At 43.6% G+C, this 57,671-nt stretch carries 46 protein-coding genes, 1 tRNA gene, 1 other RNA gene and 2 pseudogenes (2 of these 50 cut by a window edge); 40 read left to right on the top strand and 10 right to left on the bottom strand.

All coding sequences use genetic code 11. The features are described 5' to 3' along the window. Nucleotides 1-353: the 3' portion of a ribose-5-phosphate isomerase RpiA gene (gene rpiA / locus C5470_RS10125; RefSeq protein WP_036842825.1), read on the top strand. Its footprint begins 307 nt before the window's first position; only the last 353 of its 660 coding nucleotides appear in the window; its start codon lies off the left edge, out of view; it ends in the stop codon at nt 351-353. Nucleotides 354-630: 277 nt separating this feature from the next. After that, the gene (gene serA / locus C5470_RS10120) at nt 631-1,872 is read left to right on the top strand and encodes a phosphoglycerate dehydrogenase (RefSeq protein ID WP_036842827.1); all 1,242 of its coding nucleotides are present in this window, start codon (nt 631-633) and stop codon (nt 1,870-1,872) included. A 48-nt stretch (nt 1,873-1,920) separates the two neighbouring features. Here the strand turns inward: serA and C5470_RS10115 are convergent, their stop codons facing one another. The 3 genes from C5470_RS10115 to zapA form a co-directional block, all read right to left on the bottom strand. Then, on the bottom strand, nt 1,921-2,517 hold the full coding sequence (locus C5470_RS10115; RefSeq protein ID WP_036842830.1) for a 5-formyltetrahydrofolate cyclo-ligase: 597 nt from the start codon (nt 2,515-2,517) through the stop codon (nt 1,921-1,923). Nucleotides 2,518-2,556: 39 nt separating this feature from the next. After that, nucleotides 2,557-2,742: non-coding RNA, 6S RNA (gene ssrS / locus C5470_RS10110), on the bottom strand. Nucleotides 2,743-2,859: 117 nt separating this feature from the next. Beyond that, nucleotides 2,860-3,189, bottom strand: a complete 330-nt coding sequence (zapA, locus tag C5470_RS10105) for a cell division protein ZapA (RefSeq protein ID WP_021324001.1) — start codon at nt 3,187-3,189, stop codon at nt 2,860-2,862. A 183-nt stretch (nt 3,190-3,372) separates the two neighbouring features. On the opposite strand from zapA, the gene C5470_RS10100 reads away from it, so the two are divergent. From C5470_RS10100 to C5470_RS10060, 9 genes and pseudogenes are all read left to right on the top strand, one after another. Next, nucleotides 3,373-3,948 (top strand): YecA/YgfB family protein, encoded by a 576-nt coding sequence (locus C5470_RS10100; protein ID WP_166288401.1) that lies wholly within the window; start codon nt 3,373-3,375, stop codon nt 3,946-3,948. Nucleotides 3,949-3,996: 48 nt separating this feature from the next. Then, nucleotides 3,997-5,313 carry a Xaa-Pro aminopeptidase gene (pepP, locus tag C5470_RS10095; RefSeq protein ID WP_166288398.1) on the top strand — a complete coding sequence of 439 codons (1,317 nt, stop codon included), beginning with the start codon at nt 3,997-3,999 and terminating at the stop codon, nt 5,311-5,313. Between the two features lie 8 nt (nt 5,314-5,321). Further along, nucleotides 5,322-6,499: pseudogene (gene ubiH / locus C5470_RS10090) on the top strand (2-octaprenyl-6-methoxyphenyl hydroxylase). Between the two features lie 38 nt (nt 6,500-6,537). Beyond that, nucleotides 6,538-7,770, top strand: coding sequence for an FAD-dependent 2-octaprenylphenol hydroxylase (gene ubiI, locus C5470_RS10085; protein ID WP_166288395.1), 1,233 nt, complete (start codon nt 6,538-6,540; stop codon nt 7,768-7,770). A 358-nt stretch (nt 7,771-8,128) separates the two neighbouring features. Continuing rightward, on the top strand, nt 8,129-9,223 hold the full coding sequence (gcvT, locus tag C5470_RS10080) for a glycine cleavage system aminomethyltransferase GcvT (protein WP_036842841.1): 1,095 nt from the start codon (nt 8,129-8,131) through the stop codon (nt 9,221-9,223). A 107-nt stretch (nt 9,224-9,330) separates the two neighbouring features. Next, complete coding sequence (gcvH, locus tag C5470_RS10075; RefSeq protein ID WP_166288392.1) at nt 9,331-9,723, top strand: glycine cleavage system protein GcvH; 393 nt, start codon at nt 9,331-9,333, stop codon at nt 9,721-9,723. An 87-nt stretch (nt 9,724-9,810) separates the two neighbouring features. Next, a complete protein-coding gene (gene gcvP, locus C5470_RS10070) occupies nt 9,811-12,687 on the top strand; it encodes an aminomethyl-transferring glycine dehydrogenase (protein ID WP_166288389.1) in 2,877 nt (958 codons plus the stop codon). A 107-nt stretch (nt 12,688-12,794) separates the two neighbouring features. Continuing rightward, the gene (locus C5470_RS23620) at nt 12,795-12,914 is read left to right on the top strand and encodes a DUF637 domain-containing protein (protein ID WP_081738130.1); all 120 of its coding nucleotides are present in this window, start codon (nt 12,795-12,797) and stop codon (nt 12,912-12,914) included. Nucleotides 12,915-13,194: 280 nt separating this feature from the next. Beyond that, nucleotides 13,195-14,097 (top strand): Rpn family recombination-promoting nuclease/putative transposase, encoded by a 903-nt coding sequence (locus C5470_RS10060; protein ID WP_166288386.1) that lies wholly within the window; start codon nt 13,195-13,197, stop codon nt 14,095-14,097. A 1,931-nt stretch (nt 14,098-16,028) separates the two neighbouring features. Here the strand turns inward: C5470_RS10060 and C5470_RS10055 are convergent. Continuing rightward, complete coding sequence (locus C5470_RS10055; RefSeq protein ID WP_207626943.1) at nt 16,029-16,436, bottom strand: hypothetical protein; 408 nt, start codon at nt 16,434-16,436, stop codon at nt 16,029-16,031. Beyond that, the gene (locus C5470_RS10050; protein ID WP_166288383.1) at nt 16,414-17,100 is read right to left on the bottom strand and encodes a hypothetical protein; all 687 of its coding nucleotides are present in this window, start codon (nt 17,098-17,100) and stop codon (nt 16,414-16,416) included. Before C5470_RS10050 ends, C5470_RS10055 begins: the two co-directional genes overlap by 23 nt. A 966-nt stretch (nt 17,101-18,066) precedes the next feature. Between C5470_RS10050 and C5470_RS10045 the strand changes: the two genes are divergently transcribed. The 12 genes from C5470_RS10045 to C5470_RS09995 all read left to right on the top strand — a co-directional run bounded on the left by C5470_RS10045 (nt 18,067) and on the right by C5470_RS09995 (nt 37,149). Then, nucleotides 18,067-19,500, top strand: a complete 1,434-nt coding sequence (locus C5470_RS10045) for an NAD(P)/FAD-dependent oxidoreductase (protein ID WP_152962432.1) — start codon at nt 18,067-18,069, stop codon at nt 19,498-19,500. Next, nucleotides 19,497-20,348 carry a HemK/PrmC family methyltransferase gene (locus C5470_RS10040; RefSeq protein ID WP_036842852.1) on the top strand — a complete coding sequence of 284 codons (852 nt, stop codon included), beginning with the start codon at nt 19,497-19,499 and terminating at the stop codon, nt 20,346-20,348. The genes C5470_RS10045 and C5470_RS10040 overlap by 4 nt, the downstream gene beginning before the upstream one ends. Nucleotides 20,349-20,372: 24 nt before the next feature. Beyond that, nucleotides 20,373-21,647: an aminotransferase class I/II-fold pyridoxal phosphate-dependent enzyme gene (locus C5470_RS10035; RefSeq protein WP_166288380.1), complete on the top strand. Its 1,275-nt coding sequence runs from the start codon at nt 20,373-20,375 to the stop codon at nt 21,645-21,647. 58 nt (nt 21,648-21,705) lie between these two features. Continuing rightward, complete coding sequence (locus tag C5470_RS10030; RefSeq protein ID WP_242687895.1) at nt 21,706-22,047, top strand: chorismate mutase; 342 nt, start codon at nt 21,706-21,708, stop codon at nt 22,045-22,047. Beyond that, the gene (pabB, locus tag C5470_RS10025) at nt 22,028-24,097 is read left to right on the top strand and encodes an aminodeoxychorismate synthase component I (protein ID WP_166288374.1); all 2,070 of its coding nucleotides are present in this window, start codon (nt 22,028-22,030) and stop codon (nt 24,095-24,097) included. The genes C5470_RS10030 and pabB overlap by 20 nt, the downstream gene beginning before the upstream one ends. Continuing rightward, the gene (locus C5470_RS10020) at nt 24,094-24,966 is read left to right on the top strand and encodes a prephenate dehydrogenase dimerization domain-containing protein (protein WP_166288371.1); all 873 of its coding nucleotides are present in this window, start codon (nt 24,094-24,096) and stop codon (nt 24,964-24,966) included. Before pabB ends, C5470_RS10020 begins: the two co-directional genes overlap by 4 nt. Before the next feature lie 22 nt (nt 24,967-24,988). Beyond that, nucleotides 24,989-26,521 carry an MFS transporter gene (locus C5470_RS10015; protein WP_166288368.1) on the top strand — a complete coding sequence of 511 codons (1,533 nt, stop codon included), beginning with the start codon at nt 24,989-24,991 and terminating at the stop codon, nt 26,519-26,521. A gap of 824 nt (nt 26,522-27,345) precedes the next feature. Further along, nucleotides 27,346-27,624 carry a hypothetical protein gene (locus C5470_RS10010; RefSeq protein ID WP_166288365.1) on the top strand — a complete coding sequence of 93 codons (279 nt, stop codon included), beginning with the start codon at nt 27,346-27,348 and terminating at the stop codon, nt 27,622-27,624. A gap of 1,087 nt (nt 27,625-28,711) precedes the next feature. After that, the gene (locus C5470_RS10005) at nt 28,712-29,980 is read left to right on the top strand and encodes a hypothetical protein (RefSeq protein ID WP_166288362.1); all 1,269 of its coding nucleotides are present in this window, start codon (nt 28,712-28,714) and stop codon (nt 29,978-29,980) included. Nucleotides 29,981-30,394: 414 nt separating this feature from the next. Continuing rightward, on the top strand, nt 30,395-31,672 hold the full coding sequence (locus tag C5470_RS10000; RefSeq protein WP_036842884.1) for a hypothetical protein: 1,278 nt from the start codon (nt 30,395-30,397) through the stop codon (nt 31,670-31,672). Between the two features lie 36 nt (nt 31,673-31,708). Next, entirely contained in the window at nt 31,709-31,987 is a 279-nt protein-coding gene (locus tag C5470_RS22465) for a hypothetical protein (protein WP_036842887.1), read from the top strand. 32 nt (nt 31,988-32,019) lie between these two features. After that, nucleotides 32,020-37,149, top strand: coding sequence for a type I polyketide synthase (locus C5470_RS09995; protein WP_166288359.1), 5,130 nt, complete (start codon nt 32,020-32,022; stop codon nt 37,147-37,149). A gap of 142 nt (nt 37,150-37,291) precedes the next feature. Here the strand turns inward: C5470_RS09995 and C5470_RS09990 are convergent, their stop codons facing one another. Next, the gene (locus C5470_RS09990) at nt 37,292-37,897 is read right to left on the bottom strand and encodes an HD domain-containing protein (protein WP_036842892.1); all 606 of its coding nucleotides are present in this window, start codon (nt 37,895-37,897) and stop codon (nt 37,292-37,294) included. Nucleotides 37,898-37,911: 14 nt separating this feature from the next. After that, nucleotides 37,912-38,901, bottom strand: coding sequence for a tRNA-modifying protein YgfZ (gene ygfZ, locus C5470_RS09985; protein WP_036842895.1), 990 nt, complete (start codon nt 38,899-38,901; stop codon nt 37,912-37,914). Between the two features lie 176 nt (nt 38,902-39,077). Here ygfZ and sdhE point away from each other — a divergent pair, with 176 nt between their 5' ends. Then, on the top strand, nt 39,078-39,344 hold the full coding sequence (sdhE, locus tag C5470_RS09980) for an FAD assembly factor SdhE (RefSeq protein ID WP_036842897.1): 267 nt from the start codon (nt 39,078-39,080) through the stop codon (nt 39,342-39,344). Beyond that, entirely contained in the window at nt 39,325-39,732 is a 408-nt protein-coding gene (locus tag C5470_RS09975) for a protein YgfX (RefSeq protein ID WP_036842899.1), read from the top strand. The genes sdhE and C5470_RS09975 overlap by 20 nt, the downstream gene beginning before the upstream one ends. A 20-nt stretch (nt 39,733-39,752) precedes the next feature. Here C5470_RS09975 and fldB read toward each other — a convergent pair whose 3' ends face one another. Beyond that, nucleotides 39,753-40,271, bottom strand: a complete 519-nt coding sequence (gene fldB / locus C5470_RS09970; protein WP_036842902.1) for a flavodoxin FldB — start codon at nt 40,269-40,271, stop codon at nt 39,753-39,755. A 107-nt stretch (nt 40,272-40,378) separates the two neighbouring features. Here fldB and xerD point away from each other — a divergent pair, with 107 nt between their 5' ends. The 8 genes from xerD (at nt 40,379) to C5470_RS09930 (ending at nt 49,998) form a co-directional block, all read left to right on the top strand. Then, complete coding sequence (gene xerD / locus C5470_RS09965; RefSeq protein ID WP_051477091.1) at nt 40,379-41,290, top strand: site-specific tyrosine recombinase XerD; 912 nt, start codon at nt 40,379-40,381, stop codon at nt 41,288-41,290. A 23-nt stretch (nt 41,291-41,313) separates the two neighbouring features. Further along, entirely contained in the window at nt 41,314-42,015 is a 702-nt protein-coding gene (dsbC, locus tag C5470_RS09960) for a bifunctional protein-disulfide isomerase/oxidoreductase DsbC (RefSeq protein WP_036842905.1), read from the top strand. Nucleotides 42,016-42,020: 5 nt separating this feature from the next. Continuing rightward, complete coding sequence (recJ, locus tag C5470_RS09955) at nt 42,021-43,754, top strand: single-stranded-DNA-specific exonuclease RecJ (RefSeq protein WP_036842907.1); 1,734 nt, start codon at nt 42,021-42,023, stop codon at nt 43,752-43,754. A gap of 136 nt (nt 43,755-43,890) precedes the next feature. Further along, nucleotides 43,891-44,989, top strand: a protein-coding gene (gene prfB / locus C5470_RS09950) for a peptide chain release factor 2 (protein ID WP_110742751.1) whose coding sequence is annotated in 2 segments (ribosomal slippage) — nt 43,891-43,965 and nt 43,967-44,989 — 1,098 coding nt in all. Because the reading frame shifts where the segments join, the coding sequence is not laid out codon by codon here. Between the two features lie 9 nt (nt 44,990-44,998). Then, complete coding sequence (lysS, locus tag C5470_RS09945) at nt 44,999-46,513, top strand: lysine--tRNA ligase (RefSeq protein ID WP_166288356.1); 1,515 nt, start codon at nt 44,999-45,001, stop codon at nt 46,511-46,513. Between the two features lie 152 nt (nt 46,514-46,665). Then, nucleotides 46,666-46,739: transfer RNA gene (locus C5470_RS09940), tRNA-Gly, on the top strand. A 242-nt stretch (nt 46,740-46,981) separates the two neighbouring features. Continuing rightward, nucleotides 46,982-47,614, top strand: a complete 633-nt coding sequence (locus C5470_RS09935) for a CatB-related O-acetyltransferase (protein WP_166288353.1) — start codon at nt 46,982-46,984, stop codon at nt 47,612-47,614. Between the two features lie 710 nt (nt 47,615-48,324). Further along, complete coding sequence (locus C5470_RS09930) at nt 48,325-49,998, top strand: cyclic peptide export ABC transporter (protein WP_166288350.1); 1,674 nt, start codon at nt 48,325-48,327, stop codon at nt 49,996-49,998. Nucleotides 49,999-50,194: 196 nt separating this feature from the next. Here C5470_RS09930 and C5470_RS09925 read toward each other — a convergent pair whose 3' ends face one another. Continuing rightward, nucleotides 50,195-50,527, bottom strand: a complete 333-nt coding sequence (locus C5470_RS09925; protein WP_036842919.1) for an NUDIX domain-containing protein — start codon at nt 50,525-50,527, stop codon at nt 50,195-50,197. Here C5470_RS09925 and C5470_RS22775 point away from each other — a divergent pair. The 3 genes and pseudogenes from C5470_RS22775 to C5470_RS09915 all read left to right on the top strand — a co-directional run. Continuing rightward, nucleotides 50,501-50,584, top strand: a pseudogene (locus C5470_RS22775) (GNAT family N-acetyltransferase); the annotation flags it as partial. The gene C5470_RS09925 and the pseudogene C5470_RS22775 sit on opposite strands and share 27 nt — an antisense overlap. An 87-nt stretch (nt 50,585-50,671) precedes the next feature. Beyond that, nucleotides 50,672-50,932 (top strand): AbrB/MazE/SpoVT family DNA-binding domain-containing protein, encoded by a 261-nt coding sequence (locus C5470_RS09920; RefSeq protein ID WP_036842922.1) that lies wholly within the window; start codon nt 50,672-50,674, stop codon nt 50,930-50,932. Next, on the top strand, nt 50,926-51,279 hold the full coding sequence (locus tag C5470_RS09915; protein ID WP_036842924.1) for a type II toxin-antitoxin system ChpB family toxin: 354 nt from the start codon (nt 50,926-50,928) through the stop codon (nt 51,277-51,279). Before C5470_RS09920 ends, C5470_RS09915 begins: the two co-directional genes overlap by 7 nt. Nucleotides 51,280-51,568: 289 nt before the next feature. On the opposite strand, the gene prpR is transcribed toward C5470_RS09915, so the two are convergent. Beyond that, nucleotides 51,569-53,224: a propionate catabolism operon regulatory protein PrpR gene (gene prpR / locus C5470_RS09910; RefSeq protein ID WP_166288347.1), complete on the bottom strand. Its 1,656-nt coding sequence runs from the start codon at nt 53,222-53,224 to the stop codon at nt 51,569-51,571. A 300-nt stretch (nt 53,225-53,524) separates the two neighbouring features. On the opposite strand from prpR, the gene prpB reads away from it, so the two are divergent. The 4 genes from prpB to C5470_RS09890 form a co-directional block, all read left to right on the top strand. After that, on the top strand, nt 53,525-54,415 hold the full coding sequence (gene prpB, locus C5470_RS09905) for a methylisocitrate lyase (RefSeq protein ID WP_036842925.1): 891 nt from the start codon (nt 53,525-53,527) through the stop codon (nt 54,413-54,415). Nucleotides 54,416-54,466: 51 nt separating this feature from the next. Further along, nucleotides 54,467-55,633 carry a bifunctional 2-methylcitrate synthase/citrate synthase gene (prpC, locus tag C5470_RS09900; RefSeq protein WP_166288344.1) on the top strand — a complete coding sequence of 389 codons (1,167 nt, stop codon included), beginning with the start codon at nt 54,467-54,469 and terminating at the stop codon, nt 55,631-55,633. A 55-nt stretch (nt 55,634-55,688) separates the two neighbouring features. Next, the gene (locus tag C5470_RS09895) at nt 55,689-57,140 is read left to right on the top strand and encodes a bifunctional 2-methylcitrate dehydratase/aconitate hydratase (protein WP_166288341.1); all 1,452 of its coding nucleotides are present in this window, start codon (nt 55,689-55,691) and stop codon (nt 57,138-57,140) included. Nucleotides 57,141-57,210: 70 nt separating this feature from the next. Then, nucleotides 57,211-57,671 carry the 5' end (the start) of a propionate--CoA ligase gene (locus C5470_RS09890; protein WP_166288338.1) on the top strand. It continues 1,426 nt past the right edge of the window, so 461 of the gene's 1,887 nt are visible here — the first part of the coding sequence; its start codon is at nt 57,211-57,213; its stop codon lies beyond the right edge, outside the window.

Genomic DNA, 57,671 nt, shown 5'->3' with positions numbered 1-57,671 from the left:
AAAAAATTATTTCTGCAATAGCGAAGAAATTCATTTGTATTGTTGATTCTTCTAAGAACGTTGATGTATTGGGTAAATTCCCTTTACCGGTTGAAGTGATCCCAATGGCTCGTTCATATGTTGCCCGTGAATTGATTAAATTGGGCGGTTTACCAGAATATCGCCAGAATGTTGTGACTGATAACGGTAATGTGATCCTGGATGTGCATAATTTAGCAATTCTCGATCCTGTTGAGTTAGAGAATAAAATTAATCGTATTGCCGGTGTCGTCACTGTCGGTCTGTTTGCTAACCGTGGTGCGGATGTTGTATTGATGGGAACATTAGATGGTGTGAAAACCATCACTAAATAATATTGCTCACAGAGGGCGGAACCTTTCGCCCTTAAAAATTTTTTACTTTTAATAATAAGTGAAAATTTAGTGATATATCTCACTTATCTGATTATTAGATAATCTAAATTCTGACTTTATTCTTCTTCATATCATTTTATTCCGCACAATAATTATTTTATTAAGACTTATTTGGTAGGAATAGCAATCGTTTGTATTGCTGTGTCTGTTTTTTTTGTTATGTTGAGAGAATGAATCTTAAATGTAATGAAAATTGACGTAACAATAGGCAGGGTAAATGGTTAAGGTATCTCTGGAAAAAGACAAGATTAAATTTTTGCTATTAGAAGGTGTACATCAGAGCACGGTGGAAAACCTGCGGGGAGCAGGCTATAGCAATATTGAATATCATAAAGGGGCGTTAGATTCTCAGGCGTTAAAAGAGGCAATTCGTGATGCCCATTTTGTTGGCATCCGTTCTCACACACAATTGACAGAAGATATTTTCCAGGCAGCAGAAAAATTGGTTGCTGTGGGGTGTTTCTGTATCGGTACCAATCAGGTTGATCTGAAAGCCGCTGCCAAACGGGGTATCCCCGTCTTTAATGCGCCATTTTCTAATACTCGCTCTGTTGCTGAGATGGTACTTGGTGAGTTGTTGTTACTACTGCGCCGTATTCCTTTAGCGAATGCTAAAGCGCATCGTGGCGTATGGGATAAACAGGCTAAGGGCTGTTATGAAGTGCGCGGTAAAAAACTGGGTATTATCGGTTATGGTCATATTGGTACTCAGCTGGGTATTTTGGCTGAAAATATTGGTATGGATGTTTACTTCTACGATATTGAGAACAAACTGCCATTAGGTAATGCTCATCAGATTCGTCATTTATCAGAATTACTGAATATGAGTGATGTGGTCAGTTTACACGTACCAGAAACGCCATCAACGAAGAATATGATGGGGACGCAGGAACTGGCATTGATGAAACCGGGTTCTATCCTAATTAATGCTTCACGCGGAACGGTGGTGGATATTCCGGCATTGTGTGAAGCACTGGAAAGTGAACACTTGTCCGGTGCGGCTGTGGATGTATTCCCGGTTGAACCCGCGACCAATAATGATCCGTTTGAGTCGCCTTTGCTTAAATTTGATAACGTATTGCTGACTCCGCATATCGGTGGTTCTACACAGGAAGCGCAGGAAAACATTGGTTATGAAGTGGCAGGAAAGTTAGCGAAGTATTCTGATAATGGTTCTACCTTATCAGCAGTCAACTTCCCGGAAGTTTCTCTTCCTGCTCATGCTGATGATACCAATCGGTTTTTACATATTCACGAAAATCGTCCAGGTATATTGAATAGTATTAACCAAGTGTTTGCTGCACAGGATATTAATATCGCTGCTCAGTACCTGCGTACCAGCGGGGATATGGGATATGTGGTGATTGATATTGTGACTGAGAACCCAGCTCAGGCTGAAATGGTATTTCAGGAACTGAAAGCTTTGCCGGGTACTATCCGTTCTCGCCTGCTGTACTGATTATTTTGCTACGCCGTAAATGGGCGCATTATGTAAGGTGCCCATTTTTTACTGCCATTGCCAGATTTTTTCGGGAGTGATGATTTCTGGTAATGGGATATCCCACTCGGCTGAAGGTAATGTATCGACTAATTGGCAGTTATGAGCCAGGCCAATCGGATAGAAATTTTTTTGTTGCCATTGGCTCAATGTACGATCGTAAAAGCCACCTCCCATTCCAAGTCGCTGTCCTGTGCGGTCGAAAGCAACCAGCGGGATCATCATGATATCCAGCTCAGATAAGGGTAAGAGCTGCTGAACATCCAGTGGTGGCTCTTCTATATTGAAACGATTTCTAACAAGCAACGTATTTGGTTGATAGTTTAAAAACAGCAGATGGTGGCGACTGAAAGGGTGCAATACAGGTAAATAGATCTGTTTGTTTTGTTGCCAGAGTTGGTTGATTAGTGGTCGGGTATCAAGTTCACCATCAAATGAAAGAAATAGTGCAATTTTATTGGCTTGGTGAATTCTGGGGTGGTTGACAACTTTTTCTGCGGCTTGGTTTGCAAAAAGGGCTTGTTGCTCAGGGGTTAGCTCACGGCGTTGCTGGCGTATTTTCTTTCTGATGTTTTGCCTGAGTGATAACAGGGGAGCTGATGGCATGGAACCTGACCTGTTAATGCGAGCAATGATTAAAATTGAGGGTTCTCCAAGATGCCGTTACAGGTAGTAACCCTTGAACCCTAGGTTCAAGGTGAACGCAGCGTCGCATCCTTAAGGCTTCTCGGACGGACCGAGCATGCACACCGGCTGCGGAGCACTACATTCTATCATGTATGAAATATCGGCTCAGGGGACTTTCCCCGTTCACGAACATCTCAGAGAAATTTATTCAGTGCTTACGCTTACTAAGCAACTTTATGTAACCTATTGTATAAAACTAAACACAGAAAGCAACTAATTATCGAATGATTCACTCACTAATGCATGATTTATCAATAGAATTCATTCATTTGATGCAATAGTACGCTCAGTGATGCGACCTTGCTCCACTAATGCTTGTTCTATAGTCTGTTGAAGCATCTTTATTTTTTGTTCCATATTGTAAGCATAGTCACGGGTTTTCACTTTTTCTTGTGCCAGCTCATGACAGACATTCAGTGCCACAATAAAAACCAGTTGTTCAGTATTGGTTACTCTGGTGCGTTCTTTTAAATCTTCTAAACGTTGTTCAAGTTCCACCGCGGCAGCCAGCAATGCTTCTTTTTGCTCTGATGGACAATTGACACGTAATGACCGCCCAAAAATCTGGATATCTACTGGTTGTGCAGACATGACCCCTTCCTGACTTATTACTGCGTCCTGGCTCTCATTCCTGATAGGATAAAGCAAGACGCCAATCATTACAGTGCGATACCGACAGACAACTCACGATTAGCTATGGCTGTTGTCTGGTATAGCGACTCCCCTTGGTGGTAGCATAGCATGAACTTACACCGTCAACGATGACCAATACACATGTCTATACAGAATTCATTACCAGATTATCAATCTTTTGACAAAATATTGCATCAGCAGTCAGTGGCGCTGACAGCGGCTGAGATGCATGGGTTGATTAGTGGCTTACTGTGCGGTGGTAACCGTGATAGTAGTTGGCAAGCTTTAGTTCATGATTTAGCCAATGATGGACTGGCTTTTTCCCATCCATTAGCTCAACAATTGCGTGAATTACGTGAAATTACATTTGAATCATTGGATGACAGTCATTTTGCATTCCATTTATTGTTGCCCGATGAGGAAGATAATGTGTTTGAACGGGCAGATGCCCTGTCTGGATGGGTAAACCATTTCTTATTGGGATTGGGTGTCGCGCAACCAAAATTCACAGATAAAAAAGAGGTCAGTGAGATTGTGGGTGATTTGCGTAATATCGGTCTGCTTGGCTATGAAGAAGGTGAGGATCAAGAAGAGCTGGCTCAGGCACTGGAAGAAGTTCTTGAATATGTGCGGGTTGCCGCGCAGCTTTGCTATATCGCTTTTACTCAGCCTAAAGCGGTTTCAATTGCAAAAAATGATAAACCAACATTGCATTAATTGCTGTTTATTGAACTCAAAATAATTAACTCAGTCGCAGGAGAGGGTATGCTCAAACAAGAATATTTATCCCGCCGTCAGGCTTTACTGGCAAAAATGGCTCCGGCCAGCGCAGCGATTATTTTTTCTGCTCCGCCTGCGCCACGAAATTCGGATAGTGAATATCCCTATCGCCAGCACAGTGATTTCCTTTATTTGACTGGGTTCAATGAACCGGAAGCTGTACTGATATTAATTAAGAGTGATGATACGCATAATCATAGTGTTCTTTTTAATCGAACCCGTGACTTAACGGCGGAAATTTGGTTTGGCCGCCGTCTTGGACAAGAAGCGGCACCAGAAAAACTGGGCATTAACCGGGCTTTGCCTTTTGATGATATCCAGGAAGAGCTTTATCAGCTGTTAAATGGTCTGGATGTGGTTTATCACGCACAGGGTGAATTTTCCTATGCGGATGAAATAGTCTTCCAGGCGCTGGATACACTGAGAAAAGGCGGTCGCCGTAATCTTTCCGCACCTTTAACGATAACTGACTGGCGTCCTTGGGTACACGAAATGCGGTTGTTCAAATCCAAGGCAGAAATTGAAATGATGCGCCGGGCAGGTGAAATCAGCGCACAGGCACATACGCGTGCGATGAAGACTTGCCGCCCCGGCATGTTTGAATATCAACTGGAAGCTGAAATTCATCACGAATTTACGCATCAGGGTGCACGTTATCCTTCTTACAATACGATTGTAGGGAGTGGTGAAAATGGCTGTATTCTGCACTACACCGAGAATGAAAGCCGGATGAAAGAGGGTGATCTGGTGCTGATTGATGCAGGTTGTGAATATCTGGGTTATGCCGGAGATATCACCCGTACTTTCCCGGTGAATGGCAAGTTCAGCCGTGCCCAGCGTGAAATCTACGATATCGTACTGAAAACATTGAAGGTTTCATTGGAATTGTATAAACCGGGCACCAGCATCAACAAAGTAACAGAATATGTTGTGCGGATTATGGTGGAAGAGTTGGTGAAACTGGGCATTATGCACGGTGAGGTTGAACATTTAATCGAAACCAAAGCCTATCGCCAGTTCTTTATGCATGGCCTCAGTCATTGGTTGGGGCTGGATGTGCATGATGTTGGGCACTATGGCGTAGAGCGTGATCGCATTCTGGAACCGGGAATGGTATTAACGGTTGAACCCGGGCTTTATATTGCACCGGATGCTGATGTGGCGCTGGAATATCGTGGTATCGGTATCCGTATTGAAGATGACATTTTGATCACTGAAACCGGTAACGAAAACCTGACAGCCAGTGTGATTAAAGAAGCTGATGAGATTGAAGCTCTGATGGCGAAAGCAAAACAGGGTTAAGTTAAGGTATGAACGTGATTATCGTTGGAGGGGGCATGACCGGCGCGACACTTGCGCTGGCGATATCTTCCCTGAGCAAGGGGCGGATTCATGTTTCCCTGATTGAAGCAGCAGAGCCGGAGCAGAAGCACCCCGGCTTTGATGCCAGAGCGATAGCGCTGGCTTACGGTACGTGTCAGCGTTTACAACAGATAGGGGTTTGGTCTGCTCTGGAAGATTATGTGATACCAATAACTCACGTTCATGTTAGTGACCGTGGTCATGCAGGGTTTGTGAACCTTTATGCAAAAGAATATCACATTCCGGCTTTAGGCAATGTTGTCGAACTGTATGATGCAGGTAAATGCTTGTTCGGCTTACTGAAAAATGCTCCCGGTGTGACACTGTATTGTCCATCCAAGGTTCTGACCGTTGAAAGAACGATGTCATCAGTGACTGTTACCCTGGACAGTGGCGATCAACTGCAAGGTGAATTGCTGGTCGCTGCAGATGGCAGTCATTCCGCGATTGGTCAAGCCTGCAATATTCAGTGGCAACAGCACCCTTATGAACAGATTGCCGTGATTACTAATGTGCTGACGTCAGAGCATCCACAGGGCAGGGCATTTGAACGTTTCACAGAATATGGCCCACTGGCTCTGCTACCAATGTCTGGGGGGCGGAGTTCACTGGTATGGTGCCATCATTTGGATCGGCGAAAGGAAATAGCTGGCTGGAATAATGAGCAGTTTCTGAGGCAGTTACAGCGGGCATTTGGCTGGCGATTGGGCAAAATGTTGGAAACCGGCTGGCGCCACAGTTATCCACTCACACTATCCACTGCAAATCAACAAGTCAGCCACCGATTGGCGCTGGTGGGTAATGCTGCACAAACATTACATCCGATTGCCGGTCAGGGTTTTAATCTTGGTATGCGCGATGTGATGACACTAGCTCAGATTGTTTCTGAGGCTTTTGCGGCTGGTCAGGATATTGGTGCTTACCCGGTTTTGGCTAATTATCAGCAGCAACGGATTTTAGATCGGGAAAATACCATTGGTATTACTGATGGATTGATACGGATATTTGCCAATCGTTATTTTCCATTAAGAGTTGGGCGCAATCTTGGCTTGATGGCGATGGAAAAATTCTCTCCTGTGCGGGATATACTGGCCCGCAGACTCTGGGCTGGGTCGCCCAAAGATAACCGCAGATAAAGCAGACAAAATAAGAGGACGTTATATTATGCAATCATTTGATGTGGTTATCGCTGGTGGCGGTATGGTAGGTTTGGCGCTTGCCTGTGGCTTACAGGGCAGTGGTTTGCGGGTGGCTGTGGTAGAAAGCTATCCGCCTGCTCAATCGGTTTCTGCCGGAGAAGAGTATGCTTTGCGGGTTTCTGCAATTAATGCTGCCAGTGAGCGCCTGTTACAGCATCTTGGCGTGTGGCAACAGATTTTGGATATGCGTGCCAGCCCTTATAAGGGAATAGAAGTCTGGGACCGGGATAGCTTTGGTCGCATTCGGTTCAACGCAGCTGAATATGGCCTGGAATATCTTGGTCATATCATTGAAAACCAGATTATCCGTGAGATGTTATGGAAAAAAGCGGAAAGCCTGTCGGATGTGACCATGTTGACGCCTGCGGCTTTGCAACAGATTGCCTGGGGAGAAAATGAAGCTTTCATGACATTATCCGATGGTCGCATGTTAACAGCCCGTTTAGTGGTTGGTGCTGATGGCGCTCATTCATGGTTGCGTCAACATGCTGATATCCCCTTGACATTCTGGGATTATGAACATCATGCGTTGGTGGCGACGATTCGGACCGAAGAGCCTCATGGCAGTGTTGCCCGTCAGGTCTTTTATGGTAATGGCATTCTGGCGTTTCTGCCTCTTGCTGATCCACATTTATGTTCTATCGTCTGGTCACTGCCGGGTGACGCTGCAGATCAGTACAAACAGCTTGATAACACGCTGTTCGACCAGCAACTGGCGGTGGATTTTGATATGCGTCTTGGTCAGTGTGAACTGATCAGCGAGCGCCAGACAATTCCATTGACTGGTCGTTATGCCCGTAACTTTGCCGCTCATCGTCTGGCCTTAGTGGGAGACGCTGCTCATACCATTCATCCATTGGCAGGGCAGGGCGTGAATCTGGGCTTTATGGATGTGGCTGAACTTATAGGTGAATTGCGTCGTCTGCATTGTCAGGGGAAAGATATTGGTCAACACTTTTATTTACGTCGTTATGAACGCCGTCGTAAACATAGTGCCGCTGTCATGCTGGCTGGAATGCAAGGGTTTCGTCAGTTGTTCGACGGCAACAATCCAGTGAAAAAATTTTTGCGGGATGTTGGGTTATCGCTGGCAGACAATTTACCCGGAATTAAACCGCCATTGCTTCGTCAGGCAATGGGGTTGAATGACTTACCGGGCTGGCTCTCTTCTCCGCCCTCTTCAGCTGAAAAAATCTAATTTAGCTTCTTCTTATCAATTATTTTTTCTCATGTGTCGCTGAAATATGGATAGGTGATTTTATTCATATTTCAGTGAGCTCTTAATGGAAAATGTGTGTTTTCTAAAGTTAATTGTTCATTTTGAGTATTATGGCTCATTTTAATAGTTAAAAATTCTGCATACTCATAGCATGTTTTTTTGTTGTTACTGAATTGGACCCTATTTTTACTTATGGTTCATTTTTGTTTTCAGTGATAACTTTTATGTTAAGACATCGTTTGCGTCGCGTTTTTTAGCCGCTTTTTGTTCATGATTCACAGTAGCTGTCGGTTAATACGCGGTATGTTTTCATGTAGGAAATGAAAAGAGGGAAATAATGGCAAAACACACTCCATTGTATGACCAGCATCTGGCCTGCGGTGCGCGCATGGTAGATTTTCATGGCTGGATGATGCCTTTGCATTACGGTTCACAAATGGATGAGCATCACACTGTCCGCACTGATGCTGGCATGTTTGATGTTTCCCACATGACGATTGTGGATCTGCATGGTACTGGCTGCCGTGATTTCCTGCGTTATTTGCTGGCAAATGACATTGCTAAACTGACAGAAAAAGGCAAAGCCTTATACACTGGGATGCTTAATGCTTCTGGTGGTGTCATTGATGACCTGATTGTTTACTACTTTAGCAATGATTTTTATCGGATGGTGGTCAATTCTGCGACCCGAGAGAAAGATCTGGCCTGGATCAATGAACATGCTGCCAATTACCCGGTTGATATTCAGGTACGTGATGATCTGGCGTTGATTGCTGTTCAGGGGCCTGAAGCTCAGGCAAAAGTACAGTCTCTGCTGAATGATCAACAAAAACAGGCTATTGCCGGAATGAAACCATTCTTTGGTGTTCAGGCTGGTGATCTGTTTATCGCAACAACGGGTTATACCGGCGAAGCGGGCTATGAAGTGGCGATGCCAAAAGAGCAGTCAGCCGATTTCTGGCAAAAACTGCTTAGTGTCGGCGTTAAGCCCGCAGGGTTAGGTGCCCGTGATACTTTGCGACTTGAAGCGGGTATGAACCTCTATGGACAGGAAATGGATGAAACCCTTTCTCCACTGGCAGCCAATATGGGCTGGACAATCGCCTGGAAACCAGAAGATCGCCAGTTTATAGGCCGTGAAGCGCTGGAAAAACAGCGTGAAGATGGCACTGAACAGTTGGTTGGCTTGGTGATGAGAGAAAAAGGTGTATTACGTGGTGGTTTGACGGTCAGTTTTACCGATGAAGCGGGCACTTTACACACTGGTGTTATTACCAGCGGTACATTCTCCCCAACATTAGGATTCAGTATTGCCCTTGCCCGTGTACCACAAGGGATTGGTGAACAGGCAATTGTACAAATCCGCAATCGTGAGATGCCGGTTCAGGTAGTCAAACCCAATTTTGTACGGGCGGGTAAACCTCTCGTATAGTCTAATAACTTAATGAATAAATAGTACCCTATCTCAGTAATCGTAATTGGGCAGGAAAACAAAATAGCCTAATGAGATAAGTTCTAAGATTGAAGGAGACAATAGTGATGAGTAATGTACCCACAGAGTTAAAATATGCTGAATCACATGAGTGGGTTCGTGCAGAAGGCAATGGTGAATACACTGTAGGTATTACCGAGCATGCGCAGGAGCTATTAGGTGATATGGTTTTTGTTGATTTGCCAGAAGTCGGTGATGAAATCAATTTTGGTGATGAATGTGCCGTTGTTGAATCGGTAAAAGCCGCTTCTGATATTTACGCGCCATTGAGTGGTGAAGTGATTGCTGTTAATGAAGCCTTGAATGATGCTCCTGAATTGGTTAACAGCGAGCCTTATAACGAAGGTTGGCTGTTCCGCATTAAAGCCTCTGATGAGAGTGAATTTGCGAATTTGCTGGATGCCGCAGGATATCAGGCACTTCTGGACGAAGAAGAATAATAAGCCCACTGTCGCCCTGTTTCACATCATGAGCAGGGCGTTTTTATTTGTATGCCATTTCTGGCCAGCTTCAGGAATCAGTAACAAATGACCCAAACATTAAGTCAACTCGAGAACCAGGGCGAGTTTATCCGCCGTCATATAGGCTCTTCCACCGAACAGCAGAAAGAGATGCTGGCGACAGTCGGGGCAAGTTCCCTCAATGAGTTAACACAGAAAATTGTTCCCCGCGATATCGCGTTACCAGCGCCACCCGATGTGGGCGGTGGTGCAACTGAACAGCAAGCACTGGCTGAACTGAAAGCCATTGCCAGCCAGAATAAGCGTTACCAATCCTATATTGGTATGGGTTATGTACCTTCTGTCCTGCCACCGGTTATTTTGCGCAACTTATTGGAAAACCCTGGCTGGTACACCGCTTATACTCCTTATCAACCGGAAGTTTCTCAAGGGCGTCTTGAATCACTGCTGAATTTCCAGCAAGTGACGATCGACCTGACAGGTTTGGATCTTGCCTCTGCATCTTTGCTGGATGAAGCCACCGCGGCGGCGGAAGCCATGGCAATGGCAAAACGTGCCAGCAAACTGAAAAACGCTGATCGTTTCTTTGTTGCTGATGATATACACCCTCAAACATTGGATGTTGTCCGTACCCGTGCTGAAACCTTTGGTTTTGATGTGATTGTAGATAAAGCAGAAAAAGTGCTGGAACTGGAAGGTGTATTTGGTGTGTTGTTGCAACAGGTGGGGACAAAAGGTGAAATTCATGATTACACCGACCTGATCGCACAACTGAAACAACGCAAAATCATTATCTGCGTTGCCGCTGACTTGATGGCGCTGGTGTTGCTGACTGCACCGGGCAAACAAGGGGCGGATGTGGTGTTTGGTTCTGCTCAACGCTTTGGTGTACCGATGGGTTATGGCGGCCCTCATGCCGCATTTTTTGCCTGCCGTGATGAATTCAAACGTTCTATGCCGGGACGTATTATCGGCGTTTCCCGTGATGCGGCGGGTAATACCGCACTGCGCATGGCAATGCAGACCCGTGAGCAGCATATCCGCCGTGAGAAAGCGAACTCCAACATCTGTACCTCGCAGGTATTGTTGGCAAACATCGCGGGGATGTATGCGGTATATCACGGTTCGAAAGGACTGAAACGCATTGCTGGCCGCATTCATCGTCTGACTGACATTCTGGCTGCCGGGTTACAGCAAGCCGGATTTACTCTACGCTACAAAACCTGGTTTGACACCCTGACGGTTGAAGTTGCCGATAAAGCCGCGGTACTGGCACGGGCAGACAAAGCGGAAATCAACTTGCGTAGCGATATTCACGGCGCAGTGGGTATCACATTGAGTGAAACCACCAGCCGGGATGATTTGGTCAAATTGTTCTCTGTACTGACAGGTACAGATAGCAAGCTGGATGTTGAGGCACTGGATGAGAATGTGATAGCGAAAAGCCAATCTATTCCTGCATCAATGTTGCGCAATGATGACATCCTCCAGCATCCGAATTTCAACCGCTATCACAGCGAAACAGATATGATGCGTTATATGCATCGCCTTGAACGCAAAGATTTAGCACTGAATCAGGCCATGATCCCATTGGGTTCTTGCACCATGAAACTCAATGCTGCGGCAGAAATGTTACCGATCTCCTGGCCTGAATTTAATCAGCTGCATCCATTCTGTCCGCCAGAGCAGGCGCAGGGTTATCAGCAGATGATAAGCCAGTTATCTCACTGGCTGGTTCAATTGACAGGTTATGATGCCGTGTGTATGCAGCCAAACTCGGGTGCACAGGGCGAATATGCGGGCCTGCTTGCTATTCGCCGTTACCACGAAAGCCGTGGGGAAGAGGATCGTCATATCTGCTTGATCCCCAGTTCTGCTCATGGCACTAATCCGGCTTCGGCTCATATGGCGGGTATGACCGTTGTGGTGGTGAGTTGTGATAAAGAAGGCAACATTGATCTGGCAGACCTGCGCGAAAAAGCAGAAAAATCCGGTGATGAGCTTTCCTGCATCATGGTGACCTACCCATCAACACACGGCGTATATGAAGAAACTATCCGTCAGGTGTGTGACATCATTCATCAATATGGTGGTCAAGTTTACCTTGATGGTGCGAATATGAACGCACAGGTTGGAATCACCGCGCCCGGTTTTATTGGCGCTGATGTTTCGCACCTCAACCTGCACAAAACATTTTGCATCCCACATGGTGGTGGCGGTCCAGGTATGGGGCCGATTGGCGTAAAAGCGCATTTAGCGCCGTTCTTGCCGGGGCACTCAGTGGTTCAAATGGATGGTCTTACTGAACAGAGAGCGGTCTCTGCTGCGCCGTTTGGCAGCGCCTCCATTCTGCCTATTAGCTGGATGTATATCCGTATGATGGGTTCGCAAGGGCTGAAACAGGCAAGTCAGGTGGCGATTTTGAATGCCAACTACATTGCTGCCCGCCTGAAAAATGATTATGACGTGTTGTATACCGGTCATAATGGTCATGTAGCGCATGAATGTATTCTGGATATTCGGCCACTGAAAGAAGCGTTTGGTATCAGTGAAATGGATATTGCCAAGCGTTTGGTTGACTATGGTTTCCATGCGCCCACGATGTCATTCCCGGTTGCCGGCACACTGATGGTGGAACCAACAGAATCAGAAAGCAAAGTGGAAATTGATCGCTTTGTCGATGCCATGCTGTCAATCCGTGCTGAAATTAACAAAGTTGCGCAAGGTGAATGGTCATTGGAAGATAACCCATTGGTCAATGCGCCTCACGTACAAACTGAACTGGCTTCTGACTGGAACCATAATTACAGCCGTGAAATTGCCGTTTTTCCAACCGCAGAAACCAAAGCCAATAAATATTGGCCTGTCGTTAAACGACTGGATGATGTTTACGGTGATCGTAATCTGCATTGTTCCTGCGTACCTGTCAGTGATTATCAATAATCACTAAATAATGTGGCAACACCGGTATAATTACTGGTGTTGCTATTATCTCTATTGATTGCAATTTTCCTGATACAGGCTTCAACACCGGGTGTGAACTAACTCCGATGTACTCCTTTATCCACAATTCCGTCGTGAGTTCAACAATAGGCCCTGCCATTAATGGCGGCAGTTTTACGGATAATCTGCAAACCGCGTTATTAAACAATATAGGTAGCCAGATTTAATCTATTTATCAGAGATTCCACACTCCACTTATTCTACATTTACCTAACCTGCCATAACCATTTAAAAGCACGAAAATAGAGATATTAAAGCTTTTATATATAACTATAAGTACAGATTTTTTAAAATACGTTAATTAACCTGAACTTTGCTTAAGAAGGAAATTAAAGTATCTGAGATACGATCAACGTTTTTGTCAAAGAAAATTCAAGACATCTCAGTCCGCTTGGTTTTTTGCTTAATATTCCTTCAATATAAAAGAAAGTATGCTACCATTCACCGATGAAGAGAAAAAATACACCAACGCCACATGACGCTGTTTTTAAACAGTTTTTAGGTCATATTGATACTGCCAGAGACTTTTTGGAGATACATTTGCCTGCGACATTACGGGCAGTTTGTGATCTGGATACACTGCGATTGGAATCAGGGTCGTTTATTGAGGATAATCTGCGCGAGCATTATTCTGATATCCTGTATTCGCTAAAAACAGCGCAGGGTGACGGATACGTATATTGCGTGATCGAACACCAAAGTTCCCCGGACAAGATGATGGCATTCCGGCTGATGCGATACGGTATTTCCGCAATGCAACGGCATCTGGAGCAGGGACATGAAAAATTGCCGCTGGTCATTCCGGTGTTGTTCTATCACGGGAAAATACAGCCGTATCCCTGGAGTACCAGTTGGCTCGATTGCTTTGATGCTCCGACCATGGCGAAGGAAATCTATTCCGGTGCATTCCCGCTGGTAGATGTGACGGTAATCCCGGATGATAAAATTCTGACGCATAAACGGGTTGCGCTACTGGAAATGGTGCAAAAGCATATCCGGCAGCGTGATATGGCGGAGCTGCTGCAAGAGTTAGTCATACTGCTGACGTATGATTACTATACAGATGAACAGCTAAAAAGCGTGCTAAACTACTTATTACAGGTGGGAGATACCGCCGATCCAGAGGGTTTTATCCGGCGACTGGCAGAACAGTCCCCGAAGTATGAGGAGGTACTGATGACAATAGCACAGAAACTGGAGCAGAAAGGGCGTCAGGAAGGATTGCAGGAAGGCGAAAAACGGGGGATTCTGAAAGTCGCGTGGGCGATGATCGACATGGGTATCGACCGTGAAACGATAATGAAAACTACCGGGTTGACTCAGAACGAACTTGAGCAAATACGCCACTAACTCGTATTGAGAGTTCTTAATCAGTATTCAACGATTTATGTTAAAAGAGGATCTTACGGTGACTGTCAGAACAGTCACCGAAGTATGAGTACCGACCGTGAAACGGTGATGAAAATTATCGGACTGGGCTTGAATAAATGTCCGACAAACTTACTGTTGATACGTTATCGGCATAAAAATGCGTGAGTCAATGCACGAAACGCATAGAAGTGGCACATTTACATTCCAAGCGATAAGACCGAGTCTGAATCTACGTGCTTCTGAAATCTCTGTTCTTAAGCAGAGCTGAGGTTAATTAAATTTACTCGAAATCTATTAACCATTAACAGAAAACTTAAAATAAATCAGAGAGAAAAAGAATATTATCCGAAAAAACATAAAATGGTATCTTTATACCACCAAGCTATTTACGGGTTGATTTATGAAGATAAAATACAGTAGGGTAACTTATAAAAACTGCTCAGGATTACCAGTAAAACAGTGTCAGTAAAGATAAAGCAAGTATGATTAACGTTGATTAAATGTAAAACACAATATACCATAATGATTAAAATTAATAAAAATCAAGTGTTAAAAGCAGTAAAAACAACGGCTAAAACCTTATTATACCGATTAAAACCAGAGGTTAAAAAATGGCTTTTAATAACAGTTTAAAACCAGCCTATCATAAATCTATCAGTGAAAAATGAGAAAAATAATTGGCTTTATTAATATATATTCCCGTAAAAAAGGATAAATAAAAATATATAATAGATTAATCAGACAGTATATTTAAAAAAAGAATCCGGCTTTAATGACGCTTTTAATCGGAGGAGTGAATTTTTTCATCAACCAGTTAAATAATCATTAATGAACAATGGAAATAATGCAATCCGTAAAAAAATCATTTAACTGAACATGAACTGGATAACTTACAGGGCCATTAAATACATCCGTTTAAACTTGGTTTTACACTATCTTATCCCGTTTAATAGCATTGCTTTTCTACCGTTTTATTTAAGCCATGCCTCTTTTTATATCTTAAATGTGGTTTAACGCTAAAATAAATTCATATCGTTATTTTTTCAAGCTATTTTCGTTATTTATTAACGCTTAAATACCTGTTTAATCATGGCTAATTAATTCGCCAGACTTTTCACTATTGTTGATATAATAAGGCGTTATTAAATTAGTTTACCGATTTATTTAAACATCATTTAAATGGATGTCGATCGGCAAGTTAGCTACGGGTAAAGAACAGACGTCTATTAATGCCAGATTTTGAAAAGGTACAGAGTAGCCCAAAAGGGCTTATTCCCTATCATATTTAATGTATTTATCAGCGATGTTATCCTCTGCTTATTTTACATTTACCTAACCTGCCATAACCATTAAAATAAAGTTAAAAATAAATCAACGAAAAAAAGAATATTGTCCGAAAAAACATAAAAGGGTATTTTATACCATCAAGTGAAAACTACTCAGGATTGTTGGTAAAACAGCGTCAATAAAGATAAAAAGTGAGTATGATTAGCGTTGATTAAACTTAACAAAAAACAGACATTAAATGTGGTAAAAACAATGGTTAAAACTTCATACCAGTTAAAACCAGAGGTTAAAAAATGGTTTTTAATAACAGTTTAAAACCTGCCCATCATAAATCCATAAGTGAAAATGAAAAAAATAATCTGCTTTATTAATGTTTATATGCCCCGTAAAAAAAGATAAATAAAAATGTTAATCGGTTAATCATACAATCTATTTTTAAAAAGGAACCAACGTTAATAACGTTTTCAATCGGGGAGTGAATTTTTTATCAGACAGTTAAATAATCATTCATAAAAAACAGGAATCACAATATCCGTAAATAAATGATTTAATTGAATACGAACTTATTTACTCGTAGAGTAATTATGTTGCACTTATTATGCTAAATCGCCAAGTAATATCTATTAATTTTTCTCTACTGAAACCATAATGGTACGTTCTGTGTCATTTTGTTTTATCTTTATCAAAATATTACCCTTATGCCAATCATTATCCTCTTTTCTTAGAAAACCTGTATTTTCAATGTAATTTATTATTTCTATTTTACGATTTGGATTGACATTAAAAAATACAACCTCGTTAATCATTGGTTTTGTTCCATCTGGTGAATCGTAATAAATAACATAATCACTTGAAATAAATGGCATCACTTTAATTTCATCAAAAGTAAACATGTTATATTTAATGAAATCATTTTTCGTATATGAAAAATTAACATTCACAAATAAAATAGGGATAATTGAAATTACTCCCAAACAAACCAATATAATAAATGTTCTCTTTATAAAATTATTCAATTTCAATGCCAACATTTCTTTCTACACCTATGTTATATCTAGTCATATCTTTAATATGTATTAATATTTGACTTTTGTCTATATCAGTTATGGGGGATATAGTGTTCAGAAATTCTGGTAAAGACGAATAATAAGGCCTGGCGTTATTAGGGTATTTTTCAGGATCGGGGAATAACAAAGGCTTGAACATTTTATTTTTATATTTACCTATAGGGCCATAGTAATCCCACCGTTTTAATGCGTCACTTTTACTGACAGGGTTAAGCCGAGGTAAATAGTCTATTTGATTTATAGCCTGATAAAAACCAAGTAAGTTAGAAACCAAATCTTCACCACTATATCCACTATCCGTGTACCAGTTAAAAGGAAAGGAGTCCTGATGAGCTTCAAATAAATGGCTTGTATACATCATAATAGTCAGTGCAACTCTCTGCTTATCATGTAAAGACAACCCTTTCCTCACTCTCCATTTTGTCATTTTAGACATTCCGTATTTCAACCCTAACCCCATATATTGTGTGTATCTAATAGTAAAATAAGACTCCTTAGTGTCATCCCCTGAATTTATAGCAGCCATGAGCTTTCTGGCATCATCTCCTTTAGCATGACCGGCATCTACCCATCCCGACTTTTCGGTATAAACCAACCTCCCTCTTTCTATATCACTTCTCTTGCTCATGAGTACTCCTGTGATTTAGTTGGCGGTTATCGAAGCTATTCGGTCACTGCTCCTGCCACCAGGTGTAACGATTTGCGTTTAAAATCGGATCGACCTGCATTTATCCCCAAATTAACTGCAACTGACGGCGCAGCAAACCCAAGTTAATTGTCAATGAAAATCGCTCCGCCAATAGTACAAAAAACATCCGTTGTTGAGACTAGAGAACGATATCTTCAATGTGGAAAAATAAAAGAGAAACGAGTCACAGGATAATCTGAAAAATTAGCGATTATCTCAACTATCCGGTCACTCCCCATAATAGTCAATTTCGGTATAATAACATTTGTCTCTATCTTATATATTTTGGTGAAAATGATGTAAAATATAAATTTAAAAAAACACCTTTCTTGAGAATTTTTGTTTTTTTATTGAAGAATAAAAGGTATTTAGAATATTGTTCCCCGTAACAATGCGAATATGAATTGTTTTTATTTTATACTGAAAACATTTATATGATTTTTTTATTGATAATATAAAATTAAATTTATTTGACAGTTTTGTATTTGATGACTATTGTTCTCTCCTGATTTGCAAATGTTATTGCCAATCTAATAATATCATTTGTTATTATTTCTTTTAAATAGAAATAGTATACTTAAGAAATAATTTAATTTATTGTTTTTATTTGATTTTTTTAAATTGTAACTTTTGTTAAATTAATTTTTATGGGTGATTATATTTTTCTGATAATGAATTGAAACTGTTTCTAATGTGATAATTTATTATCGCATGTTTGTTTTTAAATTTAGCATCAATATGAGTGTGATTCGTCATTTTAATTACTGATGAATACATGGTTATTTTTTTACCATGGATGTAAAGCAGTAAAAATATCCTCACTGTAAGAGGGTAATAATTATTTATCCGTCATTGTTGACAAAATATTTAAAATAAATTGGCCATAGGCCATACAGGAGTAAATAAATGAAATACGACTTTATTGTCGTTGGTTCAGGCGCAATTGCTGGTTCAATTGCTTATGAATTAGCAAGCAGAAATCTTTCGGTTTGTAGGGTTGGAAGTACTGATCGAACCAATGCCGCTTCTAAAGCAGCAGGTGCGATGAATGGTTGTTTTGGCGAAATTACCAGTGGCTTATTAGCGAGTGAACACGGTAAGCTGAAATTGAATATGGATTGTATTTCCAAAGAGCTTTGGCCTGCCTGGGCGCAACGGTTAGCTGACTCTTCTGGTGATAGGCGATCGCTGTTCACCGCTCAAGGGACTCATGTGATACTGAATACTGCCGGGATGGAAGAGATTGATAGTGTCAATTATGACGCTATTGAACAAACCCTGAACGAATATGCGGCCCCTTATGAAACCGTTGATCCACGTGAAATTGAATGGTTAAAGCCTAACGATTTGGTGCGTCCGCTTCGTGCTTTATATATTCCTGATGAACATGCTCTAGATTCGCATTTATTGCTGGAAAAGCTGGATGCGGCATTGGTTGCTGAAGGTGGCGTTCTCAAAGATGAGAATGTCAAGAGTGTGTTGATTGAAGACGGTTTAGCCATTGGCGTCGAATTGCTCAGTGGTGAGCGTTTAATGGCGGATAAGGTGGTGGTTGCTGCCGGTGCGCACTCGTTGGATCTGTTATCTAATGTCCCTTCTGTTGTTCGGCAGATCCCGCCGATATTTGCCGGTTATGGGGTATCTATTTTGGTCAAGATGCCAAAAGGCAGAGAATTGCCGACGTCGGTGATTCGAACTCCTAACCGGGCATTTGCTTGTGGGCTGCATTGTGTACCCCGTGGTGATGGTGTTCTGTATCTGGGTGCGACAAATATTCTGTCTGAAAAACCACGCAGTCAGGCGCTGATTTCTGATGTGCAGTTCCTGCTGGATTGTGCGTTAGATCAGTTGGATATTAACTTACATGATGCTGAGATCCTTTCAATCCAGGTCGGTAACCGGCCAATCCCTGCTGATGGGTTCCCGTTGATTGGTGAATGTGGCGTGAATGGCCTTTGGCTGGCTACCGGGACTTACCGTGATGGCTTACATCAGTCACCGTTACTGGCAGATTATGTTGCTAATGCGTTGACTGGAATAGAAAATACGCAAATTAACCTGGATTCCTTCAACCCGGTTCGTCCTCCGTTAGTGGGTTTCTCTCGTGAAGTGATGGCTAAAGAAACTGTCCAGCAGATGCTTGCTACAGGTTACGAATATCGCTGGGATATCAAACCTTATTGGTTGCCACTGCTGAATGAAGGCATGACACGCAATTATCAGGATTTGATTGAGTCTCTTCACCCTCAGTTTACACCACCGCCAGAACTGGTTGCTTTCTCTTATATTTATGAATCCATGCGTGAACGGTTACGTAGTTACTATGAGGCATGGTCATGAATTCTTCGCTAAAAGATCAGGCTGCTATTGATAAGGCCAGGGAATTACTGTCAGGAGCGGGTGTTTGGGATGTGGAAACCGATCTTGATTGCCTGATTGACCGTTATCTGGAAAGGCGCTGTCAGGATCGCGCCCGTGATGAATTTATGCTTGCGGTTCATGAGCGCTGTAACCGGATCCCTCTTGGGCATATTGTCGGCATTGCGGATTTTGATGAACTGCCTTTGGTGGTCGGTACGGGGGTATTTATTCCGCGTCCTCATAGCCAGATTATCCATAAATGGCTGGAGAATGAACATGAAGTACCTCAGGGATCAGGGGTTCTGGATTTATGTTCGGGGAGTGGTGCTATTGGTTTAGCCATCGCTAAACGTCGCCCGGATTTAAAGGTCACTTGTGTTGAATATGACGACATCGCTTTTCAATACCTGACACGCAATATCAACCGGTTAGCGAGCTGGGAGATTAAAGTCGATGCATTAAAAGCCGATTTACGGGATTGGCAGGCATTTTCGCAATTTAACGGGTCGGTGGCGTTAATTGTCGCTAATCCACCTTACGTTCCAGAGCAGCAGACAATATTACCAGAGTGGGAGGAGCATCATCCTTATGTGTCGGTGTATTCCGGGGATGATGGGCTAGATTTAACGCGGTTGATTATCAAACAAGCCAAACAGTTACTGCAATCAAATGGCTGGTTGGTCATCGAACATGGTGAAAGTCAGGAGGGGAGCGTCAGAACATTATTTTCAGACGCCGGTTTTTCCTTGATACGAACAATTATTGATGAAGAGATTTCTGACACAACAGGCAGTTCGGTAATCACTGTAGGTTGTCAGCTCATTTGAATTCAGACAGTTGGAGTCTAGATAATGGATGTAAAACAGAAGCAGGATTGGATGACGATTCGTAAGTCACGGACCACCGGCGCCTTAGCGCAAGCTATTGATGAAGGTTTGACCAGTTTCACGGTGGTAGAACGTCAAGGTAAGCAAATTACGACAGAAGAAGGCAAAGTTTTTACGGAATTTGTTTCCTGCTCTTATTTGGGATTAGAACATCATCCTGCGTTAATTGAGGCAGCAAATCAGGCAATGGCCCGGACAGGGATTCATTTGTCATCGTCCCGTGGTGCGATGCGCCCGCAATATTTGAGGCAACTAGAGGAACTGCTGGAAGAAATTTATCAAGGTGGCTCTGTTGCTGTTTTCACTTCCACCAGTAACGTTCACCTGGGTGTATTGCCGTTATTGGGCAGTGGTTCTTTACCTAACTATCCACTTACCCGGCCAGTACATTGGTTGATGGATAAAACGGCTCATGCGTCTATGCAGGTATTACGCGGTATTCTCGAACAGTTCGGGCCAGTATCGCGGGTCGATAGTGCGGATGAACCGTCGGTACAGCAAGCTTTGCAAAACTGCGGAGAGAATCAGCGTACCCCTGTCCTGCTGATTGATGGTATTGGCTCAATGAATGGCTTGATTCCGGTTGCCGAATTAACCCGAAAATTGGCTGCTGCCGGAGGTTATGTCTATGTCGATGATGCTCATGGTATTTCCATTGTAGGGCGTCATGGTGCAGGTTACGCCTTTGCTGCACTTGACCATATTTTACCATCCAACCTCATACTGGCAGGTTCGCTTTCCAAAGCATTTGGTGGTGCGGGCGGTTTTGTGGTTGTTGCGGGTGCCGATGATATTGAAGTGATTAGTACCTTGGCTAATCCTCTGGTTTTTGGTCATTCGATTATGGTGCCGATGTTGGCCGCTAACGTTGCTGCAGCAAAACTTCATCTTAGCCTTGAAATAGAAATCCGCCAGGAACAGTTATGGAAGAACGTCAATCTGTTTGATTCCCTGACGGGTAACAGCCTGATGAATGCCGGTGTGCAATCTCCAGTTCGTGGTGCTTTATTCGAAAATGAAGCTGAAGGGCTTGAAGTTGCACGTCTGCTGCGCGACAACGGCATCTTATTGTTCCCGGTATTTTATCCACTCGTTCAGGATGGCAATGCCATGTTGCGTTTTGCCTTCTCCAGTGAGCATAAGGAGAGTGAGATCAGGCACTTAGTAAATACCTTATTTAAAATACGGGAAAAAGGGCTGAATTGGTCTGAGCCACAAGCCATAGCTCCACAGGTATAAGTGACATAGATTTATTGATGAAAATGATTGAAATAAACCAGTAATGAAGACCAAATATATGACTCAATCAATAATAGATAAGCAGGACATATTGCAACCTCATAGGGAATCTCTGGATGTGATTAATATGCAGATATTGGCGCTTCTTTCTGAACGTATGAAGATCTGTATGAAAATCGCTGAGATAAAAGCAGAACAGGATATTCCGATGATGCAGCCACAACGTATTACCTCGTTATTGGCTATGTTGAGGGATAAGTCAACGGATCTTGGGTTACGGCCTGAATACACTGAATCAATATTTCAACAGGTTATTGAAGAAACCTGCCGTCGAGAAGAAGAGCTGATTGATCAGTTGCTACACGAGAAAGCAAAGAATAATGAAAATACTGCTCATTGATAATTATGATTCTTTTACGCAAAACATTGCTCAATATCTGTATGAAGTTACCGGGAGTGTGCCATCTGTCGTCACCAATTCTCTGACTTATGAAGCGCTGGCGATAGACAATTATGATGCTGTCGTGCTTTCTCCAGGGCCAGGGCATCCGGCTGAAAACAGCGATTTTGGTGTCTGTGCTGAGGTCATTGCCCGCGCCGAAATCCCATTATTGGGTATTTGCCTCGGCCATCAGGGAATTAGCCTGGCATTTGGTGGTTTTGTCGAACATGCACCTAATCCGGTGCATGGTTATCGCAGTCGCATCAGGAATACCGGGGAAGGGTTATTCCTCGGTTTGCCTGAGCAATTTGACGTGGTCAGGTACCACTCGCTGGTCTGTACCCGGCTGCCGGACAATCTTAAATGTACTGCCTGGACTGATGATGGCTTAATTATGGCAATTGAACACACCCAAAGACCGATTTGGGGTGTTCAGTTTCATCCTGAGTCGATTGATTCTGAATATGGGCGTGAATTACTGAGTAATTTTGTTCGTATAGCAAAGACGTATGAAGAAAATAACGGGCAGGATATTACCGCTCAGAATCAGTGTATTTCTGCCAATGAAGCTTATCTGGCGGTGGGCGGAAAGCCGCATCTCAACCTGAATTACCGTGAATGTCAGAGCATCATCGATCCTGAATCTCTGTTCATTCAACATTATGGCAATGATACTCACTCTTTCTGGCTGGACAGTGAAAAGTCGGATAGGCCCAATGCCCGCTTTTCAATCATGGGAAGTGGCAACAAACAGGGTGCTGTCAGGCTTGAATATTGTGTACAGACGGAGAGTTTGCGTTTGACCGGTCCTGATGGTGAAAGGATTGTTCAGGGTGATTTTTTCTCATTGATGTCTGAACTGCTTGAACTGGTGAAGATTTCCACACCAAAACGGATGCCATTTGCCTTCAAAGGTGGCTTTGTTGGTTATTTGGGATATGAATTAAAGGCGTTGACTATTGGCAGCAGCAAATATCATTCAGAACATCCTGATGCCAGTTTAATCTTTACTCCGCATTTTTTTGTCTTCGATCACCAGCAGAATAAGCTTTATGAGTGTCTGATCACACCGGTAGGCCAGCCACAAAATTGGCCGCCGGCACCTTTAGTGACCATTGCAAAAAATACCGGTGGGGTGATACCTGATTTTATTCCTGGCGCTGTCGATCAGAACAAAATTCGTCTGGAATATGGAGCTCAGAAGTATCTGGATGGGATCCATAAATCGCTTCAATACATCACCGATGGCGAGTCTTATGAAATCTGTCTGACGAATAGAGCAAAGATGGCTTATGCAGGGCTGCCATTGGATGCTTATCGACGAATGCGTCATGCCAGCCCTGTGCCTTATGGCGCCTATCTGGCATGTGGGGATTTTTCGGTACTCAGTGCATCGCCGGAGACGTTTTTACGCATTGATGAGGCCAGAGGTATTGAATCCAGACCGATTAAGGGAACCCGGCCACGAGGAAGAACGGCAGCGGATGATCAGCATTTTCAGGTGGAATTGAGTCAGTCAGCTAAAGATAGAGCTGAAAACCTGATGATAGTGGACTTGGTGCGCCACGATCTTAATCAGGTGTGTCGTCCTGGCAGTGTTCATGTGCCTGAATTGTTTAAAGTTGAGAGCTTCTCTTCTGTGCATCAATTGGTTTCGACAATACGCGGTGAATTACGTGAAGGCACTTCATCAATGGAAGCCATCCGGGCATGTTTCCCGGGAGGATCAATGACCGGCGCGCCGAAGAAACGCACAATGGAGATCATTGACTCTTTGGAGTCATCGGCACGCGGTGTTTACTCTGGTGCGCTTGGATGGTTATCTTTCAGTGGTGAAGCAGAGTTGAGCATTGTTATCCGAACGGCGGTGTTACATCAAGAATGTGCCGAGTTCGGCATTGGCGGTGCCATTGTCGCTCATTCCGATCCTTATGGTGAATTTGAAGAAACATTGGTGAAGGCCAGTGTGCCCTATTTCAGTTTTAGTCATATCGCGGAGGAAGTGTGAGTAACCATAAAGTTGTCATTCTTGGTGGGCAAGGTGCGATTGGCTCTTTATTGGGGCGCCTGTTTATTCAAAGTGGTTGCATTGTATACCGTGTTGACCAACGAACGCAGGGAGAGCGTTCTCTTTGCTGCCAGCTTGATATCTTAAATCCCGCAGCGGGTTCTGAGGCGATTTTTACTGAGGCAAAGGCGGTCGTCTTCGCCTTACCGGAAGCGGTTGCAATACAGGCTCTGCCTTGGGTGCTATCGGCGGTTGGTGATGATGTACAGATAGTGTCAACCTGTTCGGTTCAGGCACCTTTCCATTCCGCTTTAAGCGCTGCCGCCCCTGGGCAGCCTTTCATCGGTGTTAACCCGATGTTCTCGCCATCTTTGTCGGAGCAAAAAAGGCCTGTTGCAGTCACTCTTGATAACTGTCATGTTAACGAGCATTGGATTGAGCGGGTATTGACGCAGGCGGGTATGCGCATCAGTAGAATGACGCCGGAGGAACATGATCGGGTAATGGCGTTTTGTCAGGCTTTACCCCATGCCGCGATATTGATTTTTGGCCTGGTTCTGGCGAAAAGCCCGTTGGATATTGGTACTCTGGCGACTGTTGCACCGCCGCCAATGCGTACCATGTTGGCGTTATTATCAAGGGTTTTACTCAATCCAATGGAAGTGTACTGGGACGTTCAATATGAAAACCCTATGGCTGCCGAACCGCGGCGGGAGTTGCTGCATGCCATACAACAGTTAGATTCAATAGTGCAGGCTGGCGATCAAACTGAATTTGGCAATAACCTCAGACACATTGCACAACAACTGGGGGAACAGCTCAATATTAGTGCTGCTGATTGCCAGCATATTTTTTCAACGCTTGAATGATAATAGGAAAGGAGTTGGGGGGATGTCATTAAATAGAGTTGCTGAGGCTAACGGGCGGGCAGGACTCAGAAATTGGCTGGGATTGCTGATATTGATGTTGCCGGTATTGTTGGTGACGGTGGACAATACGATCTTAAGCTTTGCTTTACCGAAAATTGCTGAAGCTCTGGGGCCCAGCGCAAGTCAGCAATTATGGGTGATTGATGCTTATTCACTGGTGTTGGCGGGTTTGCTGGTATCCATGGGGAGTATTGGTGATCGTGTTGGTCATCGTTCATTGCTGTTATTTGGATCTTTGGGATTCACCGTTATTTCGGTATTAACAGCGCTGTCAACTTCACCCGAACAATTAATTGGAGGGCGAGCCGTACTTGGGTTTTTTGGTGCGATGTTGATGCCTTCAACTTTGGCTTTAATCAGCACTCTTTTTGAGGATCGTGAACAGCGTCGGTTAGCTGTTGCTATCTGGGCGACAACATTAACTGTCGGTTCGGCGTTGGGGCCTGTCATTGGTGGCGTTCTGTTGCAATTCTTTGACTGGAATTCCATTTTTCTATTGGCAGTACCGGTATTAGTGCCATTGTTGATCTTCGGACCGATGTTATTACCGGAGTCCGATAAAAAGCAGACTGGCATTATTGATGGGTATAGCGTTGTATTATCGATCATCGCCATGGTTGGTATTGTTTACGCGATTAAACATCTTGCCAGTGACGGGTTTGAAATAAGTGTGATACTGGAATTGTCTGTTGGCTTGGTTGCTGGCGTGTTATTTGTTCGCCGGCAGCGGCGTCTGCCCGTACCGTTAATGGATCTCTCACTGTTCCGTAATGGTATGTTCACCGGCTCGATTATGGTCAACTTATTGAGTCTGGCCTTGCTGGTTGGCTTTGTCTTTTTTGCCACTCAGGTCTTGCAAATTGTATTGGGTATGAAGCCGATTTCGGCCAGTTTAGCGCTGGTTCCCGGACAAATAATGGCGATTATTATTGGCATGGCGATAGTGCCTGTTGCTCAACGGATGCCGGCTTATTACCTTGTACCAATGCTGCTTGCTTTTGCGGGTATTGCATTTCTTCTGGTAGCCAGTTTCGGCAGCGATTTGATCACGCTGGTGGTTGCATTCGCATTATTAAATGTGGGTGTAGGTGCAATTGCGTCGGTGTCTAACGATCTGGTGCTTTCGTCAGTGCCGTCCTCTAAAGCCGGGGCGGCATCGGCAATAAGCGAAACAGCTTATGAAGTGGGTGTGGTACTTGGCACGACAATTATCGGTGGATTGGTGACCGCTTTCTATCGTGTCATTCTGCAATTGCCGGATGGGATCTCTCATGAACAGACGGGGTTGGCATTAGAAACTCTGGCTGGCGCTTACGTTGTAGCGAACTCATTAGCTGAGGCGGAAGGGCAACAACTGATGACTGCGGCAGCGGAATCCTTCACCAGCGCTATTCATATGATGAGCTGGATGACAGCGGTATTGACCGGCGTCGTGGTATTGATCGCCTGGCGTTTACTAAAAGCGCCACAGAAACAACAAGTGCTTGAGTATTGATAATCTTATGTGCAGCCGTTGGTAATGGCTGCACCGCGTTTCTTGGCGTGACTGTCTGGGATTATTAAATATAAAGTATTCTGAAAATAACCTCTCACCTTTTACTATTTTTAATAATTATAAAGTGATAATAATCTTAAATTTATAAACTTTATTTAAATGTTTTGCGGTTGATTTTATTAAAAGCAAAGATTGATTTATTCTATTATGTTTTTGTCTTGTTTCAATTTAATTGTAAATAATAACTCTACATAATTGGTTGTCTTATTTCTGCACTACCAATATTTAATTGCATAGAGTTTAAATTGAAATAATTAATTGATTTATTCACATTGAAAAAATAGTGGCACACCATAAAAATTTCATTTTTCTGATGGAAAAAACAGAAAGGCATGTTAATACTTTTAGTTGTGAAAAATAAAATTCATATTAAATTACTTCATATGTATTGAGTGAATTTTTAATTAATTATAGGTATTTTTGAATAAAATTCAGGGGGGTTGTCAATTAGCCTGAGATTATTTTTTAAGTTGTTGAATATCTATTGTAATGAATAAAATAATCACGCAGAAAGATAAGGTGAGAGTGAAAATACATACGGTGAATAACGATAGGTAATAAATTATCTTTGTCTATAAGTTTTCGTTCTAAACGGAGATAAATATATCATTGAATGATTAGTGTTCTGGATTTAAAGGACTTTTGTGAGAATAAAATATCGAGGGAAGTTATGTAATGGAAAGATGATTCTAAAACTACCAATTTATACTCAGGAGATTTCTTATGACTTAACTACCACCTACTGAAGTAGGTGGTAGTTAAGTGTGATTCGGGTAAGTGAGGTCGGCAATAACCACTTGCAAGTTTGTGGTGGATCGCCATTACGTATCATCCGCACTGCGGCTGACAATACATTACAGCCGGTTAATATCGCTTTTGGGGTAACGATTGATATCACTCAGGCGATGAATGATGCTACCACCTGTCCAAGTGGTTTGCGTTATCAGTTACTGAATAGTGGTATCAGTTATCAATCATTGATGACACCGGGATTACCTCCGCATCCGCCGAAATGTATTCCCAGCCCGACCGAATGGTGTTAATGAGTAAGCGCGATAATATGGTAATCGACTGATCGGAGTAAAGAATATCACTATGGATATCAATATGATGAAAAGCGACAATATGTCGATTGCCATTATCGGTATGAGGTGCCGTTTTCCGGGGGCGTGCGGGTCAGAAAACGTAAAAACCATTCATTAGATAAATTTTTAGCGGCGGATTCACATAATGAATGTCCCTTTTTAATAGGGCAGTTAATGACATTTAGCTGGAATTCGTTAACTATTAACCGAGAGTTGAAAAGAAATCAGCACGTAAAATAATATTATCTGAAAAAACATCAATGGGTGTCTTTAAAATATCATCAGGCCATTTACTGCTGATTTATAAAAAACGCGCAGGATTGCCAGTAAAACAGAATCAGTAAAGATAAAATCCGGGTATGGTTAACTTTCGTCAAACGTAAAATACGATATTCCATGATGATTAAACTTAATAAAAAGCAGGAATCAAAAAAGGGGAAAAGTAACTTTTAAAACCTTATACTGATTAAAATCGGAGGTTAAAATAAAAACTTATAATAACAGTTTAAAACCTGCCCATCATAAAATTTCAGTGAAAAACGAGAAACAAAAATTGGTTTTGTTAATGCTCACATCCCGGAAACTGCTTTAATCAGTCTTGTTCGTAAAAAAACCTTTTTCTTGTAAAAAATAATTATTTCTATCCTTAATTTAAATCCTATTCATAATTTCATTGTTCAATAATACCTGATGAGATAAATATAAAATCAAAAGTTTTAATTAGCACACATTAAAAATGAGTGATGTATTACAGAAATATTCTCTTTAATTAATGAAAAAAGTGGAAAGTTACATTAATATTTTAAATTGTGTAATTTAAATGTTGTATTCAATCGCTTTCTGGAAAGTGAATAAATAATTATCTAATTAATTCTCATAGGAATTATTTTTCTGGCATTACCCGATATTGAAAACATTCTGGCTATTAGTAATTTGGTGTCACAACTGGCAGCGATATCAGTAGATATTTTTTAATTTAGGAAAATCTGTCAACTAATATGTAAATTTATCATAAATGTACAAACTTAAACTCTAAGGGGTGTCTATGGATAAAATAAGAACTGTTGCTGAAACTTTGGCAATATTACATCAGCATCATCATCCGTTTGGTCTGGAACGACAGCCAAAGCAACTTAAGACCTCGGATTTTGACGGGCCGGTAATATTTTCTAACGATTTGGAAACGGCTACTGTGCCCCCTGCCTTTTTTACGGTACAAACGATACAAGAGCTGAAGGAACTCGGAGGTATACCTGATAGTGAGTATGGTCCTGGCAAAATGGAACCCCACCATCCGTTGCCTGAATCGTTTTCTGCTGAACGACTGGAAAATGTCACGGGTAATCATATTGATTTGTGCAAAGCTTTTAGGGCTTATATCTATAGTGATTCTGCTTTGGTCAAAGATTATGAAGAAATTCTTAATGCTAAACGTTTCCCGATGAAGGTTGCGCTATACAGTGGCGAAAATATTACTATCACCTCCGATAATCCATTGATTGTTGAAAATAAAGATGACTATGGCGAACCGGTTGTCTTGGTGTATGACCAGATAATCATTGAACCGGGAGGTCGAATTATTTACCGCACTAATGGTCGTATCGAAGCTAATACTATTGTAGGGAATGGAAGCACTAAAGATGAGGGCATTGTTAATAAAGGCAGTCATGGCGCCAATGGTTTTGATGGTGCGCCAGGAAATAGTGGTGCTAATGGCAGCGATGGTCATGTTGGTACAGATAGTAAAAACGGTTGCTTATTTAACTCCACACCAGGTACCGATGGAGCCAGCGGTTCTGTCGGGGCAATAGGGGGAGATGGTGCAGCGGCTGGAAATGCAACTGATCTGACTGTTAATGTTCAACATGTTACTGGGGAAATAGGGGCGGCGACGTTAGGGGGGAATGGAGGTAACGGTGGACGTGGCGGTATGGGGGGCTGGGGGGGTAAAGGGGGTGATGGGGGGGGTGGAACCGCGAAGTGTTCTCCTGAGGCGGCGGGAAATGGGGGTAATGGAGGGAATGGAGGGAATGGAGGGAATGGGGGACGAGGTGGGGACAGTGGTAACATATATATTAATTTCTCTGACGGTGAGCCAGTACTTCAGGTTGTGTCACTTAATGGTCTTGGCGGGGAAGGCGGTAAAGGCGGGTGGGGTGGAGTAGGCGGGCAACCTGGAAAGAGTAGTAAATTCGGCGGTATAAATCGTTTTCAAGGAGACTATGGTAGAGATGGTCTTAAAGGAGAATTTGGCGATGACGGTATCACTGGCAAGATATATATCAACGGTCATGAACGGAAACCTGATCGCTAGTGGTGCAGAAATTATTTAAATATTGCATCCAATTTCTTTCTGCAAAATGGATAAATATTTACCTAATTAATTCTGGGTATTTCTGGTTGAAAAAAACTTAATGAGGATATGTTAATTATCATGGAAATTATTCTTCTGATATATCCGCTGTTGAAATATCTATACCCTATAGATTTCAAGATGCATCGCGACGGCAAGGGAGCGAATTCCCGGGCGCATAGCTAACTCTGTGACCGGGTTGAGCGAGTGCAGCCAACAAAGAGGCAACTTGAAAGATAACGGGTATATATTTTTTCCGGAGAAAGTCGATCTTTACCTATTGTTGAACGGATGTTTGTCCTGATGGACAATTGACATATGAAGCTATCGTTATTTTAAATGTACAAACTTATATTCAAACTTAGGAGAATTCCCATGAATAAAATGAGAACTTTTACTGAAACTTTAGCAATATTACATAAATATCATCATCTGGTCGGGGTAGAACAACAGCCAAAGCAACTTAAGACCTCGGATTTTGACGGGCCGGTACTATTTTCTAACGATCTGAAAACGGCTACTGTGCCCCCTGCATTTTTTACAGTGCAAACTGTACAAGAGCTGAAAAAACTGGGAGGTGTTTCTGATAGTGAGTATGGCCCTGGCAGAATGGAACCCCATCATCCGTTACCTGAACCGTTTTCTGCTGAACGACTAGCAAACGTTAAGGGTAATCATATTGATTTGTGCAAAGCTTTTCGTGCCTATATTTATGGTGATTCTGCTTTAGTCAAAGATTATGAAGAAATTCTTAATGCTAAGCGTTTCCCGATGAAGATTGCGTTATACAGTGGCGAAAGAATCACTGTTACCGCAGATGTTCCATTGATTGTTGAAGATAAAGATGACTATGGCGAACCGGTTGTCTTGGTATATGACCAAGTAATCATAGAACCGGGAGGTCAAATTATTTACCGCACTAACGGTAAGATCGAAGCTAACACTGTTGTAGGCAATGGAAGTGATAAAAAGCAGAGCATTGTCAGTAGAGGCGTTGATGGAGTCGATGGTTTTGGTGGTGCACCGGGAAGTAATGGGGTTAATGGCAGTAATGGTAATGCTGGCACAGATGGTAAAAGCAGCTGCTCTACTAAAGCCACAGCAGGTACTGATGCAACTAGCGGTTCTTCAGGAGCACAAGGGACGGATGGCAAGGGGGCTGGAGGTGCAAATGACGTAACTATTCATGCTCAACTTCTTACAGGAGTCGTAAATGCGGTATCGATAGGTGGTAAAGGGGGTAATGGCGGTAGTGGGGGTAATGGCGGGAATGGAGGAAATGGCGGGAATGGGGGAGGTGCAACAAACAAGTGTAGTGCTGGGTATGGAGGAAATGGGGGTAATGGAGGAGATGGAGGAGCTGGGGGTAATGGGGGTCATGGGGGAGATGGGGGTAACATATACGTTAATTTCACTGAGGGTCAGCCAGTAATTAATGCTCTGTCATATAGAGGTAATGGGGGTAATGGAGGAACAGGCGGTAGGAGAGGGATAAACGGAATAGGTGGTGTAGGTCACGTTAATAATAGAGGATTCGGTAATCAGGGCAACCCAGGAGTACCTGGTGAAAATGGTGTTGATGGATCATTCGGAAATGCAGGTACATCTGGCAAGATATTTGTTAACAGTGTTGTACAGGAATCCAGTGATTAATGAAGCTGGTCTGAACGACTATTAAATAAAGGGAAGATGGGTTCAGGCCTTCGTCTTGCTTATTTTGCCAAAGAAAACTTGGATGATATGTCAATAATGGCCGCCAATTTGTCCAATGTTGATCTATATGGTGTGACACTGTTCAACGCTGGTTTGACTAATATCAGCGTTAATGATTGCAAATTAATAACTGAATACGGGGATCAACAATTAATTATTGGTGACACCTGGCTTATTGCTTCGTCCACCGAAATATATTCCCAACACGACGACTTGGCATCAATGAATAAGCACAATAATTTTGTAAATAACTAATCGGAGTAAGAAATATCACTATGGATATCGATATGATGAAAAATAATAATAATATGCCGATTGCCATTATCGGTATGGGTTGCCGTTTTCCGGGGGGCGTTAGCTCCCCAGAGGAATTTTGGCATCTGTTGTGCGGCTCAGATGACGCGATTACCCCAGTACCCCCCGAACGTTGGTCAAATCAGGCTTATTATTCTCGGGATCGCAATCTACCAGGACGAATGGTGGTGAGAGAAGGGGGATTTATCGCTGATGTGGTTGGCTTTGATGCGGCGGTATTTGATATTAGTAGTACAGAAGCGCCTTTTATCGATCCGCAGCATCGCTTGATGTTACAGGTGACATGGGAAGCGCTGGAACGAGCAAGAATTCCACCAAAATCGTTGGCAGGTCAGGCGGTTGGTGTCTATATCGGTGCTTTCACTCATGATTATATGCACTTGCAATTCACCGATTTGCGTCAGGCAACGGGTTATACTTCAACTGGCTCGATGGGAACTATGCTGTCAAACCGTATTTCCCATGTGTTCGATTTTCAAGGGCCATCCCTGACTGTTGACAGCGCTTGTTCATCTTCTCTGCTGGCAGTACATCTGGCCTGTGACAGTCTGCGTCGAGGGGAATCGAAACTGGCGTTGGTGGGGGGAAGTCAGTTGATGTTGATGCCCGATTTCTCGGTGATGGAAAGTCGCACCGGATTTTTATCGCTCTCTAATCGCTGTCACAGTTTTTCAGCTAACGCAGATGGCTATGTGCGTAGTGAAGGGGTGGGCGTGGTTTTGCTGAAACCTCTAAGTGCGGCTTTGCAGGATGGCGATCCCGTATTAGCAGTGATACACGGTTCAGCGGCAAATCAGGATGGCCGTACTTCTACCATTACTCAGCCGAGCAGTGCCGCACAGCAACAGGTGATCCGTGCAGCTTGTATTCAGGCGGGGATTGCTCCGGAAGAGATTGATTATATTGAGGCTCATGGTACTGGAACGGCGGTAGGTGATCCGATAGAAGCAAAAGCACTGGGGCGGGTATGCCGTCCAGAACCGACAGATCGCCCATTGCTGATCGGCGCGTGTAAATCCGTGATTGGTCATACAGAAGCGGCGGCAGGTATTGCCGGATTAATTAAAGCGGTATTGTGTTTACAACGAGGGAAAGTGCCGGGCAATTTACATGCAGATCCGCCTAATCCCCATATCCCTTTTGCGGAATTAGGCTTGCAAGTCCCCCGGCAGTTAGCGCCGTTGCCTGCAGGCAGAGTCATTGCTGGAGTGAATTCTTTTGGTTTTGGTGGGACGAATGTCCATGTGGTATTGAGCAATTATGTGGCTCCTCCCGTAAAACTTCGGGAAACGGAAGGGCTGGCTTTCATGTTGCCACTGTCTGCACAGTCTGAGTTTTCCCTGAAACAGCAGGCACAGCAGATTGCCGATTTGCTACAACAAAAGCCAGATATTGCCCTTGATGATCTGTGCTATAGCTTGGCGACTACTCGTCACGGCTTTCCGTTGCGTAAAGGAATCGCCTTTAGTAATCGAAAACAATTGCAACAACAGTTAACTAATCTGAATGTACCGCCGCAGTCCAACAGTAAAAAAGTGGATCGCTTAGCTTGGATATTTGCAGGCATTGGCAGTCAAGTTTGGAAAGATTCTGTAGCTTGGTTTCAGCAATTTTCCGAGTTTACTGAGCAATTTAACCGTTGCGAAGCCATTTGGACTGGGTTTTCTGCACCTTCCTTATATGCGGCATTGATCTCTGCCGATGAATTGATAGAGCCGCCGATGCAGTTTGCTGTTCAGGTATCAATGGCTGTGCAGTTGCAGAAATGGGGGTTTAGACCGGCGGCGTTACTTGGTCATAGTTCCGGTGAAATGGCGGCGTGTTATCTGGCGGGCATTTATGATCTAACGCAAGCGCTGACACTTTTACACCAGCGTTATCATTATCTGCAACGTGTGCTGAATAAAGGCGGCGGATTATTGATCGTGGCCGCGACGGTGGAGCAGATATTGCCTCATTTGTCTGCCCCGGGAGCCGAACCTGCTGTGGTGATAGCTGGACGTAATAGTATCGATCGTTGCTTGTTGTCTGGGCCTGTAAGCGAATTAGCTGCTGTTTCTGATCGCTTAAAGCATCAGCGTATCGCCAGTAGTCGGCTCAATTATAGAATTGCTTCTCATTCTTACTACTTGGAGTCAATCAGGGCTGGGTTGACTGCGGATGCGGCAACCGTTCCTGCGGCAGAACCCTTGTTGCCGGTGTTTTCATCAGTCACAGGGGAATTGATTAAGGGTAAGTTGCGTCCTGAGCATTGGGCTGACAATGTGGTCACGCCATTCCGCTTTGACGATGCGGTAGAAAATATGCTCAAAGCGGGTTTCTATCATTTTCTTGAAATTTCTCCTCAATCCTTGCTTAGTAGTGGATTGCAAAATTGGAGTAAACCCTATCGTGGGCAAGTGTTTGCCTGTCGTTCGGGGCAGAATTGGCCACAATTATTAGGGCAACTGTTTGAAGCCGGCATTGAACCTGACTGGCGAGCTCTGATGCCGACAGCGCGCCCAATCGATCTACCAACCTACCCTTGGCATCAGCAATCTTATTGGCATGAGCCAGAGATTAGCCGTCGTCGTCGGTTGCGTACATTGAGCGGTGTATTATTGGGCGAAGCCCAGCCAGGCAGCGAGAGTTGGCAAGCTGAATTGATCGTGGAACAAGTACCTTGGTTACTCGATCATGTGGTCATGGCGAATGCCATGTTCCCGGCTGCGGGTTATATCGAAGTCATGCTGGCGGCGGCGCGTATTTGTTTTCCTGGTGTTGGACTGGCTCTTAACAATATTGCACTGCAATCCGCTTTATTGCTGGAATCAGGCATGGAGTTCAGGTTAAAGACACAGTTAGATCGCCAGCGCATGGAAATACAGGTGCATATTGCTCGGAATCTAGAGGAGCATGTGCATTATCAACTGGCAGCGAGTGCTCAGGTGAGCATAGTCGTACCGGGAGCTACGGCGGGTACTCTTCCGCCGCTAGCTGTCAATGATCGCTATCCTTGTAGGTGGAACCAAGAGATGTTGTATCAGGCATTCCAACATCTGCATTTCAGCTATAGTGGTGTTTTTCGTACTCTGCGCCATGCGTTTGTCGGTGAAGAAGAAACAATCTGTGAAATTGAATTGCCGCCTGCACCAGAGGGAATGGGTTTTCACCCTGCGGCCTTGGATGGCATCTTCCAATCATTGCTAGCGATTCAGTCTGTTGATATTCACGCGCCAATTCCTGCCGGCGATTTCCGTATCCCGGTAAGTATTCAGCATTTGCGTATCAATGGTAGATTGTCAGGTCGGGTTCATGCCCATGCTCGAAACACTAAGCAGACGCAACAACAGTGGTTTGGTGATATCGATGTTTATACTGACAGCGGTATATTGCTTTGTCAGATCAGCGGGTTTTGCGTTCAGCTTGTCAGTAATAGAAAAAACAGTTTGTCCTCCAGACTTCACAATCTGGTCGTCGGCCAACCCCAGTGGCGTAAACTCCCTTCTCAGTTATCAACAGAGTCTGTAACGCAATGGGCTATCTTGGGTGGTGAACATGTTCTGGTAGAAGAATTGGCTGATGAGTTGCAACGCCGTGGTGGGGATGCTTCGTTACATTCTGGTTTGCCTGATAGTTATCAGAAAGTTCAGGAGTTAGTTGATGCGCTTCCCACTGAGACTGAAAGAATATTGATCCTTTGGCCATTACAGGCTCCGCAGATGGCTTATCATGCTTTAATTCATTTGTGTACAGCACTAGCTGAGCGCTCGGTGAAACCGCGTTTATGGGTAGCGACGCAATCTGCTCATCAAGTCACTGAGCAGGATCTACCTGATCCGTTTGCGGCGGCATTATGGGGAATGATGCGAGTTATTGGTCAACAGGAAGCAACCGCATTGTGGGGTGGATTATTAGATATTGACAGTACCACTGCTCCAGCCAAATGGTGGGATGCGCTATTGACCGATGATGGAGAGGATCAATTGGCTCTGCGCCATGATCAACGTTATGTGCTGCGCCTTGTGCCATTGCCAGAAATACCTGCATTGCCGCCAGTGCGTTTTCGGCCAGATGGCTGCTATTTACTGACGGGTGCCTTTGGTGATATGGGGCGTCAATTGATTCCCTGGATGGTACAGCATGGTGCTCGTTATCTGCTATTGGTTGGGCGTCGTCATACTCTTAATACAGAGGATCAGAAGTTACTGGAAATGCTGCACCAGCAGGGGATTGAAGCTAATTATTTGTCGATTGATCTCGGTGATGTGGAGATGACCAACATTTGTTTGGCTCAGTATCGACAACAGGCCAGCCAACCGCTGCGTGGGGTGATTCATTGTGCTGCGTATGTTGAAGATCAGGGGTATCGTGAACTGAGTCCCCAGGCGTTTGATAGCGTGTTTGCCGCTAAAGCATTAGCCGCCTGGACATTGCATCAAGCGTTGGCTGATGCACCTTTAGAGCATTTTGTTATGTTTTCTTCGTTGGGTGCATTATTGGCTTTGCCTGGCATGGCATCTTATGCAGCAGCGAATGCCATGTTGGATAGTCTGGCCTGCTTACGGCGTCAGCAAGGTTTACCTGCGTTAAGTCTTAACTGGGGACCGTGGGCAGCGGGGATCGCTTTGCGGGATAGTCGTACTCTCACCGTATTGGAAAACAGTGGCTTACAGCCATTCGGTTCAGAGGAAGGATTAGCTATTTTAGATCGCTTGTTTGCTCGGATTGAGCCGCAACTGGTGCCGTTCTTGGCTGATTGGTCAAATTTACTCTCCGGGCCGATGCGTCATCTGGCACTATTGCGTGATATTCAGCAGGAAAGTTTGATGCAGGCTTTGCCCGCAGACACCCTGTTTGAGGTAAATAATCTGGATGATATTGTCAGTCTGCTACAGGCTTTCTGTAGCGAGATTGTTGGTACGCCAGCTGAGGTCTTTCAGCCTGATCAACTACTGACCGACAACGGTATTGATTCATTGAATGGTTTGATGTTGGTCCAAAAAATTAATAAACAACTACGTCTGGATATCCCTTTGGAGTTGTTGTTAAGTGATAAACCGTTGTCGGAACTTGCATCATTGATTTCGTATCGACTGCAAGTTAAGTCAATGGCGGGTTGAGAATATATTTGACCTGAGCTTGGTTTAATAAGACGTCCATCGATTTGTCCAATGTTGCTGATAAAATAACTGAAACTAATTTTGTGCGCCATATTCTTTATATGGCGCCCTGAATTTGTAGTATGAAATTGTTGGGAAAAAGTTACTTCAACCAGCCTTTCTTTTGAGCAGATTCTAATTGTGGCAGCAGATATTGCCACAATTCAGGATAGACATCGGCAATAAATTGATTGCGGTTAATCACTTGCTCAAGACGAATACCATTTTCCACCCAGCTCTGGCCTTTATTATGCAGATTCATCAGAACTGGCATTAGTCTGTCTAGCATTTTAGCAAAACGGGCATCTTGACTTTCCCCTGCTTCGTATTCCTGCCAAAGTGACAGAAAGTGATTTTTTTGAGTTTCAGGTAGTAAGCCAAAAAGACGGTTAGCGGCTTTAACTTCCTGATCATGAATGGCTTCACGGGCAGCTAAATCATAAACCATCACATCACCGGCATCGATTTCAACGATATCGTGAATCAATGCCATCTGAATAACCCGCTGAATATCGACTTCTTTCACATACGGCGCAAAACTCATCGCAGCGATAGCAAAATGCCAGCTATGCTCTGCTGAATTTTCCTGCCGGTGGTTATCCAATAATTTAGTGTGCCGCTGAATTTTTTTCAGTTTATCCAGTTCCATCAAAAAACCAATTACATCCGTAAAAGGGCCAAAATCAACGGCAGCTACTGCTAACGACATACAAACCTCATAAATTATTTTTCTTCAACAAGGGAATAAGGCAGAGGCTGAATGGTCAGTGAATGTTCTTCATCGTCACGGACCCGGAACACGCTATTACTTTCCATATCATTATTCATGACGACCTGTACCCAAATACTATTGTCATTCAATTTAACAGCAGCTAAAACGGTACCGGTTCTCCGCCATTTATCTCCCAATTGCCATTCCAGATCATCACCGGCAGCAGGCATTTTGGCAGCACTACCGGCCAGCCAGTACATTGCGCGTTTATTTGCGCCGCGATATTTAGCACGGGCCACCATTTCCTGACCGGTATAACACCCTTTTTTAAAACAGATACCCCCCGCGAGTGCCTGGAGGTTAGTTGCCTGTGGAATAAACTGCGCGCTGTTGGCGGCATCAATGACCGGGAAACCTGCTTCAATATCCAGTGCCAGCCATTGTTCGCTGTTATTAAACTGGGCCGGAAGTTTTTCTGTTAACAGTTCAGCGGTTGCCGGGTTTGTAACCAACAGGAAACGTTCAGACGGTAGGGCAAAATGGAGCAAAGTAGTGGTGTCATGTTCAACCACAGCATTATCCGCATCCGGCAACGTTGGGAAGATATTGCTTAGTGCTTCACGGCAGCCTTTACCTGCAACACCCAGCAATACCGCATTTTCATCCTGAAGAAAGGTGATTTTGGAAAATACCGCATATTTTTTCAGCTCTGTAAGCTGGTTTTCCAGCACACTGCGGCGTTCAATATAAGCAAGGCCTGCACCACGATGAAAGAGACGCAGATTGCTCCACATTTTGCCTTTTGAGTCACAATGTGCACTGAGCACATGTTGATTCGCGGCAAGAGCAGAAATATCTGCTGTTACCTGACCTTGCAGATATTTTTCTGCATCCGGTCCGGTTGCTGTTACCAGGCCCCAGTCATTCAGAGAGATTAAAGTCAGGGGAAGAGTTGATGAAGACAATGGAGATTGTGAAGAAAACGGAGTTTTATAAGTCATGACACATCCTGCCAGTCAGATATTTAAGCCAATGATGCATAATGGTAAAAGAGCTAAAGCACAATGCAAGTAGTTATTATTGCTATTAGCTGGCATGATGCATGAGTTTGCCGGGCGATTTAATGGCTAATGATTTTAAGATAAACAATAAGAATTAAAAAGGGGATTTTTTGAACATGGATATTGATAATAAAGCACGTATACATTGGGCATGTCGGCGTGGAATGCGTGAGTTGGATATTTCAATTATGCCGTTTTTTAAGCATGAATATGACTCACTGAGTATTGATGATAAACAACTTTTTATTCGCTTACTTGAATGTGCTGATCCTGATCTGTTCAACTGGTTGATGAATCATGGACGTCCGGAAGATGAAGCGCTATTCCGCATGATTAAACTTATTCAGAATAGAAATAAAGCTCGTGGTCCTGTGGAAATGTGATCTCAGGGTATCCTGGAATACCCAGCTTATCTCCACCTGCGTCCATGGTGTGATCGCGCTCATCGTATTGTTGGCTCCGTGGCCGGCGGATGACTCTATTTTCTGGCTTCCTCTGGTACTGTTGGTTATTGCCAGTTGGGGGCGTAGCCAGAAAAATATCCGTAAATTACAAGGGCCTTTGGTTCTGCTCAATAATAATAAGTTGCAATGGAAAAAACATGAGTGGCAAATTATCCGGCAGCCGTGGATATGCCGCTATGGTGTGCTGATCACAGCGCAATCTTTTTATAACCGGAAAAAAATCCGTTTATGGATAGCGTCCGATGGCGTGCCACAGGATGAGTGGAGGAATATCAACCAATTATTATTGCAATATCCTGATATCTGATTGAGCTGAAATTACCCTGATTAAAGTAAGGGTTCCATTTCTTGCAGGATTTGCATACACCATTGCGATAAACGATCATCAGTTTGCTCAAATTGATTGACGTCATCCAGAGCCAGCCCGACAAACTGTGAGTTATTATCAGTTAATGGCTTCGGGCTGGTAAACTCATAACCTTCTGTCGGCCAGAAACCAATGAAATGTACACCTGAAGGGAGTAAATGGTGATATAGCATACCGAGAGCATCAAGGAACCATTCGCCGTAATCAATTTGATCACCCATACCATACATGGCAACAATTTTTCCCTGTAAATTAAGGGCAGGAAGTTGATCCCAAATAGCCAGCCAATCTTCCTGCAATTCACCAAAATCCCATGTTGGGATGCCAAGAATCAGTACCGAATACGCTTCCATTAATTCAGGTGTTGTCTCTTTGATGTCGTGGAGATCAACCAAATCTTCGCCGAGGATATCGCGGATTTTCTCTGCTACCATTTCGGTGTAGCAGGTGCTGGAGCCGTAAAAAAGACCAATTTTCATTATTAATCATTATGGTTTTTGAATATCTGGGTGGCATTGTAACAGAATAATTGCTTTTTCAGGCATAATAGCCGGCAGAAGATGTGCAGATTTAAGGAAAGCGTTTCGTGTCAAAACAACAAACTCAGTTGACAAATCCACTGATAGAACAGTTTCTTGATGCTATTTGGCTGGAACATGATCTTGCCGAAAATACCCTTGTTTCTTACCGGTTGGATTTACAGGCGCTGGATAATTGGTTGATACATTATGGTCATGATTTATTATCTGTCCAGGCGATTGATTTGCAGTCTTTTCTGGCAGAACGGGTGGATGGAGGGTATAAAGCCAGTAGCTCGGCACGTTTATTGAGCGCCATGCGTCAGTTGTTTCTCTATTTTTATCGGGAAAAAATGCGCGAAGATGATCCGACAGCACTTTTATCTGCACCGAAATTACCGAAGCGGTTGCCGAAAGATTTAAGTGAAAAGCAAGTAGAAGATTTGCTTAATGCACCTTGCACAGATCAGCCTGTGGAGCTAAGGGATAAGGCGATGCTTGAAGTGCTTTATGCCTGTGGTTTGCGGGTATCTGAGTTGGTGGGGTTGACACTGTCTGATATCAGTTTGCGTCAAGGCGTGGTGAGAGTCATTGGTAAAGGAAATAAAGAACGACTGGTACCTTTAGGAGAAGAGGCCGTTTACTGGCTGGAGAATTATCTGGAGTATGGGAGAGCCGGGTTGCTCAATGGTGCAACGCTGGATGTGCTTTTTCCCAGCAACCGGGGGCGGCAAATGACCCGACAGACTTTCTGGCATCGCATTAAACATTATGCCGTACTGGCTGGGATTGATACTGCACGGTTATCACCTCATGTTTTGCGCCATGCATTTGCAACGCATTTGCTTAATCATGGTGCTGATTTACGGGTTGTGCAGATGTTGCTGGGGCATAGCGATTTATCCACAACACAAATATATACTCATGTCGCAACCGAGCGGCTTAGATTGTTACATCAACAACATCATCCGCGTGGGTGAGCATGGATTTAAAGGAACTGAAAATGAAAAAAAGCGTGTTATGTTTCCCTCTTTTGCTGGCCTTATTTAGCGGAAATGCGCTTGCTGATGATGGTGAGGTTCATGGAGCGATGCAAAAGCTGGGGATCAAGGCAGAAAATATCCAGCCATCACCGATTGTTGGCTTGAATACGGTAGTGACCGAACAAGGTATCATTTATCTGTCTGATGACGGCAAGTATTTATTGCAAGGGCCAATTTACGATGTCAGTGGCAGCACGCCGGTGAATGTCAGTAATCAATTGTTGATGAAAAAGCTGGAGGCGATGAAAGACCAAATGATTGTTTACAAAGCGCCAAAAGAGAAGCATGCTGTTACTGTTTTCACTGATATTACCTGTGGTTACTGCCATAAATTGCATGAAGAGATGAAAGAGTACAATAAACTTGGCATTACTATTCGCTATCTGGCATTCCCGCGTCAGGGTATGCAGCATCAGTCCGCTAAAGATATGCAATCTATCTGGTGCAGTGCAACACCACAAAAATCACTGGATGCAGCGTTCAAAAATGAGGGCGTTTCGCCAATCAAGGATTGTAAGGTGGATATCGCTAACCATTACAAATTGGGAGTCCAGTTTGGTGTACAGGGAACGCCGGCAATTATCCTTAAAGATGGCAGCCTGTTAGGTGGATATATGCCGCCGGAAGCGCTGGCAAAAGCATTAGATCAGCGTGGTAAATAAGTTTAGTGAATATTGAAACACAACTCCGCCGCCGCCCGGCGGTGGATGATAGTCATCTTCCACAACAGATTCATCCATTATTGCGCCGTTTATATGCCATTCGTGGCATCCAGCAAGCTAATGAATTGGAACGCAGTGTCCAGGGATTACTGAATTACCAGCATTTGAGTGGTGTGGAACAGGCGGTAACGCTATTGCTGACCGCACTTCATGAACACTGGCGTATTGTTATTGTCGGTGACTTTGACGCTGACGGTGCAACCAGTACTGCACTGGCGATCCGCTCGCTACGGGCGATGGGCTACCGTAATCTTGATTATCTGGTGCCAAATCGTTTTGAAGATGGTTACGGTTTAAGTCCACAGGTGGTAGAAGAGGTTGTCAAAAAAGGCGCTGACCTGATTATTACTGTGGATAACGGTATTTCTTCCCATGACGGCGTTGTGGCTGCACATCAGCACCATATGAAAGTGATTGTGACTGACCATCACTTGCCGGGAGAAATTCTGCCCGCTGCTGATGCCATTATTAACCCCAATTTGTCCGATTGTTTATTCCCGTCTAAATCATTGGCAGGGGTTGGCGTCACATTTTATCTGATGTCTGCTCTAAGGGCTGCGCTGAGGAAAGAACAATGGTTTGAAAAACAGGGAATTGCGCTGCCAAATCTGGCAGAAATGCTGGATCTGGTTGCGTTGGGCACTGTTGCTGATGTTGTCCCTTTGGATACCAATAATCGGATTCTGGTTTATCAGGGATTAAACCGCATTCGCGCAGGGCGCTGCTGTGCGGGGATCCGCGCATTACTGGAAGTTTCCAAACGTGATGCTTATAAGCTGGCCGCCAGCGATTTGGGCTTCTTTCTCGGGCCAAGGTTGAATGCCGCCGGTCGTTTGGATGACATGTCCATTGGCGTCGCTTTATTGCTCACTGACGATATGGCAAAGGCTCGTCAGATAGCTTGCGAACTGGACAGCCTTAACCATACCCGTCGTGAAATAGAGCAGGGAATGCAGCAGGAAGCACTGCAAATCTGCGACAAATTTGAACGTACCCGCACTGAATTGCCTTATGGTCTGGCGCTCTATCATCCTGAATGGCATCAAGGGGTGGTGGGAATTTTGGCTTCCCGAATTAAAGAGCGTTTTCACCGGCCTGTTATTGCCTTTGCACCGGCAGGTGATGGTATTTTGAAAGGTTCTGGCCGTTCAGTTCAGGGGCTGCATATGCGTGATGCCCTTGAACGACTTGATACTTTAAATCCGGGGCTGATACTGAAATTTGGTGGTCATGCAATGGCTGCCGGCCTGTCACTTGAACAGGATAAATTTGAACAATTCCAGCATCATTTTTCCACGCTGATGTCGGACTGGCTGGATATTTCGCAACTTGAAGGTGTTATCTGGAGTGATGGCGAGTTGACCATTAATGAACTGTCATTGGACGTTGCTGAAATGCTGCGTGATGGCGGCCCTTGGGGGCAATCTTTCCCGGAGCCTGTTTTTGACGGTAAATTCAGGTTGCTACAACAACGCATTGTGGGAGAACGTCATTTAAAAGTGATGGTAGAACCATTAAATGGCGGGCCGATGCTGGATGGTATCGCATTCAATATCGATCCTGCCCGTTGGCCGGATAACAGCGTCCGTGAAGTGGAACTTGCCTATAAACTGGACGTTAATGAATTCCGGGGCAACCGTAATGTGCAGCTTTTGATCCAGCATCTTTGGCCTTATTAAAAAATAGTCACGTATTCTCATTTGAATACGTGACAAATCTATTGAAATGCTATAAACCCTTTGCCAAATCCGTTACAATGCGCGGTTCGAAAAATATCCCATTTATCTACGACTACACAACGTAAGACACTAAAATATGTTTGAAATTAATCCGGTAAAAAACCACATTCAGGACCTGTCTGAACGGACAATGGTTCTGAGGGGGTATCTTTGACTACGATGCCAAGAAAGAACGCTTAGAAGAAGTTAACGCCGAACTGGAACAGCCTGATGTTTGGAATGAGCCGGAGCGAGCACAGTCTTTGGGTAAGGAACGCTCCTCACTGGAAGAGATTGTCAAAACTATTGATCAGCTTGAACAAGGTTTGGAAGATGTACAGGGCTTGTTGGAACTGGCAGTAGAAGCTGACGATGAAGAGACGTTTAATGAAGCTGTAGCAGAATTGGAACAGCTTGAAGGCAAACTGGGTCAGTTAGAATTCCGCCGTATGTTCTCTGGTGAGTATGACAGTGCTAACTGCTACCTTGATTTGCAGGCAGGCTCTGGCGGTACCGAAGCGCAGGATTGGGCAAGTATGCTAATGCGTATGTACCTGCGCTGGGCTGAATCCAAAGGTTTTAAAACTGAAATCATCGAAGAATCCGATGGTGAAGTTGCCGGCTTGAAATCAGCGACCATCAAGATCATGGGCGATTATGCTTATGGTTGGTTGCGTACTGAAACCGGTGTTCATCGTTTGGTACGTAAAAGCCCATTTGATTCCGGTGGTCGTCGTCACACTTCATTCAGTTCTGCATTTATCTATCCCGAAGTGGATGATGATATTGATATTGAAATCAACCCGGCAGATTTACGTATCGACGTGTATCGCGCATCAGGCGCGGGTGGTCAGCACGTTAACAAAACCGAATCTGCGGTACGTATTACCCATATACCAACCAACATTGTGACTCAGTGTCAGAATGATCGTTCTCAGCATAAAAACAAAGACCAGGCCATGAAACAGTTGAAAGCGAAACTGTATGAGCTGGAAATGCAGAAGAAAAATGCTGATAAACAGGTTATGGAAGAGAATAAATCAGATATCGGCTGGGGCAGCCAAATCCGTTCTTATGTTCTGGATGACTCACGGATCAAAGACTTGCGCACAGGCGTTGAAACCCGCAATACACAATCTGTGCTGGATGGTGATCTGGACAAATTCATTGAAGCAAGCCTTAAAGCTGGCTTATGAGGAACTAATATGTCACAACAACAACAGGGCGCAGAACAGGCCCCCGATTTAAATAATGAACTGCAAACCCGCCGTGAAAAACTGGCGGCTTTACGGGAGAAAGGTATTGCTTTCCCGAATGATTTCCGTCGTGAAAACATGTCAGAAGAGTTGCATGCGCAATACGACGACAAAACTCAGGAAGAGCTGGAAGCACTGAATATCGACGTGACGGTTGGTGGTCGTATGATGACCCGTCGCATTATGGGGAAAGCTTCTTTCGTAACGCTGCAAGATATGGGTGGTCGTATTCAGTTATACGTTGCCCGTGACGATCTGCCGGAAGGTATTTATAACGAACAGTTTAAAAAATGGGATCTGGGAGACATTCTGGGCGCTCGTGGCAAACTGTTTAAAACCAAAACCGGTGAACTTTCCATTCACTGTACTGAACTGCGTTTGCTGACGAAAGCGCTGCGTCCATTGCCGGATAAATTCCACGGGCTGGCTGATCAAGAAACCCGTTACCGCCAGCGCTATCTGGATCTGATCGCTAACGAAGAATCACGCAAAACCTTCCAGATTCGTTCCCAGGTTTTGTCTGAATTGCGTAACTTTATGGTCAGTAAAAGCTTTATGGAAGTGGAAACACCGATGATGCAGGTGATCCCGGGTGGTGCGTCGGCCCGTCCATTTATCACTCATCACAATGCGCTGGATATTGACATGTATCTGCGTATTGCGCCGGAGCTTTACCTGAAACGTCTGGTTGTGGGTGGTTTTGATCGTGTGTTTGAAATTAATCGTAACTTCCGTAACGAAGGCGTTTCTCCGCGTCATAATCCTGAGTTCACCATGATGGAACTCTATATGGCTTACGCGGATTACCAAGATCTGATCGTGTTGATCGAAGAGCTGTTCCGTACTTTGGCGCAAAATATTTTGGGCAGTACGTTGGTTAAATATGGTGAGCAGGAATTTGATTTCGGTAAACCCTTTGCCAAAATGAGTATGAAAGAAGCTATTTGCCAATATCGTCCTGAAACCAACATGGCTGATTTGGATGATATGGATAAAGCGGTGGCTATCGCTGAATCACTGGGTATTGCAGTGGAAAAAGGTTGGGGCCTTGGTCGCGTTCAGTGTGAAATCTTCGAAGAAACCGCTGAAAGCCACCTGATTCAACCGACATTTATCACTGAATACCCGGCAGAAGTTTCTCCGCTGGCTCGTCGTAATGATGAAAACCCGTTTATCACTGACCGTTTTGAATTCTTTATTGGCGGACGTGAAATTGGTAACGGCTTCTCAGAATTGAATGACGCTGAAGATCAGGCAGAACGTTTTGCTGAACAGGTTCGTCAGAAAGACGAAGGTGATGATGAAGCCATGTTTTATGACGAAGATTATGTCACTGCTCTGGAGCACGGCATGCCACCGACCGCAGGTTTGGGTATTGGTATTGACCGCATGGTAATGTTGTTTACTGACAGCCATACCATCCGTGATGTTATTTTGTTCCCGGCAATGCGCCCACAGAAATAATAGCCAGAATTCAGCTTCACATCGCAACTCCCTATGGCATAGCTGCCAAGGGAGTTTTTATTTTCAACTGCCTGAAATATAGACAACTTAAACAGATAATTACTTGCTGGTGCCTATGGAGTCGCTATAATAAAACGTATTACATCCAAAATGCGGGCGTAGTTCAATGGCAGAACGAGAGCTTCCCAAGCTCTATACGAGGGTTCGATTCCCTTCGCCCGCTCCATCCTAAAAATTCACACAAATAGTTCGCATTGAAAATATATCTATTGATATGATGTGAACAAGATTAAAAGAATTTACGAATGATAATCGCTCTAAGTTAATTATCAGTATTGTCTAATATGAAAAGAATTCCATTGTTAAATCAGCCTCGAGTCAGCTGGAAGTGATGTATTTTTTGGATGCGGATACATCACCATAGAGAGCATTCTATGGTAAATAAATAATTAATAGAGACTGTTTACCATGAAAGAAAAACATTGGTCAAAAACTCAACTTTTACATGAAGTTGTAACCAATCAAAATATTATCATCAAAGGAACCCATAGCTACTATAGTGATTGCTGGAGTGGTGGTTTTGAAGAATCTGTTGTTCGCTATTTGTATGGTGATAAGATCAGTCTTCAATGGGAGTCTAAGTGGCCAATTGATAAATTGTATATTGGCGATTATGTTTGCATAGCCGCTGAAACTATCATTCTTATGGGTGGAAACAATACACACAGAGCAGATTGGTTCTGTTTGTATCCATTTATGGAATATATCGAAGAGGCCTATGTAGGCAAAGGCGACACGCATATTCATGATGGTGTGTGGCTTGGTATGCGTTCAATGATTATGCCAGGTGTTACCATTGGTGAAGGCGCTATAATCGCTGCTAATAGCGTCGTCACTAAAGATGTTGCGCCATACAGTATTGTGGCTGGAACGCCTGCGAAATTCGTTAAATACCGATTTGAACCGCATGTTATAAATGAGCTGCTTGGATTAAAAATATATGATTGGTCAGAAGAGAAATTTAATGCTTTAAAGCCCTATCTCTGTTCTTCAGATATTAAGGCGTTGAAATCTGCTGTAAAATTATATTCAGAAAAATAGTTAATCAGTATTATTAGTGTATCGACTATCTATCTGTTAGTAAAATCTGCCGTAAACTTTCGCAGTGCAGTCTCTTAGTCAGATCTCCTGATTAAGAGACTGGATAAGGCGATAGTCTTCAACCATGTCCTATCACTTAAACCAACTTGTCTTTTTAATCGGTTAGATTAAACAGTAAGATGATATTTATTTACAGAGAAAGCTTAATACAGTTACGGGCAGGAAAAGATAAAATTATTATATCGTTACAGGATTATGTTACACAAACTATTATTTGTGGCATGGTGAGTGGGACCATTATTCAGTATTAAAACCGGTTGCTATTGAAATTTTAGTTGAAGTTATATTATTGAAATGCTCCGACAAGAACGTTTATTCAAAAAATCGAACTTAATATATCAGGAAATACTCGACATTATACAATATAGCTGTCAATATTTACCGACCTATAAGTGATGGCAATGGGGTGAAAAGCTTTATACCCGTTATCTTTCAAGTTGCCTCTTTGTTGGCTGCGCTCGCTCACCCCGGTCACATAGTTTGCTATGCTCCCGGGGATTCGCTCCCTTGCCGTCGCGATGCATCTTGAAATCTATAAGGTATATCATGTGACTTTCAATTTGTTGATCTGAGAGGATGTATCACTTTATGGCAAAGTAATGGTTGTTAAGGGTTAATGATAACAAAATATTATTTAAGGGTTAATGTTGATGATTTCTGATTTAGTTAAATCCAATCGGTTAAAAATTATTTTCAATAGTATTATTGGTGCTTTTAGTGCTTTCTTTAGTATTTGGTTAATCTCCTTGATTACCGATGATGCATTGGGGCAGATTAATACTGACTTGGTATTATGGGCAGTCAAGTTTTTATCTGGATTAGTTTGTTTATTCATTGTAAGTTCTTTTGCCAACTACCTAATGACAAAATTAAGCGTCAAAATTATTTTTGAAGTTCGCAACACCTTGGTGAGGCGTATTTTGAATACGCCATATGCCATTTTGGATAGAATTGGAGGGCATAGAGTTCAGGCCAGTTTAACATCTGATGTTAATGATATTTCCTGGGCTATTTCTATCATGCCGCAGTTTATTTATCATGTAATTACAGTGGTTGCATGCTTAGGCTTTCTGGCATTTAGATCGATTGAACTATTTATGGTAATTCTGGTAATTTTTCCATTTGGGATTTTGGTTTCGCGTTACTTCATTAATAAAGCTGAAGCTTATGAGAAGATATATCGTGATGATTATGATGATCTTCATAAACAATTCAAAACTTTGGTGGATGGAGTTAAAGAGCTTAATAACAATAGCAAGCGTAAGAGTTCGTTTTTTAATCGCGGCGTTCTGCCAGCATTAAGAAAGATTAATGAATCTGATCTTAAATCAGAAATTTTTTGGAGGCTGAGTGAAAACTGGGGGCAAATATTATTATTTCTGGTACTTGGTTCTATTTTATTTTCTCATGCTATGTGGGGAATAGGGGAAAGTCACAATATTCTTACCTTTATATTTATTATGACTTTTTTACTGGGGCCTGTTGATTTCATTTTGTCCTCACAGGAGATCATAGTAAAAGCTTTCATCTCTCTGCGTAAGATTGATAGTTTGCAGTTTTCCGAAAATTTATCAATGGAGCCAACTTTAACAAACACAGAAAAACAAGAGGAATGGTCTCAACTTTCACTGAATTCTATAAGTTTTAAATATGTTGATGAAGAGAGTTGTTTTACTGTTGGGCCGATTAATCTGGCTATTCAGCGTGGTGAAATTATCATTATTAAAGGTGGTAATGGCAGTGGTAAATCAACTTTTGCCAAGTTATTGATTGGCTTGTTGAATAAAACTGAAGGTGATATTTTAATAGATGGTAAAGAGATTAATAAAGATAATCTAGAGAATTATCTGAATATGTACAGTGTTATTCACTCGGATTTTTATCTGTTTGATACTGTGATTAATCGCAAAGGTGAACCGGCAGATGATGAGCTGACTCGTCAATATCTGGAAAAATTGAATCTGGCAGAAAAAGTAACGGTTAAAGATGGCAAGTTGTCGACCACTAAGCTTTCTCATGGCCAACGTAAACGCCTGGCTCTTGTGATCTCTTATATGGAAGATGCTCCTATTTGTTTGTTTGATGAGTGGGCGGCGGATCAAGATCCTCATTATAGAAACTTTTTCTATCGTGAATTACTGCCTGAGATGAAGCGCAATGGAAAAACGATCATAGTTATTAGTCATGACGATAAATATTTTGATGCTGCGGACAGAATTATCACTATGGATAATGGTTTGGTAGATAATATTGAAGTCAACACATACCCCAATAAAGTAGAAAATGCTGTTTTAAATTCAGTACATTATACTATTGAATCATAATAGAAGATATATTAGAAGGTTATGATGTTTTAAATTTTTTAAAATCAACTAGATAAGATTCGGGAAAAGTATGGTGGTGATTTTTTACAGGGTCTTGTCTTGGGGACGATATAAATTACGGCTTGATTTTTTTAATTTTGTTTATTAGAAATGTCATGCCGAAATATAAAATCATTTTTTATTCCTTTACCAATTGTTAGTTAAAAGACACAATGTAGTTCGTTGTTTTTCCCAATATTGCGTCAATAACTATATTTGGCATTATTTTCAACGTATGAAGCTCTGTTATTGGCATCCAAATTAACTTTCTTCTTATTCCATTCTCTAAATAAAATGGAATGTCTTTTTCAATATTAGCTTTAAACATGAAGTTTATTTCATGAATAGGGACACCGTTATTTTCATAAAAATTTTCTATTACTTGATGAAATTCAAGCTGTTCTGCTTTCATATAAAGTCCAAGCTCTTCTTTTAACTCCCTGGATGCAGCTTCAATACGCGCTGGTTGATGGAATGCTGTCAGGCGCATCCATTACTGGCTGGATTGCGGCGTATTATGCTGGTGACGTCCACCGCGCCTTGGTTGTCTTTTTGTATATACAAAGTATAATTTTAATGTTGGCGTAACTCCCTAAAATTATACTATGTATAACCAGATTACATAGGAGAACTTATGAGCATAGCAATCAAACGGTGGGGCAATAGCAACGGGGTAATCATACCTGCCCACCTACTAAAACAAATTGGAGCCACTGTTGGTCAAGAACTAGATGTTAAAGTTAAAGATGGAACACTAGTTTTAATACCAAAGACACGTGCCAAACGCTATACATTAGACGAACTGTTACAACAGTGTGATCCGAATGCACCTCTAGAAACCGAAGAAAGTGTATGGGGTAGTAACCAAACGCCAGTTGGGAGAGAAGTATGGTAAGACGCAAAAAAGGATTTGGGCAAGGGGATATAGTCAAGCTATGCCTTAATCCTACCTCTGGACGAGAAATACAAGGAGAAGAAAGACCAGCGTTGATTCTATCACAACATGGATTTAACAATCTTGGTATGGTTCTAGTTGCCCCGATAACACAGGGTGGAAACTACTCTCGATATAACGGTTTTACTGTAACTCTATCGGGAACTGGTTCAAAAACTCAAGGAGTAATCTTAATGAATCAAGTCAAAATGGTTGATCTTGAAAGTCGTAATGGCAAATTTATAGAATCTGCAAATCCTATTGTTGTTGAAGATGCACTAGCTAAACTAATGGCTATTATTGAGTAAAAAAGACCATTCTTTGTTAGCTCCGTAATTAGCAAAAGCCGCCGTAAACCCTCGCCAAATGCGAGGGTGGGGAGCAGTCATATGAATTGACTATTTCAACTGTAATAATGATAGGTGTTTCGTTACCTTGAGATGAGTAACGCTTCTTAAGCAACTAAGTTCCCTGATGTTATTCAAACCATGAGATTTTCTTTGATCTGCCGACTCAATAAAAAACAGCCAGGGATAGCAGAATCATATGATAAATAGCGTTTTGATAAAAACGTTGAACTCTCGTTTTACATCACCATTAATTCCCGGCCATTTCCTGTTTCAATCGTCGCCACAACGTAGTACGGCTGATCCCCAGATGTTCCGCAGCCGCATGGCGATTGCCGGAAAATCGTTGCAGGGTTTTATGAGCTGAAGGTGGGGTAATAGGTGAAGGTGGCATCGCCAGAGGGGGCTTCATATTTTTTTCTATCAGCTTGAGTGCAGGTTGGCGCTCCGGTGAAAGAGCCAATATTAATTCAGGTGTCAATGTATGCTCAGTATGGGCGCTGAGGTATAACGCGATTCGCTCCATGAGATTACGCAGTTCCCGGACATTACCGGGCCAATGATAGGATTGCAATGCCTCCTGACAGGCAGAAAGCTCTTGTACTCTTGACTGCGATACCGGCAAATTCAATGCGGCAAACGCCCGTCGCAGATATTCCAGCGCCAATGTACCAATATCGTTGCCCCTTTCTCGGAGAGCGGGAATATTGATCCGCAATACACTCAGGCGATAGAACAGATCTGTCCGAAAACGTCTTTCTTGAACCCAGGTATCCAAATCGCAATGTGTGGCGCAAATGATCCGAACATCAACGGCAATGGGGCGGTGTCCTCCCACTCTGACGACAGATTTTTCTTCCAGCACTCTCAATAACCGTGTCTGAAGAGGCAATGGCATTTCACCAATTTCATCCAGAAATAGTGTGCCCCGATGGGCAACTTCAAAAAGACCTGCTCGCCCTCCACGCTGTGAGCCGGTGAAAGCCCCTTCCTCATAACCAAATAATTCAGCTTCCAGCAGGGATTCAGCAATGGCACCACAGTTAACGGCAACAAACGGGCGCTGATGTTTGCCTGCAACCTGACCATACCGGAGGGCATATTCATGGTGAATGGCTTGTGCCACCAGTTCCTTCCCTGTACCGCTTTCCCCTTGTATCAGAACCGTGGCAGGCGAGCGGGCATATAACATGATGGTGTTGCGCACACGCTCAATCACGGCTGAACTTCCCCGGATATCATTGAGGGTGTGGCGGGTGCGCAAGGTCTCCTGTATTGGATAGGCAGAAATTGAAGCCTGGCTAAACTTGGTCATTCTGGCGATATCCAATGCATCATGGAATGCCCGACGAATAGAATCCGCAGAATAGACAAAAACACCGACAAGTTCAGCTTCATAGGCGAGATCGGTAATTAGCCCGGCACCGACAATAACTTTAATGCCGATGGCTTTTAATGCATTAATCTGAGCCCGCGCATCTTCTTCCGTGATATAGCTACGTTGCTCAATACGTAAGTTGAACCGTTGCTGAAATTCTTCCAGCGCAGGCAATGTATTCTGATAGACGATAACGCCAATGCGGGAGCTGATTTGCCGTGCACGGGCCAGTGCCTGCATAAAATCAAATCCGCTGGCCTCTGCAATGATAACAGGCACTGACAAACGGCTTTTCAGATAGGCGCCATTAGAGCCGGCACAGATCACTGCATCACAACGTTCGATTGTCAGCCGTTTACGAATATGCTGAACCGCATTTTCAAAACCAAGTTGGATGGGCGTGATATTCGCCTGATGATCGAACTCCGGCGTGATGTCACGGAATAGATCAAAAAGGCGGGAAATGGATACCGTCCAAATGATCGGTTTGTCGCTGTTATCACGCCCTGTTGATGGTGCTTCTGCCATTCCGTTCTCCTAATATTGTGTGCTGTTTTGTTTTTCCCACCAGAACAATTCTATGTTTCAAAAGTGTTTCAATTATGTTTTTTGAAACGAAATTAATCCATTATGAAACAAGGACGCTTTTGTATCAATGATGCTTTCCTACAAGATTAGTCAATGCGTTAGATATTTTTTTATTTTAAAAACAACATATTAATTTCCATTCCATCTTTATTTTTAAGTTTATTAGCCATTGTTTACTTTGTTGGCACACACATTGCTTTATAACAAATATATTTCATTCTAATAACAAGGAGGTTATGTATGCCGCTTTCCTCTGCTGGTTTGGCGTTTCGTCAGGCTATAGAAGTTGAATCTCCATTACAGATAGTTGGCACCATCAATGCCAACCATGCATTGCTGGCGAAACGGGCGGGCTATAAAGCTATTTATCTTTCTGGTGGCGGTGTATCGGCGGGTTCATTAGGTATGCCTGATCTGGGAATTTCAACGCTGGACGATGTGCTGACAGATATCCGCCGTATCACGGACGTCTGTGATTTGCCATTGCTCGTGGATGCTGATATTGGTTTTGGTTCTTCTGCCTTTAATGTGGCTCGCACCGTGCGCTCAATGATTAAAGCTGGCGCTGCGGGGTTGCATATTGAGGATCAGGTCGGTGCGAAGCGTTGCGGTCATCGCCCGAATAAAGAGATTGTGTCCAAAGAGGAAATGGTTGATCGCATTAAGGCTGCAGTCGATGCCCGTATTGATAAGCATTTCGTCATTATGGCCCGTACTGATGCTTTGGCTGTTGAAGGTTTGGCAGCGGCCCTTGACAGGGCTAAAGCCTATATCGAAGCCGGGGCAGACATGCTGTTTCCTGAGGCGATCACGGAATTGCACATGTATAAAACATTTGCGTCAACAACTGGGGTTCCAATACTCGCCAACATCACTGAATTTGGTGCGACGCCACTGTTCACTACCGAAGAGTTAAAAAATGTGGATGTATCCATTGCGCTTTACCCGCTTTCTGCTTTCCGGGCAATGAATAAGGCCGCCGAGCAGGTTTACACCACACTCCGCCGCGAAGGGACACAGAAGAATGTGATCAGCATGATGCAGACTCGCAACGAGTTATACGAAAGCATCAACTACTACGATTTTGAACAAAAACTGGATGCGCTTTTCTCCCAGAAAAAATCTCAATGACGGACAGCTTCATCACTTTATGTGGCATAAAAAACAGTCGAGGTGAGACCAATGAGCGAACAGAACACAATTACTGAGTCAACTACTTTCAAGCCTAAAAAATCTGTTGCCCTTTCGGGGGTCAGTGCGGGTAACACAGCACTCTGTACAGTTGGGAAAACCGGCAACGATCTGCATTACCGTGGCTACGATATTCTTGATCTTGCAACCCAGTGTGAATTTGAAGAAGTTGCGCACCTGTTGATCCACGAAAAATTGCCTTCCCGCGCTGAACTGGCCGCCTATAAAACGAAACTAAAAGCACTGCGAGGTTTGCCGGGTAGCGTCAAGGCAGCATTGGAAACATTACCTGCTGCCGCTCATCCCATGGATGTCATGCGTACAGGTGTCTCCGTTCTTGGCTGCACATTGCCTGAAAAAGACGATCACAATCTTGCAGGTGCGCGTGATATTGCTGACAAATTACTGGCCTCTCTTAGCTCCATGTTGCTCTACTGGTATCACTATAGTCACAACGGACGCCGTATTGAGGTAGAAACCGATGATGAGTCGATAGGCGGGCATTTTCTTCACCTCCTGCATGGTAAAAAACCCAGTGAATCATGGGAAGAAACTATGCATATATCCCTGATCCTTTATGCCGAACATGAGTTTAACGCCTCGACATTTACCAGCCGGGTTATCGCAGGAACCGGCACGGATATCTATTCCGCCATCATCGGGGCGATTGGTGCACTGAGAGGGCCAAAACACGGTGGAGCAAACGAAGTCTCTTTTGAAATTCAACAGCGCTATGAAAATCCTGACGAAGCAGAGGCAGATATCCTGGCGCGTCTGGCAAGAAAAGAGGTCATTATCGGCTTTGGTCATCCGGTTTACACCATTTCAGATCCCCGTCACAAAGTGATTAAAAATGTGGCTCTGCAACTTTCCAAAGAGGCAGGAACGACCAAAATGTTTGATATTGCGGATCGGCTGGAATCTGTGATGTGGGTTAACAAAAAAATGTTCCCGAACCTTGATTGGTTCTCTGCGGTTTCCTATCACATGATGGGCGTACCGACGGCGATGTTTACACCGTTGTTTGTGATTGCCCGCACATCGGGATGGGCTGCTCACATCATTGAACAACGTATTGATAACAAAATTATCCGCCCTTCGGCCAATTATACCGGGCCGGAAAATCGGGTATTTACGCCAATTGGTGAGCGTGGATAACGTTATTTTTGGTGTGGTGTTTCCTGTATTCATGTTTTTTTAACAAGGAATTATTATGTCTACCTCTGTTGTAAACAACCGTCCTGAATATGATCAGGTGATTGTGGATATCGTGGATTATGTTATGGAATACCCGATCACATCATCCATTGCCCATGAAACGGCCTATTACTGTTTTCTGGATACGCTGGGCTGTGGGCTGGAGGCGTTGGAATACCCGGCCTGCAAGAAACTGTTGGGGCCTATTGTGCCGGGTACGGTTGTGCCTAATGGGGTGCGTGTACCGGGAACACAATTCCAGCTTGATCCCGTACAGGCGGCGTTTAACATTGGTACGATGATCCGGTGGCTGGATTTTAATGACACATGGCTGGCGGCTGAATGGGGACATCCGTCCGATAACCTTGGTGGCATACTGGCGGTGGCTGACTGGCTATCAAGAAATGCCGTTGCTTGTGGCAAAAAGCCGCTCACCATCAAAGCCGTTTTGATGGGCATGATCAAAGCACATGAAATTCAGGGATGTCTTGCACTGGAGAATGCGTTCAATAAAGTCGGGTTGGATCACGTCGTTCTGGTAAAAGTGGCTTCGACCGCCGTTGTTGCTGAAATGTTGGGGCTGAACCGGGAAGAGATCCTGAGTGCGGTATCGCTCGCCTGGGTTGATGGGCAGTCGCTGAGAACTTACCGTCATGCCCCTAATACCGGTTCACGTAAATCCTGGGCGGCGGGTGATGCGACATCCCGAGCTGTTCGTCTGGCTTTCATGGCACAAAAAGGTGAGATGGGGTATCCCTCTGCATTAACTGCAAAAACTTGGGGATTTTATGATGTCTTGTTCAATGGACAGCCTTTCAAATTCCAGCGTGCCTATGGTGCTTATGTGATGGAAAACGTATTGTTTAAGATAGCTTTCCCGGCAGAATTTCATGCACAAACTGCGGTGGAAGCGGCAATGAGTCTGCATCAGCAACTGAAAGACACCGGCAAGACTATCAATGACATCACAAAAATCACTATTCGTACCCATGAGGCCTGTATTCGGATTATCGATAAGCAAGGTCCGTTAAACAACCCGGCGGACAGAGATCATTGTATTCAGTATATGGTTGCGGTTCCTTTGATCTTTGGCCGTCTCACCGCTGCGGATTATGAAGATAGTGTTGCGGCAGATCCCCGTATTGATGCACTGCGGGAAAAAATGGTGTGTGTTGAAGATGTTGATTTTACCCGTGATTACCACGATCCGGGAAAACGCTCTATTGCTAACGCATTAACCGTTACATTTGCAGATGGCAGCCAGCTTGATGAAGTTAAAGTCGAGTTCCCTATCGGCCATGCTCATCGTCGCCGAGAAGGCATTCCATTATTGCTGAAAAAATTCAGAACCAATCTGGCACGTCAGTTTCCTGAAACACAACAGAGGAAAATTCTGTCGGTTTCCCTTGACCGTCAGTTACTGGAAAACATGCCGGTAAACGAATATCTTGATTTGTACGTTATCTAATCTGAAATGCCGTCGGCGGTTGCTCTCCTTGAGTACTGCTCTATCATTTTACGCAGTACCAGGAGAGATTATGTTATTCAAAACTTTTTACCAGCAATCCATTGATGATCCCCACTCTTTCTGGGCTGATCAGGCTAAACGCATTTTCTGGCAACAACCTTTTGAACAGGTTCTGGATCACAACAATCCTCCCTTTGCCCGCTGGTTTTGCGGGGGAAAAACCAACCTATGTTACAACGCACTGGATCGCTGGCTGGAAAGCCAGCCTGACGCCAAAGCGCTCATCATGATTTCAACAGAAACGAATAGTGAAAAAGTATTCACTTTCAGGGAATTACATCGGGAAGTGAACAGAACGGCGGCTATGATGCTTTCTCTGGGCGTTAAAAAAGGCGACAGGGTTTTGGTTTATATGCCGATGATTGCTGAAGCGCTGTTTGTTTTGCTCGCTTGTGCCCGTATTGGTGCAGTTCACTCGGTTGTTTTTGGGGGTTTTGCTGCCCAGAGCCTTGCTACACGGTTGGATAATGC

Origin of the sequence: Photorhabdus stackebrandtii, assembly GCF_011189495.1 — a bacterium.
Taxonomy (GTDB): Bacteria; Pseudomonadota; Gammaproteobacteria; order Enterobacterales; family Enterobacteriaceae; genus Photorhabdus; species Photorhabdus khanii.
This window is presented reverse-complemented; position numbering and strand designations above follow the sequence as displayed.

Excerpts from the sequence above, each read along its gene's own strand:
- gcvH (WP_166288392.1), top strand. The coding sequence starts at position 9,331 with ATGAGTAATGTACCCACAGAGTTAAAATATGCTGAATCACATGAGTGG.
- C5470_RS23620 (WP_081738130.1), top strand. The coding sequence starts at position 12,795 with ATGTACTCCTTTATCCACAATTCCGTCGTGAGTTCAACAATAGGCCCT.
- sdhE (WP_036842897.1), top strand. The coding sequence starts at position 39,078 with ATGGATATTGATAATAAAGCACGTATACATTGGGCATGTCGGCGTGGA.
- C5470_RS09895 (WP_166288341.1), top strand. The coding sequence starts at position 55,689 with ATGTCTACCTCTGTTGTAAACAACCGTCCTGAATATGATCAGGTGATT.
- pabB (WP_166288374.1), top strand. The coding sequence starts at position 22,028 with ATGAAAATACTGCTCATTGATAATTATGATTCTTTTACGCAAAACATT.
- ubiI (WP_166288395.1), top strand. The coding sequence starts at position 6,538 with ATGCAATCATTTGATGTGGTTATCGCTGGTGGCGGTATGGTAGGTTTG.
- C5470_RS10060 (WP_166288386.1), top strand. The coding sequence starts at position 13,195 with ATGAAGAGAAAAAATACACCAACGCCACATGACGCTGTTTTTAAACAG.
- dsbC (WP_036842905.1), top strand. The coding sequence starts at position 41,314 with ATGAAAAAAAGCGTGTTATGTTTCCCTCTTTTGCTGGCCTTATTTAGC.
- C5470_RS10015 (WP_166288368.1), top strand. The coding sequence starts at position 24,989 with ATGTCATTAAATAGAGTTGCTGAGGCTAACGGGCGGGCAGGACTCAGA.
- gcvT (WP_036842841.1), top strand. The coding sequence starts at position 8,129 with ATGGCAAAACACACTCCATTGTATGACCAGCATCTGGCCTGCGGTGCG.
- serA (WP_036842827.1), top strand. The coding sequence starts at position 631 with ATGGTTAAGGTATCTCTGGAAAAAGACAAGATTAAATTTTTGCTATTA.
- ygfZ (WP_036842895.1), bottom strand. The coding sequence starts at position 38,901 with ATGACTTATAAAACTCCGTTTTCTTCACAATCTCCATTGTCTTCATCA.
- prpR (WP_166288347.1), bottom strand. The coding sequence starts at position 53,224 with ATGGCAGAAGCACCATCAACAGGGCGTGATAACAGCGACAAACCGATC.
- lysS (WP_166288356.1), top strand. The coding sequence starts at position 44,999 with ATGTCACAACAACAACAGGGCGCAGAACAGGCCCCCGATTTAAATAAT.
- C5470_RS10030 (WP_242687895.1), top strand. The coding sequence starts at position 21,706 with ATGACTCAATCAATAATAGATAAGCAGGACATATTGCAACCTCATAGG.
- C5470_RS22465 (WP_036842887.1), top strand. The coding sequence starts at position 31,709 with ATGGGTTCAGGCCTTCGTCTTGCTTATTTTGCCAAAGAAAACTTGGAT.
- C5470_RS10115 (WP_036842830.1), bottom strand. The coding sequence starts at position 2,517 with ATGCCATCAGCTCCCCTGTTATCACTCAGGCAAAACATCAGAAAGAAA.
- zapA (WP_021324001.1), bottom strand. The coding sequence starts at position 3,189 with ATGTCTGCACAACCAGTAGATATCCAGATTTTTGGGCGGTCATTACGT.
- pepP (WP_166288398.1), top strand. The coding sequence starts at position 3,997 with ATGCTCAAACAAGAATATTTATCCCGCCGTCAGGCTTTACTGGCAAAA.
- C5470_RS10040 (WP_036842852.1), top strand. The coding sequence starts at position 19,497 with ATGAATTCTTCGCTAAAAGATCAGGCTGCTATTGATAAGGCCAGGGAA.
- C5470_RS09925 (WP_036842919.1), bottom strand. The coding sequence starts at position 50,527 with ATGCGCCTGACAGCATTCCATCAACCAGCGCGTATTGAAGCTGCATCC.
- C5470_RS09990 (WP_036842892.1), bottom strand. The coding sequence starts at position 37,897 with ATGTCGTTAGCAGTAGCTGCCGTTGATTTTGGCCCTTTTACGGATGTA.
- gcvP (WP_166288389.1), top strand. The coding sequence starts at position 9,811 with ATGACCCAAACATTAAGTCAACTCGAGAACCAGGGCGAGTTTATCCGC.
- C5470_RS10100 (WP_166288401.1), top strand. The coding sequence starts at position 3,373 with ATGTCTATACAGAATTCATTACCAGATTATCAATCTTTTGACAAAATA.
- fldB (WP_036842902.1), bottom strand. The coding sequence starts at position 40,271 with ATGAAAATTGGTCTTTTTTACGGCTCCAGCACCTGCTACACCGAAATG.
- C5470_RS09915 (WP_036842924.1), top strand. The coding sequence starts at position 50,926 with ATGGTAAGACGCAAAAAAGGATTTGGGCAAGGGGATATAGTCAAGCTA.
- C5470_RS09930 (WP_166288350.1), top strand. The coding sequence starts at position 48,325 with ATGATTTCTGATTTAGTTAAATCCAATCGGTTAAAAATTATTTTCAAT.
- C5470_RS10035 (WP_166288380.1), top strand. The coding sequence starts at position 20,373 with ATGGATGTAAAACAGAAGCAGGATTGGATGACGATTCGTAAGTCACGG.
- prpC (WP_166288344.1), top strand. The coding sequence starts at position 54,467 with ATGAGCGAACAGAACACAATTACTGAGTCAACTACTTTCAAGCCTAAA.
- C5470_RS10050 (WP_166288383.1), bottom strand. The coding sequence starts at position 17,100 with ATGAGCAAGAGAAGTGATATAGAAAGAGGGAGGTTGGTTTATACCGAA.
- prpB (WP_036842925.1), top strand. The coding sequence starts at position 53,525 with ATGCCGCTTTCCTCTGCTGGTTTGGCGTTTCGTCAGGCTATAGAAGTT.
- C5470_RS10055 (WP_207626943.1), bottom strand. The coding sequence starts at position 16,436 with ATGTTGGCATTGAAATTGAATAATTTTATAAAGAGAACATTTATTATA.
- C5470_RS09995 (WP_166288359.1), top strand. The coding sequence starts at position 32,020 with ATGATGAAAAATAATAATAATATGCCGATTGCCATTATCGGTATGGGT.
- C5470_RS10045 (WP_152962432.1), top strand. The coding sequence starts at position 18,067 with ATGAAATACGACTTTATTGTCGTTGGTTCAGGCGCAATTGCTGGTTCA.
- C5470_RS09920 (WP_036842922.1), top strand. The coding sequence starts at position 50,672 with ATGAGCATAGCAATCAAACGGTGGGGCAATAGCAACGGGGTAATCATA.
- C5470_RS10000 (WP_036842884.1), top strand. The coding sequence starts at position 30,395 with ATGAATAAAATGAGAACTTTTACTGAAACTTTAGCAATATTACATAAA.
- C5470_RS10005 (WP_166288362.1), top strand. The coding sequence starts at position 28,712 with ATGGATAAAATAAGAACTGTTGCTGAAACTTTGGCAATATTACATCAG.
- C5470_RS09935 (WP_166288353.1), top strand. The coding sequence starts at position 46,982 with ATGAAAGAAAAACATTGGTCAAAAACTCAACTTTTACATGAAGTTGTA.